Below are 57671 nucleotides of genomic sequence, written 5' to 3'. Positions count from 1 at the left end.
ACGTCGAGGATCAGTTCCAGCACGCGCCGGCTTTCCTTCACGCCGAGTGCGGCCGTCGGTTCATCAAGGATAATGACTTTCGAGCCGAAGGCCGCCGCGCGCGCCACGGCGACGCCCTGACGCTGGCCGCCGGACAGCGTTTCCACCGCCTGGTTGATGTTCTGGATGGTCATCAGGCCGAGTTCGGAGAGCTTTTCGCGGGCGAACTTTTCCATGGCCGGGCGATCGAGCGAGCGGAAGACGCTGCCCATGATGCCAGGCTTGCGGATCTCGCGCCCGAGAAACATGTTGTCGGCGATCGAGAGCGCCGGCGAGAGTGCCAGGTTCTGGTAGACGGTCTCGATGCCGGACTTGCGCGCCTCGATCGGCGAGCGGAAGTTGACCGTCTTGCCCTCAAGCGTGATTTCGCCGTCATCGGGATGGATGGCACCGGAAATCGCCTTGATCAGCGAGGATTTGCCCGCGCCGTTGTCGCCGATGACCGCCAGGATTTCGCCGGGATAGAGGTCGAAATCCGCCCGGTCGAGGGCCGTTACCTTGCCGTAGCGCTTGACGAGGCCACGGGCCGAAAGAATGGGTTCGAGAGCCATTAGCCTGCTACCTTTCTGATCCACTGGTCGATGGCGACAGCTGCAATGATCAGCACGCCGATCATGAGATAGGTCCACTGCGGGTCGGTGCCGATGAGGCGAAGGCCAAGCGCAAAGACGCCGACGATGAGAGCGCCGAACAGCATGCCCATGATCGAGCCGCGTCCGCCGAACAGGGAGAGGCCCCCGATGACCACGGCCGTGATGGATTCTATGTTGGCGAACTGGCCAGCGGTGGGCGAAACGGAGCCGATGCGGCCGATCAGCGCCCAGCCGCCAAGCGCACAGATGAGGCCGGACAGCGTGTAGACGGAGACCAGCATCTTCTTGACGTTGACGCCGGCAAGCTCTGCTGCATCCGGATCGTCACCCACGGCATAAAGATGCCGGCCCCAGGCGGTGCGGTTCAGCACATACCAGAGAATGGCAACCAACACGACGAGCGCGAGCACGCCATAGGTGAACACGGCGCCGCCGAGGCGCAGGTTCTGGCCGAAAAACTGCAGGAGCGGCGCCTTGGCTTCGAGGTCCTGCGAGCGGATCGTCTCGTTGGCGGAATAGAGGAAGTTGGTGGCCAGGACGATCTGCCACATGCCGAGCGTGACGATGAAGGGCGGCAGTTTCACCCGCGCCACCAGAACGCCGTTGATGAAGCCGCAGATCGCGCCCGTGGCAAAGCCGGCCAGGATCGCAAGCGGCGTCGGGATGCCGTAGTTGACGGCAAACTGGCCCATGATCACCGACGACAGCACCATGATGGCGCCGACCGACAGGTCGATGCCGGCGGTCAGGATGATCAGCGTCTGGGCGGCCCCGATAATGCCGGTAATGGCCACCTGCTGCAGGATGAGCGTCAGGGTGAAGGCCGAAAAGAATTTCGAGCCGAGGATCGAACCGAAGACCGCCACCGACAGAAGAAGAACGATCAGCGGCACGGCGGCCGGGCTGGAATGCAGGAAGTGCTGGAACTTCTGCAGCGGCGTCTTGTCGTTGCCGTCGAACTGCGCAACCTGCGTGGCGCTTCCGGACAATACGGTTTCGTATTCGAGATGGGGTTTCTTGCTGGCGGCTTGTGGCTCGCTCATTGATTTTCCTCCCTATTGCCTCTCCCGAGGATGCGAGGGCCGACCGGAGGAATGACATCCTGCGGCATGTCGGCGATGAAATGGATACTTTCAATCGTCAGCGAAGCGACCGGGCCGCGTTTGCGCGGTTGGCGGCTTGTCAGAAGGGCGGCCTGTCGCCGCCCTTCCTCTTTGGCAATCAAGAGTGGTTCAGGATCAACCCCAGCACTTGGCCGTGCCTTCCTTGGTGTCGATCGAAGGAACGCCGGTGGCCGGCTTGTCGGTCACGAGCGAAACGCCGGTGTCGAAGAAGTTCTTGCCGGCGGTCGGCTTCGGCTTTTCACCGCTGTCGGCGAACTTCTTGATGGCTTCGATGCCGAGGGCTGCCATCAGCAGCGGATACTGCTGCGATGTCGCACCGATGATGCCTTCCTTGACGTTCTTGACGCCCGGGCAGCCACCGTCGACGGAGACGATCAGCACGTCCTTCTGCTTGCCGACAGCCTTCAGCGCTTCATAGGCGCCGGCAGCGGCCGGTTCGTTGATGGTGTGCACCACGTTGATGTTGGGGTTCTTCTGGAGAAGGTTTTCCATGGCCGTGCGGCCGCCTTCTTCATTGCCGTTGGTGATGTCATGGCCCACGATGCGCGGGTCGCTTTCATCGCCGATCTTGTTCGGATCCTTGGGGTCGATGCCGAAGCCGATCATGAAGCCCTGGTCGCGCATGACGTCGACGGACGGCTGGGCCGGCGTCAGGTCAAGGAAGGCAACCTTGGCATCCTTTGCCTTGGCGCCGAGCGTTGCGGCGGCCCACTGGCCGATCAGCTTGCCGGCGAGCAGGTTGTCGGTGGCAAAGGTTGCGTCGGCTGCGGTGATCGGGTCGAGGGGCGTGTCGAGGGCGATGACGAGAACGCCGGCGTCACGGGCCTGCTTGACGGCAGGAACGATGCCGGCGGTATCGGAGGCGGTCAGCAGAATGCCCTTTGCGCCGTCTGCAATGCAGGTTTCGATCGCTGCGACCTGGCTTTCGGAATCACCGTCGATCTTGCCGGCATAGGACTTCAGCGTCACGCCGAGTTCCTTGGCCTTGGCTGTGGCACCTTCCTTCATCTTGACGAAGAAGGGGTTGGTATCCGTCTTGGTGATCAGGCAGGCCGAAACGCCGGCAGCCGATGCCGGAGCGGCGAAGACGACGCCCATGGCAAGCGTTGCGAAAGCGGCGGTAATGATGCTCTTTTTCATTGGGGCTCCTCCCAGAGTGTAAGCGCTGATGGCCAGGCAACGGACCAGATCGAGTGACCAGACGCCTCCTCCAAGTCGCCCGTGCCTTCACAGCCGCATTAAGATCAAAACCCGATGTGCCTGTCAATAATTAATTCCGATTGATTTATTAATTCGCGCTGCTACTTTCTTGTGCGAGGAGACTGGGTACCTTAGGGAGGGGTAGCCATGACAAATCATGAATATCAGCCTCCGGGATCGCCACCGTCCGTTCCGTTTGCGGGGGGATCCAATCAGGTACGCGTGCGTGCCCACAATGAGCGGCTCGTGCTGTCGCTCGTGCGTCTGCACGGCTCCATGTCGAAGGCAGACATTACCCGTCGCACGGGCCTTTCGGCGCAGACCGTGTCGGTCATCATGCGGGCGCTCGAAAAGGAAGGCCTGCTTCTGCGTGGGGATCCTGTACGCGGCAGGGTCGGCCAGCCGTCCATCCCGATGCGGCTCAACCCGGATGCGGTCTTTTCCTTCGGCGTCAAGATCGGCCGGCGCAGCGCCGACGTCGTGCTCATGGATTTCGTCGGCAAGATCCGCCGACGCGTGCGCCAGATCTATGCCTATCCGCGCCCCGATGAAATCATGTCCATCATCCTCACCGGCATCGACAGTATCGAGGCGCAGATGAGCGAGGCCGAGCGGGCGCAGATTGCCGGCGTCGGCATCGCAGCCCCCTTCGAATTGTGGAACTGGGCCGAGGAAGTCGGCGCCCCGCCGGGTGCCATGGACGCCTGGCGCCAGTTCGACCTGCATGCGCAGGCTTCCGCAAAGATCCGTCATCCTGTCTATCTGCAGAACGATGCCACCAGCGCCTGCGGTGCAGAACTCGTCTTCGGCGTCGGCCCGTCCTATCCGGATTTCGTCTATTTCTTCATCGGCTCCTTCATCGGAGGCGGTATCGTGCTGAATTCCGAGGTATTCTCCGGCCGCAGCGGCACGGCCGGGGCGCTCGGGCCATTGCCGGTGCGCGGCGGGCAGGGCGAAAACCGCCAGCTTCTCGACATTGCCTCGATCTTCGTCCTCGAAAAACTGCTGCTGGAGCGCGGTATCGATCCGCAGCCGCTGTGGTATTCGGCCGATGAATGGATCGACTTCGGCGAGCCGCTCGACATCTGGATCCGCGATACGGCCGATGCGCTGGCGCAGGCCATCGTCGCGGCCGCCTCCGTCATCGATTTCGGAGCGGCCGTCATCGATGGCGGCTTTCCGCCCTGGGTGCGCGCCCGCATCGTCAAGGCCACGGTGGCAGCCGTCGCAAGGCTCGATCTGCAGGGCGTCATCATTCCCGATATCATCGAAGGCGCAGTCGGCGCGCAGGCGCGCGCCATTGGCGGTGCAAGCCTGCCGATCTTTGCCCGTTACCTCACCGATCAAAGCATATTGTTCAAGGAGCTTTCCTAACATGCTGAAAGGCATCAATCCGATCCTCAGCCCCGATCTTCTGGCGACGCTTCGGGCCATGGGTCACGGCGATGAGATTGCCATCGTTGACGGAAACTATCCGGGACTGGAGCATGCAAAGCGGCTGGTCCGTCTGGATGGCCATGGGCTGATTGCCGTTCTCGATGCCGTTCTCTCCGTTCTGCCGATCGATGATTTCGTGTCCGAAGCAATCTTCCGCTCGACGGTCGGCAAGGATCGCGATGCACTCGACCCGGTCCATCAGGAACTCATTGCCTGCTGCAAGCGGCATGAGCCGAAGCAGCCGGTGGTGCCGCTCCTCGGGCCTGATTTTTATCCGCGGGTGAAGGCGGCGCATACGGTGGTGCAGACCAGCGAGCCGCGCCTTTATGCCAATGTCATCCTGCGCAAGGGCGTCATCTATCCATGAGGGCCGGGGAGGCGCTGCTGCACTGGCGGACCGGCAGCAGCGCCCCCAAGATGCAAGCGGACAAGCCCGGGCTCTGACGATGGCGCCTTGGCTTCCCGTGAAATTGCCAGTGCGGCGGAAGTCTGATAGGGGAGTATAACACTCAACTTTTCAGCCGCCGCCCATGACCTTCCAACCCCGGATGTCCAACACGATCGAGGGCTTTTCGCTCGGCAAGGGCGTTGCCCGTCGCGTCTGGAACGGGCTGGTCGCCGATGTATGGGATGTGGAGTGCGCGCCTTATGCCGGCGGCCATTATGTCGCCTCCGATCCCCGCCTCTTCATCCTGCTCGATCTGCAGGGCACGGGTCGGCCAGTGGTGCGCAGCGGTAAGGGCCGGAAGGGCGAGTTGCAGAACCCGCAAAGCTCGCCGATCTCCTACGTGCCGGCCGGCATGGATCTGTGGGTGGATTTCACCGGCATCCGCACCCTTCGCCACCTCGACATTCACTTCGATGCCGAAACCATCTGCCGCCGGCTGACGGATGATCTCGACCCGCGCCGGCTGGATGATCCGAAGCTGCTGTTCTTCGATGAGCGCGCCATGAGCCTTGCGCGGCTGATCGCCGCCGAATGCCTCAATCCGCAGCCGCTGCATGATCTCTATGGCGATGGGCTGGCGCTCTCGCTGATCATTGCGGTGCTGAACCTCGATAAGGTGGAGCGGCGCAAGCGCAGCGCATTGGCTCCCTGGCAGCTGCGGCGCGCCACCGATTATCTCGACGCCCATTGCCTGCGCACGGTGCGGCTCGATGAACTGGCGGATCTGACAGGCCTTTCCGCCTCGCAGTTTTCCCATTCCTTCAAGGCATCCACCGGGCTCGCACCGCACCAGTGGCAGATGCGCGAGCGGCTGGCGCGCGCCAAGGCGATGCTTGCGGAAAAGGATCTTCCCCTCAATGCGGTTGCGGTGGAAATCGGTTTTGCCGATCAGGCGCATTTCACGCGCGTCTTCCGCCAGTATCTCGGCACCACGCCGGCGAAGTGGCGAAAAGCACACAGTTGACGGGCTGCGGGGGCTCTGCCGGACGTGCCGGCGATGTTTGCCCAAGAATGTTCAATTTTTCGTCCTGCAGGCAAGCATCGGTCTATAATTTGAGTTACGCGCTCATCTTATCAAGTGGGGTTGTCGGACCCCGGAACGAGACGTGGGGGCGCGCGCGACAATGATGACAACGAGGAACAGGCACGGTTACGCCACGCTGCTGGCCGGGATTGCGGCAGGCAGCCTCTTCGCCGCCATGCCGGCGCTGGCCGAGCCGGCAATCGAGCTGGACCCGGTGCTGGTGCAGGGCCAGTCGGCGGAGGGGACTGGGGCCAACGGCCCGGTTCAGGGTTACGTGGCGAAAAAATCCGCGACCGGTGCGAAGACCGCCGGTGATATTTCCGCCATTCCCCAGTCGGTCTCCGTCGTCGGACGCGACGAATTGAACGATCGCGGCATCACCAACAAGGTGGACGAGGCGCTGGCCTATACGGCGGGCGTGCTGTCGGCGCCCTTCGGTGCTGATGCCGATACGGACTGGGTCTATATCCGCGGCTTCGATGCCACGCAGACCGGCGTGTTCTACGACGGTCTCAATCTCTATGCCTATGGTTTCGGCGGCTTTCAGACCGACCCTTACATGCTGGAGCGCATCGAGGTGCTGAAGGGGCCGGCCTCGGTCCTCTATGGAGGCGCCAATGCCGGCGGCATGGTCAACCTCGTGCGCAAGCGGCCGACCGATGAACCGCTCTACGAGACCGAGACCGGCATCAATTCCAATGGCAATGCCTTCTTCGGCTTCGATCTCTCCGACAAACTCGGCTCCAGCGAGACCATGACCTATCGTCTGACCGGCAAGATTGCTGGCGGCGACAATTATTCGGATTTCTCGCACGACCTGCGCGGCTTCGTAATGCCGCAGCTGACGATTTCCCCTGACGAGGCCACCAAGCTGACCGTCTGGGGCTCGTTCGCAGCCCTCGATGAGCTGCATGTGGGCGGCGGATTCTTTCCCTATTACGGTACCGTCGAATCCGTAGCCGGCTTCGGCAAGATCAAGCGCGATGCATTTTACGGCGAACCTGATGTCGACACCGGCGTCTATAACCAGGAAATGGTCGGCTATGAGGTCGAGCACGAATTCGACAGCGGCTGGAAGGTCTCGCAGAACGCCCGTTACGGCCATCTCTACAAGCACGAGAACGCGCCCTATCTCTATGGCTGGTATGATATCAGCAGCCTGCAGCTGAACCGTATCGGCTTTGAGCAGACCTCCAAGGTGAATACCTTCCTAATCGATAACCGCCTGGAGGGCACGGTCGACACCGGGCCGCTGGAGCACGGCCTGCTGTTCGGCCTCGATTACAAATATTACCAGCTGTCCAACGACCAGGCCGCGACCACGATCAATCCGATCAGCGCCACCGATCCGGTCTATGGCCTGCCGCAGCTGGCCAACAATTCCTACAGCAACCAGCTGATCACCCAGAAGCAGGTCGGCATCTATGCGCAGGATCAGATCCGCTTCGGCGGCGGATGGCTGGTGACGCTGAACGGCCGCTACGACCACGTGGAAACCACCACCGACAACGGCCCGACCTACTGGGCGCCGACGCAGGACTTCACCTACAGCTACAGCAAGAGCGCCGCCAGCGGTCGCGCCGGTCTCGCCTACGAGTTCGACAACGGGCTGACGCCCTATGTCAGCGTGGCGAGCTTCTTCAACCCGGTGATCGCCGTCAGCAGCACACCGGACAACAAGCCGGAAGAGGGAGAGCAGTACGAAGTCGGCGTCAAATACGAGCCGCACTTTATCGACGGCCTGTTCACGGCCTCGCTGTTCGATCTCACCAAGCGCAATGTGGTGGTGACGGACCCGGGCACCTTCCTCTCCAGCCAGATTGGCGAGGTGCAGTCGCGCGGTGTGGAGCTGGAAGGCAAGGTGAACCTCAATGACAACTGGAAGCTGCTCGGCTCCTTCACCTATACCGATCTCGAGGTGAAGAAGGATATTGTAGCCGCCTATGTCGGCAAGAGCCCCTATCTGGTGCCTGACGTGCAGGCCTCGCTGTGGCTGGATTACGCAGTGCCGGTGCCGGCGCTTGAGGGCTTGAGCATCGGCGGTGGTGTCCGCTATCGCGGTGAAAGCTGGGCGGACCGGGAAAATACGCTGAAGGTGCCGGATGCCACCGTCTTCGACGCAGCACTGCGCTACAAGAAGAATGGCTGGGAAGGCTCGATCAACGTCGCCAACCTGTTCGACAAGGTCTATGTCAGCGGCTGCGCCGGCGCTGCCACCTGCGGCTATGGCGACGCGCGCACGGTGACCGTCAAGCTCAGCAAGAGCTGGTAGGTCGTAAAAACCTCCCGACATGTCCGAAATAGAACAAGGCCGGCGGAGCGATCCGCCGGCCTTGCTGTTGATGCGGTCTGGTAATGCTTAACGGAACAGGCTTGGCAGCCAGAGCGAGAGCGCCGGGATGTAGGTGACGAGCATCAGCACGGCGATGCTGGCGCCGAAGAAGGGCCAGATCGTGCGCATGGCCTCGCGAATACTGATGCCCCCCACCGCGCAGCCGACGAAGAGGACGGTGCCGACCGGCGGGGTATTGAGGCCGATGCCGGCGTTCAGGATCATCACCACGCCGAAATGCACGGGATCGACGCCGAAGGCCTTGACCACCGGCAGCAGCACTGGTGTCGAGATGATCACCATTGGCGCCATGTCCATGAAGGTGCCGAGAAGAAGCAGGATTACGTTGATGACAAGCAGCACGATGATCGGATTGTCGGAAATCGCCCCGATGGCGCCGATCATCAGCTGCTGCACCTGCAGGAACGCCATCAGCCAGGCAAAGGCGGCCGCGGTGCCGATGACGAGCAGCACCATCGCGGTGGTGCGCACCGCTCCCATCACCGCCTCGACAAAACCGTGCCAGTCGAGTTCGCGATAGACCAGCATGGCGACGAGGAAGGCATAGAGAACGGCGATGCACGAGCTTTCCGTTGCCGTGAACACGCCCGAGCGAACGCCGCCGAAGATGATGGCGATGAGAAGAATGCCCGGAAAGGCCGAGACGAGATAATAGGCGACCTTGGAAAAGCCGGGGAACGGTTCTGAGGGATAACCCCGGCGCACGGCAACGACATAGGCCGTGATCATCAGCGCTGCCGCAAGCAGGATGCCGGGAATGATGCCGGCGGTGAAGAGATCGGCGACCGAGACATTGCCGCCGGCTGCGATCGAATAGAGGATCATGTTGTGCGAGGGCGGGATCATCAGGGCGATGATCGCGGCATTGACCGTGACGTTGACGGCGTAGCCACGGTCATAGCCGCGGGCTGCCATCTGCGGGATCATCAGGCCGCCGACAGCCGAGGCATCGGCGACGGCCGAGCCCGAAATGCCGCCGAAGAGCGTGGAGGCGACGATGTTGACCTGGCCGAGCCCGCCGCGCAGATGCCCGACAATGCCGGCTGCAAAGCGGATGAGACGGGCGGCAATGCCGCCGCGCACCATGAGGTCGCCGGCAAAGATGAAGAACGGGATGGCCATCATGGCAAACACGTTCATGCCGGAATTCAGCTGCTGGAAGACGACGATGGGCGGCAGGCCCATGTAAAGGATCGTGGCGACCGAAGCGATGCCAAGGCAGAACGCGATCGGCATGCCGATCAGCATCAGGATGGTGAAGGAACCGAACAGGATCGTATAGGCCATCAGACAACCTCCGCCACGTCGGCATGGGCCGCGATTTCTTCGCCCAGCGCCACGTCGATGAAACGCTCGGCGGCAAACAGCGCAATCATCGCGCCACCGACGATCAGCGGGAAAAAGTCTACGCCGCCCGGCCAGCCGAGAACCGGAATGGTGGCCGTCCAGGTGCCTTTTGCCAGCAGGACGCCGTAATAGGCCATGGCGATGCCGAACAGGGTCACCAGGCCGAGGCTGACGAGATCCATGGTCTTCTGCACGGAGACGGGCATGGAGTAGCGCAGGATATCGAGCCCCAGATGCACGCTTTCGCGCACGCCGACGGCAGCGCCCAGCATGATGAACCAGGACATCAGGTAGAGTGACAGCGGCTCCGACCAGCTCGGCGAATCATTGAGCACATAGCGGGCAAACACCTGCCAGCCGACGATCACCGTCATGGCAATGATGCCGGCGCCGGCGATATAGAGGGATGAACGGCTCAGCGCCGTCAGGCTTGGCCGAATGGCCTGCATCAGTTTTCTCATGTCCCGCGGATCCTTCTCGGCCTGTCCCGTGGACAGGCGTGCATGAAAAAGGGCCGGCAGGTTTTTCCCTGCCGGCCCCGATTTCTGCTAGTGCACGGCCTGGATGCGCTCGAGCAGGCCCTTCAGCTTTTCGTCGGTGACAAACTTGTCGTAGACCGGCTTCATGGCGGCAGAAAACTCCGACTTGTCCACCTTGATGACGTTGACGCCGGCAGCCCGCACCTTCTCTTCGGACGTCTTTTCACGTGCCGTCCACAGTTCGCGCATCTTGACGGTGGATTCCTTGGCGGCTTGGCGAACGATCTTCTGGTCTTCCGGCTTCAGCTTGTCCCAGCTGATCTTGGACATCACGAGGATTTCCGGATTCAGCGAGTGTTCCGTCAGCGTGTAGTTCTTGGCCACTTCGAAGTGACGCGCCGATTCGTAAGACGGCCAGTTGTTTTCAGCGCCATCGACCACGCCGGTTTCCAGCGAGGAATAAACTTCGCCCATGGGCATCGGCGTCGGGTTGGCACCAAAGGCCTGCATCATGGCGATCCAGAGGTCGGATTGCTGGACGCGGATCTTCATGCCCTTGAGGTCGGCAAGCTTTCCGATCGGCTTTTTGGTGGTGTAGAAGGAGCGCGCGCCGGAATCGTAATAGGTCAGGCCGATCAAGCCGTGCTGTTCGAAGGCGGCAAGGATTTCGTCGCCGATCGGACCGTCGACCGTCTTGTGCATGTGTTCCGTCGAGCGGAACAGGAAGGGCATGCCCAGAACGACGGTTTCCTTGACGAGGTTGTTGAAGGGGGCCGCATTGACGCGGTTGAGATCGATGACGCCGAAGCGGGTCTGTTCGATCGTATCCTTTTCGGAGCCGAGTACGGCGCTTGGCATGACCTGCACCTTGATGCGGCCATTGGTGCGCTCGGAAATCAGCTGCCCCATGAATTTGACCGCCTCGACCGTCGGATAACCGTCGGGGTGGATGTCGGCGGAACGCAGGCTGATTTCCTGCGCCTGGGCAGCAAGGGTAGTGCTGAAGGCAAGGCCGAGGGCAAGCCCCAGGATCTTCGTCAGTTTCATGTTATCCTCCGCTTGGTGAAACGCCCGAGCCTCCTGCTCCGGCGGCAGTCTTTATGCAGTCGCCTCCCGGAATGCGGGAAGGGCGAACAACTCCTCCGGGTTGTCGACAAGGGCGCGCTGAAGCGCCGCCTCGTCGGGTAGCCAGCTCAGAACGGTCTCCAGCAGCTCGGCGTCGTCGGGATAATCCTTCTGCTCGCGCGCCAGGTTGTGCGGCCAGTTGGTGCCCCAGACGATGCGCTCCGGCGCATGGGCGGCAAGCAGCCGGGCAATGGCTGCCACGTCTTCATAGGCAGGGCCGCCGCTCTTTGAACTTTCATAGACGCCGGCAAACTTGAACCAGCAATTTCCGGCATCGATCAGCCGCTGTGTGACGGCCACCTGCGGGCTGTCCGGCGTCACGCCGGCGAAAAACTTGCCGTGATGGTCGAAGACCCAGCGGGACTTGAGCGCCGCCAGGCGCGTTTCGTGCTCCAGGATCTTGCTGCCGTCGAACTGGATGGCGAGCATCAGGCCGCGGGCATATGCTTTGGCATCCAGCGTTTCAAGGGCGGAAAGATCGGTTGCGCCACCCGGCAGGTCCATGATGCGAAGGCCGACGACGCCGGCCTGTTGCAACTGGTCCAGCTCCGCATCGGAAACACCGGCGCCGACGGCTGCAACGCCGCGGGCCACGTCACCCATTTCGGCAAGGCAGGCGATGATATTTGAATTATCACGTTGCTGGGCATTGCCCTGCGTGATGATGACGCGGTCGATGCCGAGCCAGGCCATCAGCTGGCGATACTGCGCAGGCGTCGGCAGATCGCCGGCGGGAAGCCCCGGGCCGCCCGGCAGCGCCGGATAGCCAGGCAGATACATGTGCATTTGCGCGTCGACGCTGCCCCGCGGCAGGGAGATGGCCGGTTCTCGTCCAGACAGCGGGCGCACCAGCATCAGGCGTCTCCCATCTTGAACTCGGCGAGCGCCGCGCGGTTGATCTCGATGCCGAGGCCGGGGCCATCTGGAATGGTCACCACGCCGTTCACATGCTCGATCGGCGTCTTCACGATCGCCTGCCGGAACGGGTTGTCGGTGCGGTCGAATTCCAGGATGGGCTCGATCGGGTTGACGCGCACCGGGCTTGGCACCATGGCCGCCATGAACTGCAGGGCAGCGGCAATGTGTACCGCCGTTCCCCAGACATGCGGCACGACGCGCACGCCATGAAGTGCCGCCAGATCCGCCACGCGCTTGGCTTCGGTAAAGCCCCCGACACCGGCCAGATCCGGCTGCAGGATATCGACGCAGCGTGTCTCCACCGGCTCTTTCATGCCCCAGCGCGTGTGCCAGGTTTCGCCGCCGGCAACCGGGATCGGCTGGCGGGCGCGCACTTCGCGATAGGCGGCCAGCTGTTCCGGCACCACCGGTTCCTCGAACCAGTCGAGGTTGAGTTCGGCAGCCGCCTGGCCGAAGCGAATGGCCTCCACCGCATCATAGCCGTGATTGGCATCGACCATGATGCGCATGTCGGAACCCACCGCTTCGCGGGCGGCGCGCACCACGCGCAGATCCTCTTCGACGCCAAAGCCGATCTTGATCTTGGTGGCGTGAAAGCCTTCCGACCAGTAGCGCGCCACATCGCGCGCATTGTCCTCGACGCGGTCGACGCCATCCCGCTTGAAGCTGCCTGTGGCATAGGCCTTGACGCTTTCGCGAAAGCGACCGCCAAGCAGGATGGAAATCGGCGCGCCAAAATGCTTGCCCTTGATATCCCACAGCGCCATGTCGATGCCGGAAAGGGCGGTCACGGTGAGGCCGCGCTGGCCCTGGTCGCGCAGGGCATTATAAAGCCGCGCGCAGATCTTTTCGGTTTCGAGCGGGTTTTCGCCGATCAGCCAGTTGGCATAGGCCGCCACAACGGCAGCGTTCGGACGCGCCGGCCCGAGGCATTCGCCCCAGCCGGTCGTTCCGTCGGCGCATTCGATTTCCACCAGAACATGCGCACGCCGGTCAAAGCGCATGGACGCGCTTTCAAAGGCGACATCGAGCCTGTGTTCCAGAAGATGTGTGCGAACCGCGACGATTTTCATCCTAGCGCTTCCAGGGGCCGATGAGGTTCAGCAGCATGTCTTCTTCCTCGCGGGTCAGGTCATCGAGCGGCGGGCGAACTTTACCCGCATCAAAGCCCTGCAGGCGCACGCCGGCCTTGATGGCGGCCACCGCATAGCCCTTGCGGCGATTGCGAATGGCCATGAAGGGATAGAAGAAATCGCGCAGGATCTCTTCGCACCGCTCGCGGTTACCGGCGCGCAGTGCCTTGTAGAATTCCACCGCAAGACCGGGCACGAAGTTGAACACGGCAGACGAATAGGTGGTGAAGCCGGCGCCGAGATAGGCTTCGGCAAAGAGTTCTGCCGTCGGCATGCCGCCGAGATAGGTCAGCCGATCGCCCATGGTGGCGGTGACCTGGCGCACGAGGCCGATATCGCCGGTGCCGTCCTTGAAGCCGACGAGGTTCGGGCATTCGTCACACAGGCGCTTCAGGGTGTCGACGGAGAGAACGGAATTGTCGCGGTTGTAGACCATGACGCCGATGCCGACGGACTGGCAGATCTTCTTGACGTGCTGGTAAAGGCCTTCCTGCGGCGCATCGATGAGATAATGCGGCAGAAGCAGGATGCCATCGGCGCCTGCCTTTTCGACGGACTTTGCCAGTTCCACGCCGACATGGCTGCCGAAGCCGCAGCCGGACACGATGGCGGTATCGCCGGCGGCTTCCTTGGCGGCGGCGACGATGCCTGGAATTTCATCGGGAGACAGCGAGAAGAACTCGCCGGTGCCGCCTGCGGCAAACAGAACGGGGGCATCATACCCCGACAGCCACTCGACATGGCGGCGATAGCTTTCCGGCTGGAACTGGCCTTCCGCATCAAAATGGGTCACGGGGAAGGACAGAAGGCCAGCGCCAAGCGCCGCCTTGATCTCTTGTGGCGTCATGATGGTATTTCCTCTGTGGACGTTCCTCCGCTATTTGTCGTACATGTTGGGTATACATGTGTCAATAATTTATCTGACGAATTGCCTTTGCTCGCGCAGAAGCGCCCGATAGCGGGCCTGGCTGCCGCGCAAATGGCGGCGCATCGCCTCGCGGGCGGCTTCTTCGTCGCCTGCCGAGATCGCAATGACGATCGCGCTGTGCTCATCCGTGATGAGCTTGATATAGGCTGCCTGGTCCGCCTCGCTCTCCTCGTTGCGCAGGGCGGCGCGCGGGATGACGCTCTTGCCGATCATCGACAGGAAATCCCGGAAGCGGGCATTGTTGGTGGCCTCGGCAATGGCCAGATGCAGGGCGAAATCCGCGTCGCTGGTCGGCTTTCCGGCTTCAAGGCCCGCCTGCACCGCGTAATGACAGTCAAGGATGATCTCCTCCTGTGCCGGTGAGCGGCGCACGGCGGCAAGGCCCGCCGCCTCCACCTCCACGGCGGTGCGCAGCTCAAGGAACTCGATGACGGAGGAAACCCGGGCATGGTCGATGTTTTCGATCGACATCGGGCTTGGCGTCAGGGGGCCTGGCGGGTCGAGCACGAAGACGCCCGCGCCCTGGCGGGCTTCGACAAGCTTGTCGGCGCGAAGGGCCGCGATGGCCTCGCGCACGACGGTGCGGCTCACCCCATGCGTTTCGCCGAGTTGCGCCTCGCTTGGCAGCTTGCTGCCCGGCGCAAACTGGCCCGCTAGAATGGCCTGGCGCAACGTATCGCCAAGCTTTGCCGCAAGCGTGACGGAGCCGCCGCCGGCTCTTTCCTTGGTGGTCGTGCTCATCCGTGCCCCTTTCGTGAGATTGCCGGTGATCCCGCAGTGCTGCCTGTCTGAGATATCTGTACCGTGTTGACGACCGGCTGCCAACATGTATGATAAATTTCATGGCAGGGTTACAAGTCCGTCCCGAGCGCCATCCAGGGAGGTTTTATTGAAACGACTGTTGATCACCGGCGCGGCCGGGGCGCTTGGCCGGGCCATGCGCACGCGGCTCGCACCGCTTGCCGAAACGCTGCGTCTGTCCGACATCAGCGATCTGGGCACAGCCAGCGAAAACGAAGAGCTTGTGCAGTGTGATCTGGGCGATGCCGATGCGGTCCACCGGCTGGTCGAAGGGTGCGATGGCATCGTGCATCTCGGTGGCATTTCGGTCGAGGACAAGTTTTCGAAGATCCTCAATGCCAACCTGCTCGGGCTCTTCAACCTCTATGAAGCCGCCCGCGCCAACGGCCATCCGCGCATTCTGTTTGCCAGCTCCAACCACACGGTCGGCTTTTACCGGCAGGACCAGCATATCGATGCGACGGCACCGATGCGGCCTGACGGGCTTTATGGCGTGTCGAAATGTTTTGGCGAGGCGCTCGCCCGCATGTATTTCGAAAAATTCGGCCAGGAAACCGCGCTGGTGCGCATCGGCAGCTGCATGGAAAAACCCAGCAACCACCGCATGCTGGCGACCTGGATGTCCTATGACGATTTCCGCTCGATGATCGAATGCATCTTCCGCGCGCCCATGCTGGGCTGCCCGATCATCTGGGGTGTGTCCAACAATGACAGCCGCTGGTGGGACAATTCCCATGCGGCCTATCTCGGCTGGAAGCCGAAGGACAATGCCGAGCATTTCCGCGCCGAACTGGATGCGACGCTTGGCAAGCAGGACCCGGCGGCACCGCTCAATGTCTATCAGGGCGGCAATTTCGTGAAGGACCCGATCTTCCCGGAAACCTGACGCCTTCAGCGCATGTCAGCCTGTGTCCCCATTCCCGCGCAACTGCCCGCGCCGGAATGCCGGCGATCAATCCTCGGAGTAGCGCTGCTCGGCCCAGGGGTCGCCGCGCAGGTGATAGCCGTTCTTTTCCCAGAAACCGGGCCTGTCCTCGCGGATGAACTCGATCCGCGTCAGCCACTTGGCGCTTTTCCAGAAGTAGAGATGCGGCACCACAAGCCGCATCGGGCCGCCATGCTCGCGGCTGATCGGCTCTCCCTCCCAGTGCGTTGCCAGAAGCGCGTCGGCGGCGGCGAAATCGGAGAGAAGAAGGTTCGTCGTATAGCCGTCGAAACTCGTCAGCATCACCGCATTTGCCTCCGGCGTCGGGTGGACGAGATCGAGCAGGTCGCCCACCATCACGCCCTGCCAGCGGTTGTCGTAGCGAGACCAGGTGGTGACGCAGTGAATGTCGGAGAGCGACTGGCTCTGCGGCAAAGACAGAAAGCCTGCCCAGTCCAGCGTCAGGGTGTTTTCCACCGCGCCGCGCACATCCAGCCGCCATTGCAGTTCGGAAATCTGCGGTTGCTGGCCAAGATCCAGCACGGGCCAGTTTTTGACGAGATGCTGGCCGGGCGGCAGGCGGTCGGTCTCCGGCCGGCTGATGCGCCCAGTCAGAAACCGCCCTTCGGCGGCCCATTTGCGCTTGGTATTCGTCAGCTTCGTGGCTTGCGGGTCTGACGTCTCGTCCGCCATGGGGGTGATCCTTGTCTCTGTTGTGTCCAGAAAACGGTGGCCTTTGCCGATCGTTCCGGGTTTGACCTTCGGACACGCGGCTTGAATGTGCCTGCTCCCGGAACGGCTGTCCAGTCGAAGAGAGAGCAACGCGAATGGCTGTATTTCCAGAAATATAACGCTGGCGATTTGCGGCGAATGCGATATGTTTTGACAAATATATCCATAGGAGACGCCATGCCGACCCGCCGCCAGTGCCTTGCCAGCCTCCTTTCAGCCTTTGCCGCTCTCGGCTTCACCTGCCTTTCGGCGACCGCTCCGGCTTTGGCCGCGGAAAAGATCACCGTCTTTGCCGCCGCCAGCATGAAGAACGCGCTGGATGCGGCCAATGCCGCTTACCGCGCGGATACGGGCGTCGAGGTGACCACCTCCTATGCGGCAAGTTCGGCGCTTGCCAAACAGATCGAAGCGGGTGCGCCGGCCGATGTGTTCATTTCGGCCGATCTCGACTGGATGGATTATCTCGCCGGCAAGCAATTGATCGCACCCGACACGCGCAGCAACCTCGTCGGAAACCGCATCGTTCTTGTGGCGCCGAAGGAGAAGGCAAAGCCGGTCGATATCAGGCCCGGCTTCGATCTTGCCGAATTGCTGGGCGACAGTCGCCTGGCCATGGGGTCTGTCGACAGCGTTCCGGCCGGTAAATACGGCAAGGCGGCGCTGGAAAAGCTTGGCGTCTGGAGCACCGTCGCGTCAAAGGTTGCGGGCGCTGAAAATGTCCGCGGCGCGCTGGCGCTGGTGTCGCGCGGGGAAGCGGCCTATGGCATCGTCTACCAGACGGATGCGGCGGCCGATCCGGGCGTTTCAATCGTCGGCACTTTTCCGCAGGATACGCATCCGCCGATCATCTATCCGGTCGCAGCACTCAGCGAGTCGAGTAACCCCTCCGTCGCCGCCTATCTCGATTTCCTCAAATCACCAAAGGCTGCGCCATTTTTCCAGTCGCAGGGCTTTGCCTTTCTGAAGTAGGGTGAAGCTGCAGGCGACGTGCCGTTGTCATTGCCGGATGTGTTGCAGGTGCCGGATTTGGACGCATTTTCATTAAGCCCCGAGGAATGGGCGGCCATTCGTCTCAGTCTTCAGGTGTCGGTCGTCGCCATGGTCGCCAGCCTGCCATTCGGCGTTCTCACAGCCTATGTGCTGGCGCGTGGCCGTTTCTGGGGAAAGTCGCTGCTGAACGGGCTGGTCCACCTTCCGCTCATCCTGCCGCCGGTGGTGACCGGCTATATTCTGCTCATTCTGTTTGGCCGGCGCGGACCGATCGGCGCCTTTCTCGCAGATCACTTCGGCATCGTGCTCTCCTTCCGTTGGACAGGGGCGGCCCTGGCCTGCGCCGTCATGGGCTTTCCGCTGATGGTACGCTCCATCCGCCTGTCGATCGAGGCGGTGGATGCCAAGCTGGAGGAAGCCGCCGGCACGCTTGGCGCCTCGCCGCTCTTCGTGTTCCTAACCGTCACGCTGCCGCTGATGCTGCCGGGCGTCGTGGCCGGCATGATCCTCGCCTTTGCCAAGGCCATGGGGGAGTTCGGTGCAACGATCACCTTCGTCTCCAACATTCCCGGGGAGACGCAGACGCTGTCTGCCGCCATCTATACCTTTACCCAGGTGCCGGGCGGCGATGCGGGCGCCCTGAGGCTGACGCTGGTTGCCATCGTGCTTTCCATGGCTGCCCTTCTGGCATCGGAAGCGCTCTCGCGGATGATCGGCAAAAGGATCCATGCGCAATGACGCTGTCCGTCGACATTCGCCATCGGCAAGGGACGTTTTCACTCGATGTGTCGTTTTCCTCCGCGCGGGGCGTGACGGCCCTGTTCGGCCGGTCCGGCTCGGGCAAGACATCGGTGCTGCGCATCGTGGGCGGGCTGGTCGCGCCTGACAGCGGGCGCGTGGTGCTCGATGGCGAGGTGCTGGTCGATACGGATGCCCGCGTGGCGGTGCCGGCGCATCGGCGTCGCTTCGGTTATGTGTTTCAGGAGCCGCGCCTCTTTCCGCATATGAGCGTGCGCCAGAATCTCGCCTATGGCCGCTGGTTTGCAGGCGCGGGTGCAAGGCGTGACGGCATGGACCGGGTGCTCGACATGCTGGGCATCGGCGCTCTTCTCGATCGCTGGCCGGGCAATCTTTCCGGCGGCGAAAAGCAGCGGGTGGCGATTGGCCGCGCGCTGTTGTCTGCCCCGCGCATGCTGCTGATGGATGAGCCTCTGTCGGCACTCGATGAGGCGCGCAAGGCCGAAATCCTGCCCTATCTCGAGCGCCTGCGCGACGAACTCGACCTTCCCATTCTCTATGTCAGCCACTCGGTGTCTGAAGTGGCGCGCCTGGCGGACCGCGTGGTGGTGCTGGCCGAGGGTCGTGTGGCGGCAAGCGGCAGCGCCTCCGAGATGCTGAAGGGTGCCTTCGAGGCGACCGGGCGCGAGGCGGGCAGCGTGCTGTCGGGCCGGGTCCTCTCCATTGATGCCGTATCGGGCCTTGCGGTCATCGGCTTTGCCGGTGTCGAGCTGGTGGTGCCGCGCGGAGGGCTCGAAACGGGGCGTCCGCTGCGCGTCCATATTCCGGCGCGGGAAGTGCTGCTGGCAACGCAGCGGCCGGAGGGCATCAGTGCGCTCAACGTGCTGGAGGGGCGGATCCTGTCCATCGTGCCGGCCGGCGAGGGTGCTGCCGATATCGAGCTTGCTTGTGGCGAGGAACGTGTCCAGTCGCGCATTACGACGCAGTCCGTCGCCCGGCTCAACCTGATGCCCGGACGCAGCGTGCATGCCATCATCAAGACCGTAGCCCTTGATCCGCATTGATCTCGAAAATGTGAATTTGAGGCTCTGCCGCAGTGCACAAGGCTCGTGATTTTCCATTTGACGAACGCCGCCGGCAGGACTACCTCGATCTGGCGCACGCTTCGTGCGTCTTTCCTTTAGAACCGACCCCCGAGGGGATCATGCCGAGCAACGATCATAGTCGATTGACCGCGCCGTTTGTGGCTGCCGCATTGAGCTGATTGGTGTCAGCCTCCTGCGACCGCCGCAAACGGCCGGTCGTCCAAGGAGGTGAGCATGAACGCAACCATCCGTTTTTTCGCAGCCCATCTGCGTCGTCCGGGCGTCAGCAAGGACCCGAACGAAATCTTTGCCGAACGCTCGACCTTCGGCGACCGTCTGGCTGACCGCGTCGCCGCCATCGGCGGTTCGTGGAGCTTCATCATCGGCTTCAGCATTTTCCTGATTGCCTGGGCAATTCTGAATTCGGTGGTTCTGGCCGCCAATGCCTTCGACCCGTTCCCCTACATCTTCCTGAACCTGATGCTGTCCATGGTGGCCGCTTTGCAGGCCCCGGTCATCATGATGAGCCAGAACCGCCAGGCCGCCAAGGATCGGCTGGCTGCACGGCTGGATTATGAAACCAACCTGCGCTCGGAAGCCGAGATCGCCAATCTGCATGCCAAGGTGGATGCCCTCTCGGGCGATCTTGCCATGCTGATCCGCCTGCAGCTGGGCACAGCAGCATCGGCAAATGACGAGCAGGCAGCCGTCAACTGAAGTGTCCTCGCCTGGACATCTGCGCAAACAGTCTCAGCGTGAGGATGTTTGCGCAGGCGCCCCGCCCGCCGGAGCGATTGTCCGGCTCATGAACCAGTCGAGGTCGTCTGCCATGGCGGCCTCGGCTTTTTGCTGCATGGTGCGGAAGCGGATGATCAGCTCCTCGCCGAAGGCCGTCAATTGGGCTCCACCGCCCTGTTTGCCACCCCGCTGCGGTTCCACGGCGGGCTGATCGAACATATGGTTCAGTGCGTCGACCAGGAGCCAGGCGCGGCGATAGGACATGTCCATTGCCCGCCCCGCGGCGGAAATCGAGCCGGTCTCGCGGATATGCTCCAGAAGCTCAATCTTGCCGCGCCCCAGCCGGTCTGCCGGCGGAAAATCCAGCCGCAGAATGATCTTCGGGGCATTGCTGACGTCGTGCTGCATGATCCGGCGGTCCTTGCGCTCTCTCCTGCGGAGCCGACAATGGTTTATCAAGCCTGCCGGCGCCAGACCAGCGCGCTTGTCTGAAATGCCCGCGCGCATTTGGAATGAAAGTAAGTATCGCATTGACAAGCATCTTCTGACGAAAGAAGACTTCAGCCCGTCGAACGCCACGTGCCGGGGAGGACCTTCATGTCTAAGCGCGTTTCACTGGGCCTATCCGCTCTTGTCGCAGGCCTCTTGCTGGCAGTGCCGGTCTTTTCCCAGCAAAGCGAACGCCGGATCGAGACGGTGGAGGATGCCGATTATGTCGGTTTCGACCTGCGCACCGTCAAGAACGTGCCGCTTGACCAGTGTGAGACCGCCTGTCTCGCCGATAAATCCTGCCGTGCCTTCACCTACAACGTGAAGGCCAAATGGTGTTTCCTCAAATCCGATTACAGCCAGCGCAACGATTTTGCCGGTGCCGTGGCGGGCAAGGTCGTGACGGATGCCGCGGATCCCGATATTGGCGCTGCCGCAAAACTCTCCTTCCTGACGCCGGAGACCCTTCAGGAGGCGGCAGCCCTTCGCGATCAGCTTGAAGTCCCCTCGGAGCTTGAGGGCCAGGGGCTCGAAAGCCTGAAGGCGCTCGCCCAGGTGGAGTTTGTCGGCGGCGATGCGGAGGCTGCGGTGACGGCCTATCTTGCGGCCCTTGCCATTGAGCCGGACGATTCATCGCTGTGGAGCGAGGCGGCGCGGGCGGCCAATTCGGTGAAGGACAAGTCCGACATGACGGCCAAGGCGGTGCTTGCCGCCGTCAACGCCTATTCCGTGTCGCGCACGGCCCAGACGCGTGCGCAGACGCTGGCGCTTCTCGCCGAGGCGCTGGAGCGGCAGGAAAACCATCGTGCCGCCATCACGGCGCTGAAAGAAAGCGTGGCGCTGGTGCCGGCGCGCACTGTCCAGGCGCGGCTCGATGATCTGCGTACCCGCTTCGGCTTTCGCGTGACCGAGCATACGATCGATGCCGATAGCGCAAGTCCGCGCGCCTGCGTCACCTTTTCCGAGCCGCTGGTAAAGGCTGGCACTGACTATGCGCCCTTCGTGACCCTGAACGGCGCTGCGCCCAAGGCGCTGGAGGCCAAGGACAGCCAGATCTGCGTCGAGGGACTTGCGCATGGCGAGCGCTACAAGCTGGTGCTGCGGCGCGGGCTTCCATCGTCCGTCGGCGAAAATCTCGAGGCGGCGGTGGATCTCGATCTCTACGTCAAGGATCGCTCGCCCTCGGTGCGCTTTACCGGCGACAGTTTCGTTCTGCCATCGACGGCCCGGCGCGGCATTCCGCTGGTGTCGGTCAACACGCCGAGCGCCAATCTGAAGCTTTATCGCATCGGCGACCGCAACATCGCGCCGCTTCTGGCCAATTCGCAGTTCCTCACCCAGATGGACGGCTATTCGGCCGAGCAGATCGAGGCGAGCAGTGGTCAGCTCGTCTGGCAGGGCAGCATCGAGATCGCCCAGGATATCAACAAGGATGTGGTGACGAGCTTTCCGGTGGACGAGGCGCTGCCTGAGCGCAAACCGGGCGTCTACGTGCTGACAGCCACTGCCGGCACCGGGACCAGCAGTGAATGGGACAACAGGGCAACCCAGTGGTTCGTCGTCTCTGATCTTGGCCTCTCCACCTATGCCGGCACCGACGGGCTCAACGTGTTCGTGCGGTCGCTTGCTAGCGCCAAGCCGGTCGCCGGCGTGGATCTGCAGCTGCTTGCGAAGAACAACGAGGTTCTGGGCACGGCGAAGACGGATGACAACGGCCGCGCCACCTTCAGCGCCGGCCTCATCCGCGGCACATCCGCCATGGTGCCTGCCGTGCTGACCGCCATGAAGGCGGGCGGGGACTACGTCTTTCTCGACATGACCCGTGCCGGCTTCGATCTCTCAGACCGTGGCGTGACGGGCCGCCCGGCACCCGGCGCCATCGATCTCTATGCCTATACGGAGCGCGGCATCTACCGCCCCGGCGAAACCGTGCATGCCGCTGTTCTGGCGCGCGATGTCGAGGCACGATCGATCGACAACCTGCCGCTGACTTTTGTCTTCCTGCGCCCGGATGGCGTGGAAGACCGGCGGATGACCGACACCGGCAAGCTTGGCGGCTATGCGCTGGATCTGCCGGTTGGGGAAACCGCCATGCGCGGCACCTGGACCATGCAGGTGTTTACCGATCCCAAGGGATCGCCGATTTCGGAAAAACGCTTCCTGGTCGATGATTTCGTGCCCGATCGCATCGAATTCGACCTGACGAGCACGGCCAAGGACATCACGCTGGGCAGCGAAGTGCCCGTCGATGTCGATGGCCGCTACCTCTACGGTGCGCCGGCCGCCGGCCTGTCGCTGGAAGGCGAGATTGTTCTGAAGCACACCCGCGCTCGCGAAGCCTACAAGGGCTATCTCTTCGGTCTTGCAGATGAAGAGGCAAGCGAAGCTGAACGTCTGCCGCTGGACGGTCTTGATGTTCTCGATGACGAGGGGAAGGCGAGCTTTGATGCCGGCCTCACCGAGCTTGCCTATACGACGCAGCTCACCGATGCCGAGATCGTCGTGCGCCTCAAGGAAGGCGGCGGACGGGCGGTGGAGCGCCGTCTGACGCTTCCGGTGCGCCCCGATGGCCCACGCATCGGCATCAAGCCGGAATTTTCGGGCGACCTTACGGAAAATTCCGTCGGCAATTTCAATGTCATCCTGGTCGGTGAGGACGGGCAGAAAAAGGCCGCCAGCGGCCTTGCCTGGAAGCTTGTGCGCATCGAGCGGGATTATCAGTGGTATCGCGAGGGAAGCTCCTGGCGTTACGAGCCGGTCAACCGCACCAAGCTCGTGGCAAACGGCACGGTAAACGTGGCCGCAGCCGATGGCGGCAAGGTTGCGGTGCCGGTGGAATGGGGGCGCTATCGCCTCGAAATCCAGAGCACCGAGGCGGATGGGCCGGCCAGCAGCGTCGAATTCAATGCCGGCTGGTTCGTGACGGCAAGCTCCAGCGAGACGCCGGATGCGCTGGAAATCGCTCTCGACAAGGCGTCCTACAAGGTGGGCGAGACGGCAAAGCTGAAAGTCTCCAGCCGCTATGCCGGCCAGCTGATGATCACCAGCGGCGCGGAAAACCTCGTTTCTGTTCAGAATGTCGAAATCGGCGACACCGGTGGTGAGGTGGATATTCCGGTCACGGCCGCCTGGGGGGCGGGCGCTTATGTGACGGCAACGCTTTACCGGCCCGGCGATGCGCAGGAAAGCCGCATGCCGATGCGCGCCATCGGCATTACCTGGCTGACGGTGGATCCGGAGGATCGCGATCTGTCCGTGACGCTCTCAGGCCCGGACAAGACCCTGCCGCGTCAGCCGCTCGATATCGACATTGCGGTTGCCGGTGCCGGCGCCTCCGAAGAGGCCTATGTGACGGTGGCCGCCGTCGATGTCGGCATTCTCAACCTCACCCGCTATGAGCCGCCGGCGCCGGATATTTGGTATTTTGGCCAGCGGCAGCTGGGGCTGGAAATCCGCGATCTCTATGGTCGCCTGATCGACGGATCTCTGGGCGCCACCGGGCGTCTCAGAACCGGTGGCGATGGTGGTAGCGTTGCGCTGCAGGGCAGTCCGCCGAAGGAAAAGCTTGTCGCCTTCTTCTCGGGCCCGGTGAAGCTGGATGCTGAAGGCAAGGCGAAGGTCAGCTTCGACATTCCGCAGTTCAATGGCACGGCACGCGTCATGGCGGTTGCCTGGACGAAATCTGGCATTGGCCACGGGACGAAGGACGTGGTCATCCGCGATCCTCTGGTGGTGACGGCGAGCCTGCCGCGCTTCCTGGCGCCGGGTGACACGGCAAACCTCAGGCTCGACATTGCCAATACCGATGCGCCGGCCGGCAATTATCGCCTGTCCGTGATGTCCAATGAGGCGGTCAGCATCGATACGCCAGCAACTGCGGTGCGGCTGGACGCCGGCGCCAAGCAGACCGTGACGTTGCAGGTGAAGGGGGAAAAGCCGGGCGACGGCAAGGTGACGCTGACGCTTGACGGGGAGGGATTGCCGAAGCTGACGCAGGGGCTCGATCTTCCGGTGCGCCCGGGCGTTCTGCCGGTGACGGAGCGACGGGTTCTGGCGCTGGCGCCCGGTCAGAGCCTGACGGTGGATGGCAATCTTCTGGCCGATGCCGAACTTGCCGGCGCGTCAGTCGCACTCAATGTCACGCGCTCGGCAGAATTCGATGTGCCGGCCCTGTTGATGGCGCTCGACCGCTATCCCTATGGCTGTGCGGAACAGACGACGAGCCGCGCCATCCCGTTGCTTTACCTGACGGAACTCAACCGCCAGAACGGCATGGGTGACGATGCGGCGGTGAAGAAGCGGGTGCAGGACGCCATCTACCGCGTGCTCTCCTACCAGTCGTCCTCGGGAAGCTTTGGTCTCTGGGGTCCCGGTGGCGGCGATCGCTGGCTGGATGCCTATGTCAGCGATTTCCTTACCCGCGCGCGCGAACAGGGTTTTGACGTGCCGGAAAAGGCGCTCGTGCAGGCGCTGGACAACCTGCAGAACGCGCTCGCCTATGACGTCAATATCCGCGACCAGGGCAGCGAGATCGCTTACGTGCTCTATGTGCTTGCGCGCAACCGCAAGGCGGCGATCAGCGACCTGCGCTATTATGCCGATACGATGCTCGGAGATTTCCCCACGCCCTTGTCGAAGGCGCATCTGGCGTCGGCGCTTGCGCTTTATGGCGATGCGCAGCGGGCAAAAACCGTGTTTGCCTCCGCTTTCCAGATGGCGGAGAAGGCATCGGTGACGAAGGTCAGCCTGTCGCGCTCCGATTATGGATCGCAGCTGCGCGATGGTGCGGCCGTGCTGGCGCTTGCCGCCGAAAGCCGACCGGTGCCGCCGATCGTGCCCCAGCTGTCGCAGATCGTCGCCAAGGAATGGCGGACCAAGAAATATGTCAGCACCCAGGAACAGGCCTGGATGCTGCTTGCGGCACGCGCCCGGCAAAAGGGCGACGACGGGTTGAAACTTGCAGTCAACGGAGAAGCGAAATCCGGCAGCTACAGTACGCGCCTGACCGGCGAGGCGCTTCTGTCTGCCTCCGTCGTCCTCGCCAACCGCTCTGCGGATCCTGTCTCTGCCGTGGTGACGACGATTGCCTCACCGCGCCAGCCGCCCGCCGCCGGCGGCGCGGGCTTTACCATTGCCCGCAGCTATTACACGCTGGACGGCGAAGAGGTCAGCGTCAGCGACGTCCAGCAGAACCAGCGTTACGTGGTGGTGCTGACGGTCAACGAGGAGAACGACTGGCCGTCGCGCATCCTCATCCAGGATCTTCTGCCGGCCGGCTTCGAGATCGACAATCCAAGCCTTGTTGACAGCGCCCAGCTGACGAATTTCGAGTGGATCGGCGAGGTCCAGCCGGCTCATACGGAATTCCGCAACGACCGTTTTGTCGCCGCCTTTGATCGTGCCCAGGGCGATGCCCGCGAGATCACGCTCGCCTATGTGGTGCGCGCCGTCACGCCCGGCACCTATGATCATCCGGCCGCCGTGGTGGAAGACATGTATCGCCCGCAGTTTTCTGCCCGCACGGCGGCCGGGCGAATGACGGTCGAGCCGGCACGGTAAGGGAACATGCAGCGGCGTTGGACATGGGCTTTGGCCGGCGGGGCGGCACTGGTGGTTGTTGCCACCGGTGCCGCTTTCGCTCTGGTGGCCGCTGACCGGGCATTTCCCCCACCGCTTGAGGCCGCAACGCTTGTTTCGACCGAAGTGCTGGATGTTGATGGCCAGTTGCTGCGCGCCTTTGCGACCGGCGACGGGATCTGGCGGCTGAAGACGACAGCGAACGATGTCGACCCGCAATTCCTGCGCATGCTGGTCGCCTATGAGGACCAGCGTTTCTATGCCCATTCCGGCATTGATCCTTACGCGCTCGCCCGCGCGGCCGTGCAGCTTCTCACCCATGGCCGCATCGTCTCGGGCGCCTCCACGCTGTCCATGCAGGTGGCCCGGCTGATCGAGCCGCGCGACAGCCGGTCGATTTCGGCGAAACTGCGCCAGATGGCACGCGCGGTGCAGATCGAACGGCGGCTTTCCAAGGCACAGATCCTCGATCTCTACCTGACGCTTGCGCCCTATGGCGGCAATCTGGAGGGGGTGAGAGCGGCAAGCCTTGCCTATTTCGGCAAGGAACCGCGCCGGTTGTCTGTGGCCGAGGCAGCCCTTCTGGTGGCGCTGCCGCAATCGCCGGAAGCGCGTCGCCCCGATCGCTTCCCTGATGTTGCCAAGACCGCGCGTGCAAAAGTCCTGGATCGCAAAACGGTGGCGGTTGTGGTGGGGGAAGGCGAGGCCGCGCGCGCCGATCTGTCTCCCGTACCAAGTATCCGCCGCCCGCTTCCGGCACTTGCCGCGCATCTGGCTGAAGCGGCGCGCCGCAAGGCACCGGACGCATCCCGCCTGTCCACCACGCTTCGGTTCCCGATCCAGCAGGGGCTAGAGACGGTCGCTGCATCGGCAGCGGCCCACCTGCCGCCCAAAGCCTCGCTTGCCATGCTGATGGCGGATTCGACAACGGGCGAGATCGTCGCCGAAATCGGCTCTGCCGGTGCCTTCGATGCCGCCCGCTCCGGCTGGATCGACATGACGCGGGCAATCCGCTCGCCGGGCTCGACGCTGAAGCCCTTCATCTATGGCCTGGCCTTCGAAGAGGGCGTGGTGGCGCAGGAAACCATCATCGAGGATCGCCCCTCCGATTTTGCCGGCTACCGTCCGCGCAATTTCGACATGAGCTATCAGGGCGATGTCAGCATCCGCCAAGCCTTGCAACTGTCGCTCAACGTGCCGGCGGTCAGGCTTCTGGAGGCTGTCGGACCAGGCCGGCTCATGGTTCGGTTTCGCCGCGCCGATGTGCGCCCCATCCTGCCGGCTGGCGAAGCGCCCGGCCTTGCCATCGGCCTTGGCGGCGTCGGCATGACGCTGAAGGATCTGGTGCAGCTTTATGCTGGCCTCGCCAATGACGGCACTCCGGTGCATCTGGGCGATGGCATACATGATCAGCCGGCGCGCGATATCGCCCAGCCGCTGCTTGATCCGATCGCGGTGTGGAACGTGACCGACATTCTCTCCGGCGTCCTGCCGCCGCAGGGCAACCGGAAGCTTGGGATCGCCTACAAGACCGGCACCAGCTACGGCTACCGCGATGCCTGGTCGGTGGGGTATGACGGGCGGTATGTGCTGGGGGTCTGGGTGGGGCGGCCGGACAATGGTGCCGTGCCCGGCATCACCGGTTATGGCACGGCCGCCCCCATCCTGTTCGAGGCGTTTGCCAAGTCAGGCGTCGCGATCACGCCTCATCCGATCCCGCCGCCGGGTGCCACGCGCATCGCGCTCAGCGAATTGCCGCTTGGCCTTCGCCGGCTTTCGATAACCGCAAGCGGGCTCACGAGAACCACTTCGCGCGAACCGGCACCGCAGATCGTTTATCCCCCGGAAGGGGCGCGGGTCGATCTCGGCGCCCAGGGCGGCCAGACCCTCTCGCCGCTGGTTCTGAAGCTGCAAGGCGGGCGGGCGCCCTTCCGCTGGCTTGCCAATGGTCGCCCGCTGGAGGCACTGTCGCGCAAGCGCACCTCCGAATGGCTGCCCGATGGCGCCGGTTATTCGACGCTGACGGTGATCGACGCCATGGGACGGGCGGCAACCGTCCGGGTCTTCATCGAGTAGGGGTGTTCTTACAGCGTCGTGCGGGCAATGGCGTGGAAGAAGGTGCCTGTCACAAAGCCGCGACGGCCGCCTGAAAGACCGATGGGCGTGCCGGTGCCATCGGCAATCTCGGCAAAGGCCTCATCCGCACCTTTGTCGATGACGCTGGCATAATGAAACTCATGGCCGCGGATCACCTGGCCGGCTGCGCCCAGCGGACCATCGGTGAGAAGCCGTGCCTGCCTGTAACCGAGGTTCATCTTGCGTTTGGCAAAGCTGGTGGAATGCGACAGCAGGCCGGTCATGGCGTGGGTCTTGCCGTCTGCTGTCTCCAGCTCTTCGCCGAGCACCATGTAGCCGCCGCACTCGCCATGCACGGGCCGGCTTTCGGCAAAGCGGCGGAGCGTCTCGCGGAAATGGGGAGCGGCAGACAGTGCTTCGGCATGAAGCTCGGGATAACCGCCCGGCAGCCAGCAGGCATCGGCATCGCCGTGCGGACCCTCGTTTGCGAGCGGCGAGAATGGCAGAAGTTCGGCACCGGCCGCCTGCCAATGGCGGCCAAGATGTGGATAGAGAAAGGTAAAGGCGGCATCGGAGGCGATTGCGATGCGCTGGCCGGGCGGCGGCAGGTGGGCAGATGTCGAACCTGACGGTGGGGCAATCTCCACCGCCAGTGCAAGGATCGCATCGAGATCGAGCGAGGTCTCCATCACATCCGCCAGCCGGTCGATATGATGCTGGATGGCGGGGTGTTCGCTTGCCTGCACGAGACCGAGATGCCGTTCCGGCAGCGACAGCGTGCCATCCCGCATCACCGCACCGACAACGGGCAGTCCCTTGTCTTCGATGGCGGTCTTCGAGAGCCGCACGTGCCTCTCGCTGCCGGCGCGGTTCAGCACCACGCCCGCCATTTTCACCGCCGGATCATAATGCTTGAAGCCGACGGCAACGGCGGCCGCCGTCTGGCTCTGGCCGGACACATCGAGCACCAGAAGCACTGGAATGCCGAGAAGACGCGACAGATCGGCGGCCGCCCCGGTGCGACCCTCGCCGCCGGCAATGCCATCAAACAGGCCCATGGCGCTCTCGATGAGCAGAAGGTCGGTATCCTCGGCTGCTTCTTGGAGAAGATGAGCGACGAGATCCGGTTCCATCGCCCAACTGTCGAGGTTGAGACCGGAAAGCCCGGTTGCGGCCTGATGGAAGCCGGGATCAATATAATCCGGCCCGGATTTGACGCCACGCACGCGAAGACCGCGCCGGGCAAAGGCCCGAAGCAAACCGATGGTGACGCTTGTCTTGCCGGAGCCGGAGCGCGGGGCGCCGATGATGAGCGCGCGGGTCATGGTGTCTTCCCTTTAAGGGTCAGCAGGTCGCGCATGGTGACGATCTGCCCGACGACGATCAATGCAGGGGCTGCAAATCCTTGGGCCACCGCCTCTTCGGCAATCGTCGACAGTGCTGCCGTCAGCAGGCGTTCCTCGCCGGTCGTTGCCGACATGATGACGGCGGCCGGCGTTTCCGGTGCCCGGCCACCCTCGATCAGCAGGCGGCTGATGATGCCAAGATTTTTGAGGCCCATGTAGACGACGAGCGGCTCGCCGGTGCGGGCAAGCGCTGCCCAGTCGAGATCGCCGTCCTCGCCCGCCGCATGGCCGGTGACAAGCGTGATGGCCCGGCTGATGCCGCGCATGGTGGCGGGAATGCGGGAAAGGGCAAGGCCTGCCAGCGCCGACGTCATGCCGGGCAGGATGCGGCAGGCTATGCCGGCCTTCACCAGCGCCTCCGCCTCTTCGCCGCCGCGCCCGAAGATGAATGGATCGCCACCCTTCAGCCGCAGAACCCGCTTTCCTTCGCGGGCGAGCCGGATCAGCGAGAGCGTGATATCCTCCTGTGCGGTCGACGGTTTTCCCCCGCGCTTTCCGGCATAGATCACCTCGGCCCCATCGGCGAAGGACAAAACCGCATCGGACACGAGGGCGTCATGTACGATCACCTCGGCCTTGGAGAGCGCGTCGATCACCTCGAGCGTCAGGAATCGCGGATCGCCGGGGCCGGCGCCGGCAAGCCAGACATGGCCCGGTTCAAACGCCGGAAGCCGGCTTTCCAGCTGCTGCAGGGCTCTTGCAATCGTCATCGGGAAACCTTTTGGCGGTGACGGAACGCGGTGTCACCGCTATAGACGGAAGGATGGAAGCCGATCCCAAACACCTGCGCCGTGGCTGGACCACGGGAACCTGCGCGGCAGCCGCCGCCAAGGCGGCCTGTCTGGCATTGATGGGCAAGGGATTTCCGGATCTGGTGGAGGTGACGCTGCCCGGCGGCCAGAGGCCCGGCTTTACGCTGGCGCTCGAGGAGGCCGGCGATGGATTTGCCCGGGCCGGCATCATCAAGGATGCTGGCGACGATCCGGATGTCACCCATGGCGCCCTCATCGTCTGCACGCTGCGCCATGGCGAAAAGGGCGGCGGACTGCGGTTCTTTGCCGGGGAAGGTGTCGGCATGGTCACCCGTGCGGGCCTTGCCATTCCGCCCGGCGAACCCGCGATCAATCCCGTGCCGCGCCAGATGATTGCGGCGGCCCTTGCTGAAGTGGCCGGCGAAGCCTGCGATTTCGACGTGGAGATTTCCGTGCCGGGCGGGGACGTTCTGGCGGAAAAGACGTTGAACGGTCGGCTCGGCATTGTCGGCGGGCTCTCCATTCTCGGCACCACCGGCATCGTCATTCCGTTTTCCTGCTCGGCCTGGATCCATTCCATCTGGCGCGGCATCGATGTGGCGCGCGCAGCGGGCCTGACCCATGTGGCCGGCGCCACCGGCATGACCTCCGAAAAGGCCGTGCAGGCGCATCACGGCCTGCCGGAAACGGCGCTTCTCGACATGGGCGATTTCGTCGGCGGCATGCTCAAATACCTGAAGAAGCATCCGGTCGAACGGGTCACGGTTGCCGGCGGCGTTGCCAAGATGACAAAGCTCGCGCAGGGCATGCTCGACGTGCATTCCAAGCGCGGTCTTGCCGATCTCGAAGCGCTGGCCAGCCTTGCGCGCGAGGCCGGCGGCACCGAAACGCTGGCGGACAAGATCCGTGCGGCCAATACCGTTGCCGAAGCTTTTCAGCTGGCGGAAGGCGAAAACCTGCCGCTCGGCGACCGCATTGCTGCCCTTGCCTGGAAAACGGCGGCGTCTGCCCTCGTCAACCCGGCCATCGCGCTTGAAATCCTGGTGTTCGACCGGGATGGCAGGCTGATGGGGCAAGCGCCATTCACGCCGTCCGATCATGCCTCGTCCTTGCCGCTGGCAATGGTCTCGGCACAGCGGAACCGGCGCACATAATCGGTGCTGTAAAGCGCGCTCTCGCGAAAATCTTCAGCCCCGAGGCCGGGGCCGACAAGGATCAGTGCCGTGCGCTCAATAGGATCTTTCGCCACCTGTGCCGCAATATCTGACAGCGTACCGCGCAGGATTTTTTCGTCCGGCCAGCTTGCCTTGACCACGATCGCCACCGGACAATCGGCGCCGTAGAACGGCGTCAGTTCCGTCACCACCCGTTCCAGCGCGTGGATTGCCAGGTGAATGGCAAGCGTTGCGCCCGTTGCGGCAAAATTCGCCAGCGTCTCGCCCGCGGGCATCTTTGACGCGCGGCCGGAAATGCGGGTGAGCACGAGGCTCTGGGCGACTTCGGGAATGGTGAGTTCGCGCTTCAGCGCGGCAGCGGCTGCCGCAAAGGAGGGAACGCCCGGCGTCAGCGTATAGTCGATGCCGAGCCGGTCGAGCCTTCGCATCTGTTCAGCCACCGCACTCCAGACGGAGAGATCGCCCGAATGCAGCCGCGCGACATCCTCGCCAGCTTCATGCGCGCGCAGATATTCTGCCTCTATGTCTTCGAGCGACAGCGAGGCCGTATCGACGATGCGGGCATTCGGCGGGCAGTAGGCCAGAAGCTCACGCGGAACGATCGAGCCGGCATAGAGGCAGACTGGAGAGCGGGCGATGATATCGCGCCCGCGCACCGTGATCAGGTCCGCAGCACCGGGTCCGGCGCCGATGAAATGGACCGTCATGCCGCCTCCTCGGCAATCGCGATGGCGCAGGTGACGCCCTGTGCGACATGGCGTGGGCCAACGAGGCGGCCGCTCTTTCCGGCAGCGGCAAGGGCTGCCGCCTCGCAGAAGCTTGGAATGCCAACATGCGCCATGCTGTGCGTGGAGAGCGTCAGCGTGCGTGGTGACACGTCTTCCATCTCCGGATCGGAGATGATGGTGAGCGACACGCCCAGACGCTCGGCGGCTTCGAGAAGTCCAGCCTCGTCCGCTTTCAGCGCGCCGGTGGCAAGCCGCTGCGGGCGTTCGCCAGCCCGGCCGCAGGCCTCAAGCGCTTCCTTCAAAACGGCCAGAACCGTTTCGGCGGTCGTTCCCTTGCGGCATCCGATACCAGCAGTGATCATGTGCTAAGCTCCTTCTTGATGAAAATCCATTGGGTTACCGGCATGGCCGCACGCCAGCCCGTCATGCGGCCGACGGGCTCGGCCCGGTCGATCGAGAGCCGCGTCAACGTGCCGCCATGCGCCGCATGGGCTGCCAGCAGAACCTGCTCCATTTCGAGCGTCACCGCATTGGCAACCAGCCGTCCGCCGATCTTCAGGGCAGAAAGCGCTGCTGCCAGCACGCCATCGCCGCTGCCGCCACCGCCGATGAAAATGGCATCCGGCTGCGGCAGGCCGGCCAGCGCATCCGGCGCCTTGCCTTCCACCAGGTGAAGACCCGGCACGCCAAAGCTTGCGGCATTGCGCCGAACGCGCGCCGCGCGCTCGGGGTGATGTTCGATGGCAATGGCATGAAGGGAGGGATGCGCCAGCATCCACTCGATGCCGATCGAGCCGGAGCCGGCGCCGATATCCCACAACAACTGCCCCCGTTGCGGCGACAGCGCCGACAGCGTCATGGCGCGGATTTCGCGCTTGGTGATCTGGCCGTCATGCTCGAACAGATCGTCGGCAAGCCCGAAGCCGAGCGGCAGAATTCTCGCCGCCGCCTCGGCTTTGACCTCAATGGCCACCAGATTGAGCGGGTCGATGTCGGTCAGGGCAAAATCCTGGGCCTCAGTGGAGCGGATTTTCTCCTCAGGGCCGCCCAACGCCTCCAGTATCTTTAGCCGGCTATGCCCGAAGCCGCTGTCACACAGCAGGCGGGCAATCGCTTCCGGCCCAGTGGCATCGGAGGTGAGCGCAAGAACCTGTCGGCCCGGATGGAGAATCGGGCGGATCAGGTCGATAGGGCGGCCATGCAGCGACACCGTGTCCACATCCTGAAGCGCCCAGCCGAGCCGGGATGCTGCTAGCGAAAAAGCCGATGGGGCGGGATAGGCGCGAAACTCGTCCGGTGACATATGCCGTGCGAGCGTGACACCGACGCCGAAGAAGAACGGGTCGCCGGAGGCCAGCACGCAGGTTCTGGTTCCAGCAAGGGCAAGCACGTCTTTCATCGCCGCATCGAAGGGCTGCGGCCAGGGGCGGGCTTTGCCGGTGATGGCATCGCGCGCCAGGTCCAGATGGCGGCGACCGCCAAACACGGTTTCGGCCTCTGCTATGGCACGGCGTGCCTCTTCGCCGATGCCGCGCAAGCCGTCTTCGCCAATGCCGACGATGGACAACCAGGGTGCGTGCGCTACAAGGGCTTTTTCCTGTTCAGGAGCCAAGGTCTTGCACTCCATTCTCATTCTTGGCGGCACCACGGAAGCGCGCCAGATTGCCGGGCGCCTTGCCGCACTCCACCGCTTCCGGCTGGAGCTGTCGCTTGCCGGGCGCACCAAAACGCCGGTCGAGCAGCCCGTTCCAGTGCGCACCGGTGGCTTTGGCGGCGCAGACGGGCTCGCGCATTATCTTGCGCACCAGCGGATCGACCTGATGATCGATGCCACGCATCCTTATGCGGCGCAGATCTCCGCCAATGCCGCTACGGCCGCCCGCATGGCCGACATTCCGCTGGTGGCGCTGCGCCGGCCCGGCTGGGACAGGGTGCCCGGCGATCGCTGGCAGGAGGTGGAGAGCGTGGAGCAGGCGGTGGCGAACCTTGGAGATGCGCCGCGTCTCGTGTTCCTGGCGCTCGGCCGGCAGGAGCTTTTGCCCTTCGAGGCCGCCCCCCGGCACCACTATCTGGTGCGCAGCGTCGATCCGGTCGAGCCGCCACTTGCGCTTGCCGATGTGCGCTACATCACCGCCCGCGGTCCGTTTGCCCTGGACGAGGAGGTTGCCCTGTTGCGCGACAACGGGATCGAGGTGATCGTGTCGAAGAATTCCGGTGGGACGGCAAGCTATGGCAAGATCGCAGCGGCCCGAGCGCTTGGCCTCGACGTCATCATGATCCGCCGCCCGGCTCTGCCGGATGTCTGTTCCTTCCAGACGGTGGAGGCGCTTGTCGACCATGTCGCTCAGGCCTTTCCTGCCGACCAGCTGCGCGGCGAATAGACAAGCGGCGCCTTGCCTTCGCGAGCAATCAGACGGGTTTCCACCGAGCCGACAATGATGCAGGTGGCCATGTCTGCCATGTCGGATCGCGCATCCGCCAGCGTCTCAATGCGGATTCTTTCGTCGGGTCTTCCCGCCGCACGGCCAAAGATGACAGGCACAGTGCCGGGCAGATGTTGGCGCAATATATCGAATGCGTCACCGAGCTGGTGCGGCCGCGCCTTACTGACGGGATTGTAGAAGGCCATCACGAAGCCGGCTTCTGCAGCGGCAACCAGCCGCTTTTCGATGATGCTCCAGGGCTTCAGATTGTCGGACAGCGAGATGGCGCAAAAATCATGGCCGAGCGGCGCACCGGCTTTTGCCGCAACCGCCAGCATGGCCGTAATGCCGGGCACGACGGAAAAATCCACCCGCCGCCAGGTCTCAGGTCCCGTTTCCATGGCCTCGCAGACGGCGGCTGCCATGGCAAACACACCGGCATCGCCGCCGGAGACGACGCAAACCTGTCCGCCGCGTGCGGCAAGCTCAAGCGCGGCTGCCGCGCGCGAAATCTCCTCGCGATTGTCGGAGGCGTGCCGGCGCTGGTGGGCTTTCAGCGCAAGACGTTCGACATAGGGGCCGTAACCGAAAAAATCGGTTGCCTGTTCAACGGCAGACAGTGCTTCAGGGCTTATCTGCAGCGGGCTTCCCGGCCCAAGGCCGACGACGGTGAGCCGGCCGGTCATGTCCAGAGCAGGCGTCTCGCTCATGGCCGTCCCTTCCAGCCGGGTACCAGCACCAGCGAAAAATACGGGGCCGGGCTTTCGTCGCGCGCGACAAGCGGGATGACGGCGCCGTTTGCCATGGTGCCACGCTCCACATAGACCGCACCATCGAGCTTGCCGACCAAGGAAAGCGCGCGGCGGATCTTGGGCAGGTTGCGGCCGACCTTCATGATGACGGCGCCATCGGTGCCGCCAAGCCTTTGTGCCAGCACCTCTTCCGAAAGGGTGCCGGGCAGCACGCTCAAAATGTCGTCGCCCTGCACCAGCGGCAGGTTGGCCATCGACCAGCAGCCGGACATGGCGGTAACGCCGGGAATGACTTCGGCCGGAAAATGCAGCGCAAGCCGCAGGTGCAGGTGCATGTAGGAGCCGTAAAACAGCGGATCGCCTTCGCTCAGCACAGCAACCGTCCGCCCCGCCTCAAGGTGCACGGCAATCCGGGCTGCCGATTCGTCAAAGAAGCCGTCGATGGCGCTCTTGTAGACATCGCTGTCCTTGTGCTCTTCCACGGTCACCGGATAGACGAGCGGCAGTTCGATGATGCCGGCGCGCATATGCGCATCGACGATGGTGCGGCCATTGCCGCGGGCGCCGCGCTTGGCAAAGAAGGCGACCACGTCGGCCGCCGCGAGCGCCTTTACCGCTTTCAGGGTCAACAGGTCCGGGTCACCGGGTCCGGTGCCGACGCCGATCAGTTTTCCGCGTTGTATCTCGCTCAAAGCCCGGCCCTCGCCAGAGCATTGACGGCAGCAGCCGTCATGGCCGAGCCGCCCATACGGCCCTTCACGATGGCATAAGGGATGCCGAGCTTGTGTTCGGCAAGCGCATCCTTGCTTTCGGCAGCGCCGACGAAGCCGACGGGCATGCCGATGATGGCAGCCGGGCGCGGGCAGCCGCGATCCAGCATTTCCAGCAGATAGAAGAGCGCCGTCGGGGCATTGCCGATGGCAACGATCGCGCCCTCCAGCTGCTCTACCCAGAGTTCGAGTGCCGCCGCCGAGCGCGTATTGCCGATGCGCTTCGCAATCTCGGGCGTTTGCGGATCGCGCAGCGTGCAGATCACCTCGTTCCTATTGGCAAGGCGGGCGCGCGTCACGCCGTGGGCCACCATCTGCGCATCGCAGAAGATCGGACGTCCGGCAGAAAGAGCGCCGCGCGCTGCCTCAACGAAGGTCGGTGAAAAACGGAAGTTCTGTGCCGCCTCCACCAGCCCGCAGGCATGGATCATGCGGATCGCGACGTCTGCCTCGTCTGGCGAGAAGGGCGAAAGATCGGCTTCCTCGCGGATAATGGCGAAGGATTTGGCGTAGATCGCATCGCCATCGCGAATGTAGTCGTAGTCAGTCATCATCTACCTTCAGAAAGCGCCGCCGCAATCGCTCGCGGACCCAGGCGGGCCAGACAGTCGCGGCTCGTCTCGGTGGGCTGGCGCTTGAGACGCACCAGCCGGTCGAGCACGGCAAGGGCTGCGGTTTCCGTGTGCGGGACAAGGGTTTTGAGCGGGGTATCGGAGGTTTTGCCCTCAAAGACAAGATGCGTGCCCGCATCCGAGCCCACGAATGTCAGGGTGGCGACCCCGGGATGGGCGCAGCCTTTGGCGCAGCCGGAAAGATGCAGGCGAATGGAGCCATCCAGCAAGACTGAGGCTTTGCTTGCGGCAAAGCGGCCGGTCTCATGCGTGGCATAGCGGCCGGAGCGGCAGGAGGGCTGGCCGGGGCAGGCGGAAATTTCAGCAAGCGGATCGCCGCCGCAGCTGATGAAGCCCAATTTTTCCGCATGGGCGAGAACGTCGGCGCAAGCCTGTTGCGGTCCGGTAAGGACAAGAGCGTGATCCGGAGCAGGTTTGAGCCACAGGATGCCCGCCTTGGCAGAAACCTCTGACAGGGCCGCAAGCCGCGCCGCCTCCATCTGCCCGAAGGGCAGCGCGATGTGCAGGGCAGAGAGCCCTTCGGAAACAGCGAAAACCCCGAACGGGGCGGTCGGCGCCGGGACCTTAAATGCGGTTGCGGGCACCGGTCGCAAACGGTCCAGTTGGGCCAGATGCGCAGGATCGATATCGCGGCCGCGTGCCTTCGGGCCAAGCCGGGCCAGATGCTGCAGAAGTTCTTCGACAAGGTCTGCGGCCTCATTGTCGGCCACCAGCCCCAGCCTGCGGCCGCTGCCTGCCGTGCCACCGAGCGTCAGGCCCCAGAAGAGGGTGCCGTGCTGGCGATCCGCCGTCAGCCGGATATCGGCCAGCAGATGATCGAGCCGAATCGCCCCACCACCCTCGACCACCACCGACAGTTTCGGTGCAAGCTGTCCGGAGAGCAGCCGGGCACGGGCAATGATGGCCTCTCCGAGCGGACGCGGATCGGCAATCTCGCTGCCATCCTCTCCGGCAAGCGGCGACCATTCCACCGCCAGCCCCTCGCGAAGCGGCAGCGGCAGATCGCGCACCGCCCGTTCCAGATCGACGGCGGATTGATGGTCCAGCCCGCGGATCTGCAGGTTTCCACGCGCGGTCACATCGAGGATACCGTTGCCGTGGCGGCGGGAGAGATCGCAAAGGCTTGAGAGGTTGCCGGGGCCTATCGGGGCTGCCAGCGCCACGCGGGTCAATAGCCCGTCGCCGGTTTGCATCGGGGCCGACAGCGCCGGGCAGGCGCCGCGTGCCAGGAGAGAGAGCGGCGCAAAGGAAGAAGAGGGTGCAGGAGAGGTGGCTGGTACCGTCGTCATCGGCGCTGCCTTTCCCGGGCAAAACCACGCAGGGCTTCCAGTTCGCGATCGACCGAATTGCGGCGCGGCTGCCAGAGGCCGCGGCGGCGCGCCGACATCAGCCGGTCGGCAATCGCGCCGGCTGCTTCCGGGTTCTGATCGAGCACGAAATCGCGCACCTTCTCGTCGGCCACATAGGCCTCGTAGACGGCCTCGATCAGCCCTTGCGGAACCGCTCCAGTGGTTTCGGCAAAGCCGACAAGCCGATCCACGGTCTCGGCGAATTCGGCTGCCCCGCGTGGGCCGTGGCGCATCTGGCCGGCAATGAAGCGCGGATTGACGGCACGCGCGCGCACCACGCGGGTGACCGCTTCCGTCACCGAGCGGGCGCGGGGCCGCTCGGGATCCGTGGTATCGAGCGCAATCACATCCGCCTTGCTACCAAGTGCTGCAACGGCTGCCGCAAAGCCGCCGATAAAGGCAACATCGCCGGAGCCGTCGAGCAGGTCGCGGCCGGGATCGTCGCCGGTGTGGACGAGAAGATCGGCGTGCCGGACGCGCTCTTCAAACAGCGCGCCGGCTTCCCGTTCCTCGCCATCAGGCCCGCCAAAGGTGTGGCTTGCCATGGCAAGATAGGCGCGGCCGAGATCCTCGCGTCTCTCCCAATCGCCTGCGGAAAGCTGTTCTTCGATGCCTGAACCATAGGTGCCGGGGGCGGAGCCGAAAATGCGGGCAGGGGCTGCACCGCCCGCCAGACTTGCTTCCGCCAGCGGATTGTCGCCGTCCGCTTCATCGGAGCGCGCGGAAATGGCCCTGACCGCTGCATCGACAAGCGCGATGAGGGCGGGAAACATGTCGCGGAAAAGACCGGAAATGCGGAAAGTGACGTCGACCCGCGGTCGTCCGAGGCTTGCCGGCGGCAGAACTTCGATGCCGGTGACGCGTCCCGTCGCGGGGTCCTGCACCGGGCGTGCACCCATCAGCGCCAGACCCTGCGCCACCTCTTCACCGCCGCTTCGAAGCGTGGCGCTGCCCCAGAGATCGATGACGATGTTTTTCGGCCAGTCGCCATGGTCCTGCATGTAGCGGCGGATCACCTCGTCGGCGGCAAGCCGGCCAAGCTCGAAGGCCGTCGGCGTCGGCATGGTGCGCGGGTCTGAGGCGTAGAGATTGCGGCCGGTCGGCAGCACGTCGCGGCGTGCCCGCGCCGGCGCGCCGGAAGGCCCAGGGCGAATGTGGCGACCATCCAGTGCGGCGATCAGGCTCTCGCGTTCGCATCGGGCACTTTCGAGCCGCGCAGGGTCAGTCTCGCGGTCATCGCTGTGGCCGAAGACATGCTGGCCATCCTTGATGGCAAAATCCTTCAGATCGCAGAGAAAGGCGTCGATGCGTGACAGCGCCGTATCGGGATCATCAACCTCGGACACGCCTGCTTCGCCGGCCAGGCCGGTTTCCTCCGCCGCTTCGAGAATCAGTTTTGCCAGCCGGTCGCGGCGGCGGCGGTCGAGACCGTCGGCCTGCGCATATTCATCGACCAGAAGCTCCAGCCTCTGCTGCGCCTCCGACAGCCCGGCCTCGGTGAGGATCGGCGGCAGGTGGCCGAGCGTGACGGCGGCAATGCGCCGCTTGGCAATGGCGGCTTCGCCTGGATTGGAGACGATGAAGGGATAGATCACCGGCAATTGGCCCGTGACGAGCTCGGGAAAGCAGCTGTCCGTCAGCGCCACGGTCTTGCCGGGCAGCCATTCCAGCGTGCCATGGGCGCCCATATGCAGGATGGCATGGCATTCCCGCTGCATCCAAGCGCCAAAGGCCATCAGCGCGTGACGGGGCGGACGGGCGGGATCATGGTAATCGGTGCGCCGGTCGGCTTCCCGGCCACGATCCGGCGCAAGCGCCACCGTGACATTGCCGAAACGGGCGGCGCGGAAGGAAAAACCGTCCGGACCAAACGCGTCATCCGCCTGCGGTCCACCCCAGGTGGCGGCAACGGCATCTCTCGCCTGGTCCGGCAGGCGGGCGAAATAGTCTTCATACTCGGCGTCGGAAAAATGATGCGCGCCTGTCAGAACCCGGTCCATCAGCGCCTTCGCCGTGTCCGGAATACCGGTGACGCCATATCCTTGCTCGGCTAACTGAATGAGGATCTGTCGAACGCTTTCGGGCACATCGAGGCCGACGGCATAGCCGGTGCGGCCGGCAGCGCCGGGATAATCCGGCATCAGGATGGTGATCCGGCGCTCGGCACGGGGTGTTTCCTGGAGCGCCAGATGCCGGGCGATCCGGTCTGCCACTGCCTCCACCCGGTCCGGTTCAGGCCGATTGGCAAAGCCTGCAAAACCATAGGCGCTATCGCCGCTGCGTTCCGCCTTGAATGAGAGGGTGCCGGCAAGGATGCGACCATCGAGTTCCGGCAGCACGACATGCATGGCGAGATCCGACGGCCCAAGTCCGCGCCGGCTTGCTTCCCAGGCTTCGCGTCGTGTCGTGGCGATGACGGCCTGAAAGACCGGCACGTCCAGCCGGTCAAACAGCGTTTCGCCCGCCAGTTCCGCCTGGCTTGCAAAGGCTGTCGCGGTGATGAGGGCCGGCGGGTGAAGGGCAGCGAACTGCTTTTCGAGGAAGGAGAGGGTTGCAAAGTCCTTCAAGCCCGGCACGAAGACCGGAAGTGGCGCATAACCGCGTGCGGCAAGCGCCGCAGAGAGCGCATCGATGGGCGCGACATCAGCCGACAGCAGCATCGAGCGATAAAACAGCAGCGGCAGGACCTTTTTGCCCGCAAAACCCTCCAGTGCCTCTGGAAGGGAGACGACACCGTGGCCGGGCCGGTAAAAGCCAAGTCTTGGCACGGCCTCGGCCACTGGCCGTACATCCCGTTGACCATTCGCCAGGGCGAAAAGACTTGTGGCCAGCCGGTCGAGATTGTCCGGCCCGCCTTCGCGGAAAAACGAAAGGAAGCCTGCATTCTCGTCCGGGGCAAGGGTAGAGGCGGCGGTCAAGCGGTCGTCGGTCTCGCTGCATTCGCCGGGCAGGAGAATGAGGGGAATGTTGTTCCGGCGCGCCAGATGCGACAGTTCTTCCACCCCGTAGCGCCAGCGGTCATAGCCGCCCAGAATACGCACCATCAGCACGCGGGCGTGGCGGGCCACCTTGTCGATCCACAGATCGACCGACATCGGGTGGCGCAGGTCCGAAAGCGGAGCAAGGCGCAAGGAAAGGTCGTTGCGCGACAGCCGGTCCCAGGCCGATGCCATGCCGTTCAGGTCGCTGTCGGAAAATGACAGCACCACCACATCGCCCCGCGTCTGGTTGAGATCGACCGGTTCGATCAGATCGTCGAGCGACGAGGATGTGGTGGCAAGGATATGCATCAGGCGGCCAGGATCTTTTCGATGCGGGCAGCATCGATGCCCTTTTCACCGATGACGACGAGGCGCGAACGGCGATCTTCGCCGACCGTCCAGGCGCGGTCGAAATAATGGTTCACGCGCGGGCCGACAGCCTGCACCAGAAGCCGCATCGGCTTGCCCTCAACCTCCACATAGCCCTTGATGCGCAACACCTTTTCGGCTGCCGTCACATCGGCAATGCGCCGGCTGAGGCTTTCGGGATCGGCAATCGCTGCGATATCAAGGACAAAGCTGTCGAAATCGTCGTGCTCGTGGTCCAGTTCGTCATCGTGATGCGTCTTGCGGTTCTCGATGTCGTCTTCGACGGCAAGGCCAAGGCCGATGAACACGGCTGGATCGACCGCGCCCTTCTCTGAATTGACGATATGCACGGCGCGCGGCAGGTGGGCGCTCACATGGGCGCGGGCCTTGTCCAGATCGGCGGCCGACAGAAGATCGGCCTTGGTGAGGATCACGAGATCGGCGCAGGCGATCTGGTCTTCAAACACCTCCTCGACGGGATCGTCATGGTCGAGTGCCTCGTCACTCACCCGCTGGGCGGCCAGCGCCTCCATGTCGTCGGCCACGCGGCCTTCCGCCAGGGCGAGCCCATCCACGACGGCGATCACGCCATCTACCGTCACGCGGCTTTTCACGCTCGGCCACTGGAAGGCCTGGATCAACGGCTTCGGCAGTGCAAGGCCGGAGGTTTCGATGAGGATATGATCCACCTTCGGTTCCATCGCCAGAATGCGGTCGATGGCCGGCACGAAATCATCGGCCACCGTGCAGCAGATGCAGCCGTTCGCCAGCTCGATGATATTGTCTTCGGGGCAGTTTTCGATGCCGCAGCTTTTCAGGATCTCGCCATCGATGCCGACATCACCGAACTCGTTTACGATGATGGCAAGCCGCTTGCCCTTGATGTTCTGCAGCGCCTGGGAAAGCAGCGTGGTTTTGCCGGCGCCGAGAAAGCCGGTGACAACCGTGCAGGGAATGCGGGCGAGGGAAGAGGTCATGGGATCGTCCTTCAAGGCTTCTGGTTCTGGGATTGCGGGTGCGCAAAGGGGGGAATGCGGGCAATCATGCCGCGCTTCAGGCTGTCGGGGCGCCCTTTCCACGGCATCAGCCCATCGATTGAACCGGCAAGCAGGCGCGCGCCGAGGAGAAGATCGGCGCCGCTTTCGGTCGTCAGATCGCCGAACACATAGCTCCAGCCACTGCTGCTCTGGATCGTGGCGCTCAAGCCCCGCTTGCAATTGGCAAGGCAGGCAACGCTCTTCACTTCGATACCGGGCTCGTGATGGTCACTGATGCTTTGCGCCAGAACGGCACCCTCGCGGGGCGCCATCGGGTCCTGCGTGGCTCTGCGGCAGGTTTCGCAGACGAAGACGACAACGGGGCAAGCGTTGGCCACCGGCGCTTCGGTTGTCTTGTCGTCCGTCTGTCTCGATAAATCCACCTGGTAACCCCGCGCGTGCAAACCGTAACGGGGTGCAAGCCTGCGCGGCGTATCCGGCATGCTCGTCAACAGATCATCCGTGCCGGAGCACCCCGCCCGGCTGGATCGTCACATCGTCAACGGCAGGTCTCCTGGCTCGCGGATCGTCGCCCGTGCGCCGCCTTCCCGAAGATGTCTTCAGTGGCCTGATGCGCCGGACTACCCGCTTACAGTTGCGGGGGCAGCCGTGGTTTAGGCAAGAACTGCCGCACCACGTTCCCTCTTAGCTTTCCCCGTTGCCGGGAAAAGACCGTTGTCCCTGTCACTATGCGCTTAGCCGCTTGTGTGTCAATGGCGGCAGGCAAGGCATTGCCGGGGGGCGCGGTTCGACTATAGTCCCGCTCCCCAGGAAAGCGCCAGGAGTGCCCGATGAAGGAAATCGACGAAAACGAGGCCGAGCGCCACCGCCGCAAGATGGAAAATCGCAAGGCCGTGCAGGATGCGGAAGTGGCGGAAAAGACGATCGAGAAGGGGCTGCTGATCGTCAACACCGGTCCGGGCAAGGGCAAGTCGACGGCCGCCTTCGGGCTTGCGCTGCGCATGCTCGGCCATGGCAGAAAGGTTGCCGTGGTGCAGTTCATCAAGGGCGCCTGGGATACGGGAGAGCGCGTGGCGCTGCAGGCATTTGGGGATCAGATGATCTGGCACACGATGGGCGAGGGCTTTACCTGGGACACGCAGAATCTGAAGCAGGACGTGGCTGCTGCCGAACGGGCCTGGGAGAAGGCGCTGGAGATGATGGGCGAGCCGGATGTCGGCTTGCTGATCCTCGACGAGCTGAATATCGCGCTGCGCTACGACTATCTCGATCTTGAACGGGTGATCGCGGATCTTGTCGCGCGCCGGCCGGATCTGCATGTCATCGTCACCGGCCGCAATGCCAAGCCGGCGCTGATCGAGGCGGCCGATATGGTGACGGAGATGACGCTGGTGAAACATCATTTCAAGGCCGGCGTGAAGGCGCAGGCCGGGATCGAGTTCTGATGACGCAGAAGCCGCCTGCCAGGGCATTGATGTTTCAGGGCACCGGGTCTGATGTCGGCAAGTCGCTGGTGGTGGCAGGTCTTGCGCGCGCCTTTACGCTGCGCGGGCTTCGCGTCCTGCCATTCAAGCCGCAGAACATGTCGAACAATGCCGCCGTGACGGCCGATGGCGGTGAAATCGGCCGGGCGCAGGCGCTGCAGGCGCGGGCGGCGCGAGCGCCTTTGTCGGTCCACATGAACCCGGTGCTGCTCAAACCCCAGAGCGAAGTCGGCGCCCAGCTGGTGGTGCAGGGAAGGGTGGTCGGCAATGCCAGGGCTGCCGAATACCAGGAGATCAAGGCGGGCCTGATGCCGCTGGTGCTCGACAGTTTTTCCCGCCTGAAGCAGCAAGCCGATCTGGTTCTGGTGGAAGGGGCCGGCAGCGCCTCGGAGGTCAATCTGCGGCGCAACGATATTGCCAATATGGGCTTTGCGCGGGCAGCAGATGTGCCGGTCGTGCTGATCGGCGATATCGATCGCGGCGGCGTCATCGCAAGCCTTGCCGGCACGAAACTGGTGCTGGAGCCCGATGATGCGGCGATGATCCGCGCCTTCATCGTCAACCGCTTTCGCGGCGATCCGACGCTGTTTGCCGAGGGCATGACGATGATCGAGGGCTTTACCGGCTGGGCGCCCATCGGCCTCCTGCCGCATTTTGCCGAAGCCATAAGGCTTCCGGCCGAGGATGCGCTGGCGCTTCAATCTAAACCTGCCGCAAAGGCCGGCGCCAAACTCCGCATTGCCGTGCCGATCCTGCCGCATGTTTCCAATTTCGACGATCTCGATCCGCTGGACGCCGAGCCGGAAGTAGAGCTTGTGCGGATAAGACCCGGAGAAGTGCTGCCGGCCGATACCGATCTCGTGCTGCTGCTTGGCTCCAAGGCGACGATTGCCGATCTTAAGGTGTTGAAGCAGGCGGGATTGGACACGGACATTGCCGCGCATCGAAGGCGTGGCAAGCCGGTGCTCGGCCTTTGTGGCGGATACCAGATGCTCGGCCGTCTCGTGGCGGATCCCGATGGCATCGAAGGTCCGGCCGGTGCCGTCGAACACGGGCTCGGGCTTCTGGACGTGGAAACCCGGCTCACCGGGCAAAAGCATCTCACCGCCGTCTCGGGAGAGACGGCGGACGGTCACTCCTTTGCCGGCTATGAAATGCATGTGGGCGAGACAAGCGGAGCTGATCGCGCCCGCCCGTTTGCCCTGATCGGTGGCGCGCCGGAGGGGGCTTCCTCGGCCGATGGCCTGGTCAGCGGCACCTATGTCCACGGCCTGTTTGCCGATGATCGCCAACGCTCGTCATGGCTGACGCGGCTTGGCGGCAACGAAACGCGGCTTGATTATGAACAGGGTGTCGAGGATGTGCTCGATCGCCTTGCCGCCCATCTCGAGCGGCATCTCGATCTTGATCTCCTCATCAGCCTTGCACGGTAAGGGCAACGGCGATCAGGCCGAAGAGGATGATCAGCAACAGGTCCGCGATGCGCGCAACCGACAGCGCATGGCGAATATCGATACTGGTTGCATCGCGCCGTCCGCCCTCTCCCATCACGTGATCCTCGACGAGGACGCCGCCATAGACACGGGGGCCGGCAAGGGCAAGGCCCAGCGCGCCGGCCATGGCCGCCTCTGGCCAGCCGGCATTGGGCGATTTGTGGTGGCGCGCATCGCGCCGCACCGCCGCCCAGGCCGCTTTCGCCGAAGCATCCGGCAGAAGGGCCGCGGCTGCGATAAACAGCATCGCCGTCAGGCGCGAGGCGGGCAGGTTGATGAGATCATCGAACCGGGCGGCCGCCCAGCCATAGGCGCTGTAGCGGGCATTGAGATGGCCGATCATGCTGTCGGCCGTATTGGTCGCCTTGTAGGCGCTGCAACCGGCAAGCCCGCCGACGCCAAGCCAGAAGGCAGGGGCCGTGACGCCATCGGAAAAGTTTTCGGCAAGGCTTTCGATGGCCGCGCGGCAGACAGCAGCCTCGTCCAGTTGATCGGGATCGCGCCCGACAATCATAGACACGGCCTTGCGGCCCTGATCGAGCCCGCCCGTCTCCAGCGCATCGGCCACGGCGCGCACATGCTCCTCCAGGCTTTTCTGGGCAAGCAGGCTGGAGGAGAGGAGGGCCGTGACGATGAGGCCGAGCGGCAGCCACGCCAATACGCTTTCGAGGAGAAGCGCTGGCAGAACAGCGGCGATAAGCAGAATCACGAAGGCAAAAATGCCGTTGCGCTTGCGCGTGGCGAAGGGCAATTGCAGATCGTTCAACCGCTTTTCCAGCCGGCTGATCAGGGCGCCGATCCAGATGACCGGATGGCCTAGTCGATCCACCAGCCATTGCGGATAGCCGACAAGCCGTTCAATAAGCAGAGCGAGAAAGGCGAGAGAAAAAGCCATGGACCAGGATCGGCAAGAGGGGCAGACGAAAGTGCAGCCGCAGATGGACGATGTCGAGGCGCGGCAGGCGATCGATCATGGCGGCAATCTGGCGCGCGCCGGCTTGCAGTTTCCGCGGGCGCCAAAGCCGTGGATCGATCTGTCCACCGGCATCAACCCGCACCCATATGCCTATTCGCCCATCCCCGCCACCGCTTTCTCCCGCCTGCCGGAGCCCGACGATCTGGCGCGCCTGAAGCATCTTGCCGCCACCGCCTATGGCGCCCCTTCAGCGGAGCATCTGGCGGCGGCACCCGGCACGCATATCCTGCTGCCGCTGGTCATCGAGGCGGTTTTCGGCACGCTGTCCGGGGCAGGCCGTCGGGCGGCGATCCTTTCGCCCACCTATGGCGAACATGCGCGCATGGCCAAGCTGTCCGGTTTCGAAACCCTTGAGGTGGAGGCGTTCGAGGCGCTGTTCGACGCCGATCTCGCCGTGGTCGTCAATCCCAACAATCCGGATGGACGGCTTGTCGGCGCGGCCGATCTTCTGGCCCTTTCCCGCCACATGGCGGCAAAGGGCGGGCTTCTGGTGGTGGACGAAGCCTTCATGGAGGTGATCGAGCCGGACGAAAGCGTGGCCGGTGCCGTGCATGACGGGCTTGTCGTTTTGCGCTCCTTCGGCAAATTCTATGGTCTGGCGGGCGTGCGGCTAGGCTTTGCCGTCGCCCCGGTTGCCATTGCGCAAAAACTCGCCGCCCGTCTCGGTCCCTGGGCCATTCCGGGGCCAACGCTCTCCATCGGGCTTCAGGCGCTGGCGGACAGGGACTGGCAGACTGCCATGCGGGCCCGACTTGCCGCGGATGCTGCGCGCCTTGATGCGCTGCTTGCGGCGGCTGACCTTCCTGTCTGCGGTGGCACAACGCTGTTTCGCTATCTGAAGCATGCCAAGGCGCCGGCGATCTTTGCGCATCTGGGAGGTGGCGGCATTCTCGTTCGTGCCTTTGCCGCACGGCCGGTTTGCCTGCGCATCGGCCTGCCGGAGGACGGCGCGTGGAAACGACTGGAAAAGGCCCTTGAGACGAAGAGCTGGCGCGATTGAGGCCAGGGCCAAGGGTTTGCATTCTTTCGGCGCTGCGCTAGGCTTTGCGCAATTCGTATCGCAGTCAGGTGAATTCCATGTCCATGAACAGCAATCTCCCGCACATCTTCGAGGCCATCGACAGAAAGAGGGAGGTGTTCACGGAGCTGAGCGACCGGATCTGGGCAACGCCTGAAACCTGCTACATGGAAGTTGAATCCGCCGCCGCGCACCGGGAAATGCTGGAAGCGCAAGGGTTTGCCATCACCGAAAACATCGCCGGCATTCCAACGGCGCTGATCGGCGAGGCGGGAACGGGCGGTCCGGTGATCGCCTTTCTCGGAGAATTCGACGCACTGGCCGGCCTCAGCCAGAAGGCGGGCGTGACGCATCACGATCCGCTGGAGGCCGGCGCCAACGGCCATGGCTGCGGTCATAACCTCTTGGGCTCCGCATCGCTTCTGGCGGCAACGGCGCTGAAGGACTGGCTGGAGGCGACCGGCACGCCTGGGCGGGTGCGCTATTACGGCTGCCCGGCGGAAGAGGGTGGTGCCGCCAAGGCCTTCATGGTGCGCGCCGGGGCATTTTCCGATGTCGATATCGCCATCTGCTGGCATCCGAGCAATTTTGCCGGTGTCCAGCGGGAAACCTCGCTTGCCAATTGCCGGATCGACTTCACCTTCACCGGCCGCGCTTCCCATGCCGCCGCAAGCCCGGAGCTTGGCCGCAGCGCGCTCGATGCGGTGGAACTGATGAGCGTCGGCGTCAACTATCTGCGCGAACACATGCAGCAGGATTGCCGCATCCATTATGCGCTTCTGGATGCCGGCGGCATTTCCCCGAACGTCGTGCAGGCGCATGCCAAGGTACGCTACGTGGTGCGCGCACCGGAACTGGCAGGGCTCTTCTCGCTGATCGAGCGGGTGAAGAAAGTGGCCGAAGGGGCCGCCTTGATGACCGAGACGAAGGTGAAAAGCGCCATCCTGTCCGGTGTCTCCAACCTCATCGTCAACACGCCGCTGATGGAGACCATGCAGGATGTCTGGGAAAGCATCGGCGCTCCGGACTTCGATGACGCGGATCGCGCCTTTGCCGAACAGATCCGCGCGACGCTGACGCCGGAGGACATTTCCGCAAGCTGGGCGCAGGAACGGCTGGACGAGCGCGACGTGCCGCTCGCCGATTTCATCCTGCCGCGGCACAACGAGGTGCGCCAGATGGGCGGTTCCACCGATGTGGCGGATGTGAGCTGGGTCGTGCCGACGGTGCAGGCCTATGGTCCCTCGCTTGCCATCGGCACCCAGCTGCACACCTGGCAGGTCGTGGCGCAGGGCAAGAGCCCGCTTGCCCACAAGGCCATGGTCACCACCGCCAAGGTGATGGCCGCGACCGGACTTGCGGCGCTCGAGAGCGAGCAACTGCGCGAAGCCGCAGCCGCCGACCTCAAGCGACGGCTGAAGGGCCAGTCCTATCGCAGCCCCATTCCGCCGGAAGCCGAGCCGCCGGTTGTCGCCATGGGCGGCAGGCTCTAAGCTTTTTTACCGCTGTTGCTGAGCGCCGTGCTTGCATGCGGGCACGGCGTACACCCCAGGCTCCACCCCGCCACCACGTCGCGTGGGAATTCTTGTACAGCCGGCGCAGCAGGCGTCTTTCCTTGGCGCGCCATCAATGATATTTGCGATCGCAGATCGCAGAATTTCTGTTTCATCATCGCGGGGACCGAGCATGAGCATCCAGCCGAATTCCATCGAAGGCCGTGACAAGGCCTATCAGCTGCATTCCTATACCAATGCCAAGGCGCTGGAGCGCGATGGCGCGCTGGTCATCGAACGCGGCGAGGGCATCCACGTCTTCGATGCCAATGGCAAGCGCTATATCGAGGGCATGGCGGGGCTGTGGAGCGTGGCGGTCGGCTTTGGCGAACGGCGGCTGGTCGATGCGGCCGCCCGGCAGATGGAGAAGCTGCCCTACTACCACACGTTCACCGCCCGCACCCATGGACCCTCCGTCGATCTTGCCGAAAAGCTGATCCAGATGGCGCCGGTGCCGATGTCGAAAGCCTATTTTACCAATTCGGGATCCGAAGCGAACGATACCGCGATCAAGATGATCTGGTATCGCTCGAACGCGCTCGGCAAGCCGGAAAAGAAGAAGATCATTTCGCGGGTCAAGGGCTATCACGGTGTGACGGTCGCCAGCGCCAGCCTGACGGGCCTGCCCAACAATCACCGCTCATTCGATCTGCCGCTCTCCGGCATCCTGCACACCACCTGCCCGCATTTCCGCGTCTTTGCCGCCGAAGGCGAGGATGAGGCGGCCTTCGTTGCACGCTGCGCTGCCGATCTGGAGGCGCTTATCCAGCACGAGGGTCCGGAGACGGTCGCCGCGTTCATTGGCGAGCCCGTGATGGGTGCCGGGGGCGTCATCGTGCCGCCACCGGGCTACTGGGAAGCCATCCAGGCCGTGCTGAAGAAGCATGATATCCTGTTCATCGCCGATGAAGTCATCTGCGGGTTCGGGCGCACCGGCAACATGTTCGGCACCACCACCTTTGACCTCCAGCCGGATTTCATCACGCTTTCCAAGCAGCTCTCCTCGTCCTACCAGCCGATTTCGGCCCTCCTCATCAACGAGCGCGTCTATGCCCCGATCGCCGAGGAATCCGGCCGGATCGGCACCTTCGGCCATGGCTATACCGGCTCCGGCCACCCGGTTGCCGCAGCCGTGGCGCTGGAAAATCTCGCCATCATCGAAGAGCGCGATCTGGTCGGCAATGTCCGGGCACTCAGCCCCCTGTTCCTCAAGCGGCTGAAGGCGCTGGAAGCCCATTCGCTCGCCATCGAGGCGCGGGGCATCGGGCTGCTCGGCGCGCTGGAGCTTGCACCGCGCGAAGGATTTGCCGCCGGCCAGCTCGGGCCGAAGTTTGCGGCCGTCCTGCAGGAAAACGGACTTTTCCTGCGCGCCATCGGCGACAGCATGGCGCTCTGCCCGCCGATGATCATCACGCAGGAGCAGGTGAGCGAGATGTTCGATATCCTCGAGAAGTCACTCGACCAGTTCAAGGCGCAGCTCGACGCACAGTGATGCCCCGACATCTCTCCATCGCGGGTGATTGCACCGGCGATGGAGAGGCCTATATCTGGCGCCATGCTGGATCTTCTTTCGACCTATTGGCCGCATATCGTCTTTACCCTGTCGGTCGTGATGGGGGCGACGGCTGCGATCCACGTGACCATGACCAAGGAAGAGGTGCGCTCGGCCATCGGCTGGGTCGGCGTCATCCTCCTGTCGCCGATCATCGGTGCGTTTCTCTATCTGATTGCCGGCATCAACCGCATTCGCCGCAGCGCCATCGGACACCAGCGCTCCAAGCTGGGAGACGCGTTTCTCGACCATCTGGAATCCTATGATGCGACCGATGCTAAGGTCGCCGAGCAGTTCGGTCGTCGCTTTCTTGCCATGAAGACGCTGGGCGATCGCGTCACGCGCTATTTCCTGACGACCGGCAACAGCATCGAGGTGCTGGATGGGGGGGATGCGGCCTATGGCGCGATGCTGGCAGCCGTTGAAACGGCCCGTCGCAGCGTCATCCTCGAAACCTATATTTTCGATCGCGACCGCATTGGCCGGCGGTTTGCGCAAGCATTGATCGATGCGGTCAAGCGCGGCGTGAGCGTACGGGTTCTGATCGATGCGGTCGGCGCACGCTATTCGGTGCCGAGCGTGCTTGGCATGTTGCGCGATGGCGGCGTGACGGTCGATGTGTTCAACGGCAATGTCATCATGGGCCTGCGGCTGCCCTATGCTAACCTTCGCACCCACCGCAAGATCATGGTGGTCGATGGCGCGGTTGCCTTTACCGGTGGCATGAACATCCGCGAGGCCTTCTCTCAGGAGATTTCCGGCGATGACCATGCCATGGATACGCATTTCCGCCTGACAGGCCCTGTTGTTGCCGATCTTCTGTCGGTAGCCGGGGAAGACTGGCGCTTTGCCAATGGCGAGCGCCTCTCTGGCGAAGCCTGGCGGATCGAGGCGCCGGTCAGCGAACCCGGCAGTGCTGTTCATGTGCGTACCGTCGCCTCCGGTCCGGATCGCAGCGTGGAGACCAATCACAAGATGCTGATGGGTGCCTTTTCCGTCGCCCGGTCCTCGATCCGCATCGTCTCGCCCTATTTTCTGCCCGACCGCGAGCTCATCGCGTCGCTTGCCACCGCTGCCCGCCGGGGCGTGGCCGTCGATATCGTCGTGCCTGCCGCCAACAATCTGACGCTGGTGGATCGGGCGATGACGGCGCAGTTCGACCAGATCCTCAAGGGCGATTGCCGTCTCTGGCGGTCGAGCGGCCCGTTCAACCATTCCAAGCTGATGGTGGTGGATGGGCGCTGGGCCTATGTCGGCTCGTCCAACATCGACCCCCGCTCCCTGCGCCTCAATTTCGAGGTTGATCTTGAAATCTTCGATCTCGCCTTTGCCGGCGCTCTCGAGGAACGGATCGAGCGGTTGCTGGTGGCGGCCGAACCGGTGACGCTGGAACAATGGAAGGCGCGGCCCTTCCTCGGGCGCCTGTTCGATCGCATCCTCTGGCTCGGCTCGCCCTATCTTTGACAAAGCCACTGGAAGCAGTCGGCCCGGGCGCTATACTGGTCTTATGAAACGATTGCAGAAACCATCCGCCCGCGCATGAAACAGTCCGGCAATCCCAACCTGCGGGCAAATCTCGTTGCCTCCTTGCGCAATCGCAAGCAGCGCGATCAGCTGCGTGAGGAGGAACTGTCTGCGCGCGACGAGGGCGGCCTGCTGGTCGCCTCTTACAATGTCCACAAATGCGTTGGCGTCGACGGGAAATTCGATCCGGCCCGCATCGCCCATGTCATCCGCGAGATCGGCCCGGATGTGCTGGCGCTGCAGGAGGCCGATACGCGGTTTGGCGAACGGCGCGGGCTCCTTGATCTCAACTGGATGGAGCGTGAGACAGGACTTGTCCCCGTGCCGCTGTCCGGTGTCTCCAAGGCCCATGGCTGGCACGGCAATGTGCTGTTCTTTCGTGAAGGTGTCGTCCGTGACGTGCATCAGGTGAAGCTGCCGGGACTTGAGCCGCGCGGGGCGCTGATGACCGAACTGGAGATGAAGGACGGCCATGTGCTGCGCGTCATTGCGGCCCATCTGGGCCTGCTCAACCGCTCGCGCCAGCAGCAGGCCCGCATGATCCTCGATCTTCTGTCGGCCCGCGACGAGCAGCCGACGATCCTGATGGGGGATCTCAACGAATGGCGGCTGGGGGATCGATCCTCGCTCAACTCGCTGTCTGCGATCTTTCGCGGCATGCCGGCCGCCGTCCCAAGCTTTCCGTCGCGCCTGCCGGTTCTGGCGCTCGATCGCATCATGAGCAACCGTCCAGACCTCATCGAGCGCGTGCGCGTGCATGACACGGCGCTTGCCCGCACCGCCTCCGATCATCTGCCGATCAAGGCACTGGTGCGTCACGCCGCACCGGCCTGACGGCCCTCAGTTGATGGGTGCATGCTCCGGCATCAGCCGCTTTCCCACCTCGGCTGCAATGGCAAGCGATGCGGTGAGCCCCGGGCTTTCGATGCCGAAGAGGTTGACCAGTCCCGGCACGCCATGCAATTCGGGGCCGTCAATCCGGAAATCCTGCGCCGGATCGTCCGGCCCGCTGATTTTCGGGCGGATGCCGGCATAGCCGGGAGCGAGAACCTCGTCCGGCAGATCCGGCCAATAGCGCCGGATGGCCGCGTCAAAGCCTTCCAGGCGTTGAGGATCGACGGCATAATCCACCGCATCGATCCATTCCACATCCGGGCCAAACCGTGCCTGTCCGGCGAGATCCAGCGTCAGGTGGACGCCGAGCCCATGGGTATGCGGAGCCGGATAGATGAGGTGGCGAAACGGCGCCCGTCCGGCCAGCATGAAGTAATTGCCCTTGGCAAACCGCGTCGGTGGCACGGCCGAGGCGGCAAGCCCCGCGATGTTGCCGGCAACATGCGAGGCGGCAAGACCGGCTGCATTGACCAGCATGGCGCACGAGATCTCCATCGGATCTGCCCCACCGACGCCAACCACAAACCCTTGAGCCGTGATCCGGGCCGAAACAAGCGGTGCATGGAAGGCAAATGCGGCGCCGGCATCTTCCGCATCGCCGCGCAGCGCCAGCATATAGCCATGGCTGTCGATGATGCCGGTCGAGGGGGAGTGGAGGGCGCCCCGGCAGGCAAGCGCCGGTTCCAGCGCCTGCGCCTGGCGTGCCGTCAGGAGGCGAAGGTCGCTGCAGCCATTCGCGATGCCCTTCTGGGCCAACCCTTCGAGAAGCGGAATTTCCGTGTCGTCTGCCGCGACGATCAGCTTGCCGCAGCGGCGATGCTCCACGCCATGCGAGAGGCAAAAGTCGTAAAGCTGCTGTCTCCCCTCAACACAGAGGCGCGCCTTTAGGCTACCTTGCGGATAGTAAAGCCCGGCATGGATCACCTCGCTGTTGCGCGAGGAGGTGCCGGTTCCAATAGTGCCTTCGGCTTCCAGAACCAGGACCGATCGACCGGTTCTCGAAAGCTGACGGGCGACGGCAAGCCCGATCACGCCGGCTCCCACGACAATCGCATCGATATCCGACAAGTGTCTCTCCTCTTTTGCTTGGGTCCGAGCCTGAAGTCCCCGGCGTTCGTCGCTTGCGGGACCGCAGGGGTGGGCGTTGGAAGGATATTTCGCCCCGTTGGCCCGCCGGGGAAGATTATCTCTACCAATTGCGTAGAGTTAAGATACATTAACCGAATATGAACAACGATGTTCAAGGGAGAGACACGCATGAGCCATGTTGATCATCCGGTATCCTTCCGCCCCCGCCTCGAAACCGCAGGCGTTTCCGCAGGCCGCCAGCGTCTTCTGCGGCATTTGAACGGTGCCCTCGTCATCGCCGCCTTCATCTTCGTTTCCGCCGGTATTCTCGGCCTCTTCAACTAAACACGGTTTCCTCCCGCCTTGCCACGGCCTCTTGCGCTCCTGAAATTTCAGGCGCGCAAGAGGCCTTTTGGTATGCGGTGAGGGCTGCACGGATAGGCCCGTCTTTACGGCCTCAATCCGTGCCTTTTCGCCGACAGACTCTCACATATAAAGGTTTTAGACCGCGCGGTCGCCTTGCGACGCAATGATGCTTGAAAGCATCAAGTGTTGATGTCATGGAACCAACTGCATCCTGCGGACTTAACGCCGTCAGCATGTATCGCGTCTTGTGGAGTGGCGCGCATCATACATCGCCTTTAGTCTTCCAACCGGCTGTTTACGTTCAGGTTTCATTCAGACCTGGCGGGGTAGAGCCGGGCGGTGATAGTTTTGGAGAAGCATGTGAACAGGTTCTACCCTTGCGTTCGCGTTTCAGGCCACCCCGCACGCGCGCGGCAGGTGCCTTTCTCTCTCCTGTTTTCCGCACGTCTCAAGCCGGACCGGATCGAAGCTTGACGGTTTCAACCGACCAAGTCTTCCTCCCTCAGTCAGTGCCACTCATTCTTAGAAGCCGCCCCGATGTCATTTCATAATACGCCTGCCGCGACCCCGCGTGAAACCGAAGGCAAGCAGATCGACCATAACGAGGCGATCCGCGCGACCTATTTCAACGCAGAGGATCTGCGCGCCTGTGGCGAAGCTCTGGCACGCGACGGCGTGCAGTCGCTGCCGGGCTTCATGGCGTTCGATTTTCGCGAGCGGCACAAGGAAAACGAGAAGGAGATCCTGAGGGTCTACCGCTCGACGGCCAAGGATGTGGAGGCCGGCGCGACCATCACGCCTGCGGCCGAATGGCTGCTCGACAACCACTACATCGTCGAGGAAGCGATCCAGGAAGTCCGCCGTGACTTCCCGCGCAAGTTCTACAAACAGCTGCCGACGATGCGGATTGGGTCGATCGAGATCCCGCGCGTTCTGGCGCTCGCCTGGCTTTATGTCGCCCACACCCATAGCAGTCTGTCGCGTGACAATCTGACGGCGATGACGGAAGGGTTTCAGGTCCATCAGTCGCTGGAAATCGGCGAGCTGTGGGCGCTGCCGTCCTTCATGCGCTTTGTGCTGATTGAAAATCTGCGCCGCATTTCCATCCGCGTCGAGCGCTCGCGTCATATGCGTCAGAAGGCGAACGAAGCCGCCGACGAAGTGATCCGCCTCAACGACGAGGCCGCCTGCAGTGAGCTTTTTGCGCGCATCGCGCCGCTGACAAGCGACAATACCTTCGCCACGCAGTTCCTCTATCGCCTGCGCAATGCTTCGCAATCCTCAGGTTTTGCCATCTCCTGGCTGGAAGCTCGACTGGAAAAGGCCGGCACCGACACCGAAGAAGTGATGATGGCGGAACACAACCGCCTCTCCTCCGGCAACGTGACGATGGGCAACATCATCAAGAGCCTGCGCGAGATCGACGACACCGAATGGAGCGTCTGGTTCGAGGAAGTCTGCCTTGTCGACCAGGTTCTGCGGGCGCAGAGCGATTATAACGAACTCGACTTCGGCTCGCGCAATTCCTACCGCAACCGCATCGAGAAGCTTGCCCGCTATTGCGGCAAGAGCGAGATCGAGGTGGCGCGCGCCGCCATTGCGCTCGCCGACGAGGCGCGCAGCGCCCCCGTTCCCGATCCGCACAAGGCCAATGTCGGCGCCTTCCTGACCGGCATGTATCGGCCGGAACTGGAAAAGGCGGTCGGTTACACGCCGACCATCGGCCAGCGTATCACCCGCACCATCCAGTCGATGAACTGGCTTTCAGTTGCCGTGCCGGTTCTGTTGCTGACCTTCCTGGCGCTTGCCATTGTCGGCGGGTTCCTCGCCCATGCCGGCATGTCCTGGCCGGTCATCGTGCTCTTCCTCCTGATGTTTTCGCTTCCGGCTTCGGAAGGGGCAACCGGCCTTTTCAATACGCTGGTCACCTATGTGGTGAAGCCTTCGCGCCTCGTCGGCTACGAGTTCAAGAACGGCATCCCGGAGGATGCCCGCACGCTGGTGGCCGTGCCGTGCATCATCAACAACCGCGATACGGTGGATGAACTGGTGCGTAACCTCGAGGTTCACTACCTCGCAAACCCGCATGGCGAGATCTATTTCGCGCTGCTCAGCGACTGGAAGGATTCCGCCGTAGAGCAGACCGATGCCGATCTCGAAGTGCTGGAATATGCCCGCCGCGAGATTACGCTGCTCAGCAATCGCTATGCCTTCGATGGCCGGACGCGGTTCTACCTCCTTCACCGCCGTCGCCTCTACAACCCCTCCGAAGGGGTGTGGATGGGCTGGGAGCGCAAGCGCGGCAAGCTGCACGAGTTGAACCTTTTGCTGCGTGGCGACAAGGACACGACCTATCTGCAGGGCGCCAACACGGTTCCCGAAAACGTCCAGTACGTTATGACGCTCGATGCCGATACGCGCCTGATGCGCGATGCGGCAACCAAGCTTGTCGGCAAGCTGCACCATCCGATCAACCGGCCGGTGCATGATCCGAAAACGGGCCGCGTCATTCACGGTTATGCGCTTCTGCAGCCGCGCGTCACGCCGTCGCTCACCACGGGCAAGGATGCGTCGGTTTTCCAGCGCGTCTATTCCGTCAGCCGCGGCATCGACCCTTATGTCTTCACCGTATCCGACGTTTACCAGGACCTGACCGGCGAAGGCTCGTTCACCGGCAAGGGCCTCTACCACGTGGATGCGTTCGAGACGGCCCTTCGCGGCCGCATCGAGGAAAATGCGGTGCTGAGCCACGACCTTCTGGAAGGCTCGTTTGCCCGCTGCGCCCTCATTACCGATGTGGAACTGGTCGAGGATTTCCCCACCCGCTACGAGGTGGAAGTGTCGCGTCAGCATCGCTGGGCGCGTGGCGACTGGCAGCTCCTGCCCTACATCCTCGATCCGCTGCGGGGCGTCACTGCGCTTGGCCGGTGGAAGATGGTCGATAACCTGCGCCGTTCGCTCACCCCGATCGCCTGGTTCTTCGCCTCGGTACTGGGCTGGTATTTCATGGATCCGCTCGGCGCGCTCGTCTGGCAGATCCTCCTCATCTTCTCGCTGTTTGTCGCGCCCACCCTCTCGCTCATCACCGGCATCGTGCCGCGCTCGACCG

48 protein-coding genes and 1 riboswitch (2 of these 49 running past the window's edge) are annotated in these 57671 nt (G+C 63.5%); of the genes, 22 read left to right on the top strand and 26 right to left on the bottom strand.

Annotated elements, in window-relative coordinates; all coding sequences use genetic code 11:
* The 3 genes from J2858_RS17050 to J2858_RS17040 form a co-directional block, all read right to left on the bottom strand.
* Nucleotides 1-590, bottom strand: the 5' portion of a protein-coding gene (locus J2858_RS17050) for an ATP-binding cassette domain-containing protein (protein WP_210106013.1). Its footprint begins 187 nt before the window's first position; only the first 590 of its 777 coding nucleotides appear in the window; it begins with the start codon at nt 588-590; its stop codon lies beyond the left edge, outside the window.
* On the bottom strand, nt 590-1675 hold the full coding sequence (locus J2858_RS17045; protein ID WP_210106012.1) for an ABC transporter permease: 1086 nt from the start codon (nt 1673-1675) through the stop codon (nt 590-592). Before J2858_RS17045 ends, J2858_RS17050 begins: the two co-directional genes overlap by 1 nt.
* Nucleotides 1676-1870: 195 nt before the next feature.
* On the bottom strand, nt 1871-2896 hold the full coding sequence (locus J2858_RS17040; protein WP_210106011.1) for a sugar ABC transporter substrate-binding protein: 1026 nt from the start codon (nt 2894-2896) through the stop codon (nt 1871-1873).
* A gap of 207 nt (nt 2897-3103) precedes the next feature.
* Between J2858_RS17040 and J2858_RS17035 the strand changes: the two genes are divergently transcribed.
* The 4 genes from J2858_RS17035 to J2858_RS17020 all read left to right on the top strand — a co-directional run bounded on the left by J2858_RS17035 (nt 3104) and on the right by J2858_RS17020 (nt 8137).
* A complete protein-coding gene (locus J2858_RS17035) occupies nt 3104-4330 on the top strand; it encodes an ROK family transcriptional regulator (protein WP_210106010.1) in 1227 nt (408 codons plus the stop codon).
* A gap of 1 nt (nt 4331) precedes the next feature.
* Nucleotides 4332-4760, top strand: a complete 429-nt coding sequence (locus J2858_RS17030) for an RbsD/FucU family protein (protein WP_210106009.1) — start codon at nt 4332-4334, stop codon at nt 4758-4760.
* Nucleotides 4761-4923: 163 nt separating this feature from the next.
* Nucleotides 4924-5805 carry a helix-turn-helix domain-containing protein gene (locus J2858_RS17025; RefSeq protein ID WP_210106008.1) on the top strand — a complete coding sequence of 294 codons (882 nt, stop codon included), beginning with the start codon at nt 4924-4926 and terminating at the stop codon, nt 5803-5805.
* 160 nt (nt 5806-5965) lie between these two features.
* On the top strand, nt 5966-8137 hold the full coding sequence (locus J2858_RS17020; RefSeq protein WP_210106007.1) for a TonB-dependent siderophore receptor: 2172 nt from the start codon (nt 5966-5968) through the stop codon (nt 8135-8137).
* Between the two features lie 87 nt (nt 8138-8224).
* Here the strand turns inward: J2858_RS17020 and J2858_RS17015 are convergent, their stop codons facing one another.
* The 7 genes from J2858_RS17015 to J2858_RS16985 all read right to left on the bottom strand — a co-directional run bounded on the left by J2858_RS17015 (nt 8225) and on the right by J2858_RS16985 (nt 14889).
* Entirely contained in the window at nt 8225-9505 is a 1281-nt protein-coding gene (locus J2858_RS17015) for a TRAP transporter large permease (protein ID WP_210106006.1), read from the bottom strand.
* Nucleotides 9505-10026: a TRAP transporter small permease gene (locus tag J2858_RS17010; protein ID WP_210106005.1), complete on the bottom strand. Its 522-nt coding sequence runs from the start codon at nt 10024-10026 to the stop codon at nt 9505-9507. The genes J2858_RS17015 and J2858_RS17010 overlap by 1 nt, the downstream gene beginning before the upstream one ends.
* A gap of 87 nt (nt 10027-10113) precedes the next feature.
* Nucleotides 10114-11091: a TRAP transporter substrate-binding protein gene (locus tag J2858_RS17005; protein ID WP_210106004.1), complete on the bottom strand. Its 978-nt coding sequence runs from the start codon at nt 11089-11091 to the stop codon at nt 10114-10116.
* A 51-nt stretch (nt 11092-11142) separates the two neighbouring features.
* The gene (locus tag J2858_RS17000) at nt 11143-12024 is read right to left on the bottom strand and encodes an amidohydrolase family protein (protein WP_210106003.1); all 882 of its coding nucleotides are present in this window, start codon (nt 12022-12024) and stop codon (nt 11143-11145) included.
* Nucleotides 12024-13160: a mandelate racemase/muconate lactonizing enzyme family protein gene (locus J2858_RS16995; protein ID WP_210106002.1), complete on the bottom strand. Its 1137-nt coding sequence runs from the start codon at nt 13158-13160 to the stop codon at nt 12024-12026. Before J2858_RS16995 ends, J2858_RS17000 begins: the two co-directional genes overlap by 1 nt.
* Before the next feature lies 1 nt (nt 13161).
* Nucleotides 13162-14067, bottom strand: coding sequence for a 5-dehydro-4-deoxyglucarate dehydratase (gene kdgD / locus J2858_RS16990; RefSeq protein WP_210106001.1), 906 nt, complete (start codon nt 14065-14067; stop codon nt 13162-13164).
* 69 nt (nt 14068-14136) lie between these two features.
* Nucleotides 14137-14889, bottom strand: a complete 753-nt coding sequence (locus tag J2858_RS16985; RefSeq protein WP_210106000.1) for a FadR/GntR family transcriptional regulator — start codon at nt 14887-14889, stop codon at nt 14137-14139.
* 148 nt (nt 14890-15037) lie between these two features.
* Between J2858_RS16985 and J2858_RS16980 the strand changes: the two genes are divergently transcribed.
* Nucleotides 15038-15835: an NAD-dependent epimerase/dehydratase family protein gene (locus J2858_RS16980; RefSeq protein WP_210105999.1), complete on the top strand. Its 798-nt coding sequence runs from the start codon at nt 15038-15040 to the stop codon at nt 15833-15835.
* 66 nt (nt 15836-15901) lie between these two features.
* Here the strand turns inward: J2858_RS16980 and J2858_RS16975 are convergent, their stop codons facing one another.
* Nucleotides 15902-16567, bottom strand: a complete 666-nt coding sequence (locus J2858_RS16975) for a sulfite oxidase-like oxidoreductase (RefSeq protein ID WP_210105998.1) — start codon at nt 16565-16567, stop codon at nt 15902-15904.
* A 216-nt stretch (nt 16568-16783) separates the two neighbouring features.
* On the opposite strand from J2858_RS16975, the gene modA reads away from it, so the two are divergent.
* The 4 genes from modA (at nt 16784) to J2858_RS16955 (ending at nt 20136) form a co-directional block, all read left to right on the top strand.
* The gene (modA, locus tag J2858_RS16970) at nt 16784-17575 is read left to right on the top strand and encodes a molybdate ABC transporter substrate-binding protein (RefSeq protein WP_210105997.1); all 792 of its coding nucleotides are present in this window, start codon (nt 16784-16786) and stop codon (nt 17573-17575) included.
* Nucleotides 17576-17632: 57 nt separating this feature from the next.
* Nucleotides 17633-18334, top strand: coding sequence for a molybdate ABC transporter permease subunit (gene modB / locus J2858_RS16965; protein ID WP_210105996.1), 702 nt, complete (start codon nt 17633-17635; stop codon nt 18332-18334).
* On the top strand, nt 18331-19398 hold the full coding sequence (modC, locus tag J2858_RS16960; RefSeq protein ID WP_210105995.1) for a molybdenum ABC transporter ATP-binding protein: 1068 nt from the start codon (nt 18331-18333) through the stop codon (nt 19396-19398). The genes modB and modC overlap by 4 nt, the downstream gene beginning before the upstream one ends.
* A gap of 255 nt (nt 19399-19653) precedes the next feature.
* A complete protein-coding gene (locus J2858_RS16955) occupies nt 19654-20136 on the top strand; it encodes a DUF1003 domain-containing protein (protein ID WP_210105994.1) in 483 nt (160 codons plus the stop codon).
* A 33-nt stretch (nt 20137-20169) separates the two neighbouring features.
* Here the strand turns inward: J2858_RS16955 and J2858_RS16950 are convergent, their stop codons facing one another.
* Complete coding sequence (locus J2858_RS16950) at nt 20170-20565, bottom strand: winged helix-turn-helix domain-containing protein (protein ID WP_210105993.1); 396 nt, start codon at nt 20563-20565, stop codon at nt 20170-20172.
* 189 nt (nt 20566-20754) lie between these two features.
* Here J2858_RS16950 and J2858_RS16945 point away from each other — a divergent pair, with 189 nt between their 5' ends.
* Entirely contained in the window at nt 20755-26205 is a 5451-nt protein-coding gene (locus J2858_RS16945; protein ID WP_210105992.1) for an alpha-2-macroglobulin family protein, read from the top strand.
* 6 nt (nt 26206-26211) lie between these two features.
* A complete protein-coding gene (gene pbpC / locus J2858_RS16940) occupies nt 26212-28299 on the top strand; it encodes a penicillin-binding protein 1C (RefSeq protein ID WP_210105991.1) in 2088 nt (695 codons plus the stop codon).
* Between the two features lie 8 nt (nt 28300-28307).
* Here the strand turns inward: pbpC and J2858_RS16935 are convergent, their stop codons facing one another.
* Nucleotides 28308-29624, bottom strand: a complete 1317-nt coding sequence (locus tag J2858_RS16935; protein WP_210105990.1) for a cobyrinate a,c-diamide synthase — start codon at nt 29622-29624, stop codon at nt 28308-28310.
* Nucleotides 29621-30415 (bottom strand): uroporphyrinogen-III C-methyltransferase, encoded by a 795-nt coding sequence (gene cobA, locus J2858_RS16930; protein ID WP_210105989.1) that lies wholly within the window; start codon nt 30413-30415, stop codon nt 29621-29623. The genes J2858_RS16935 and cobA overlap by 4 nt, the downstream gene beginning before the upstream one ends.
* Before the next feature lie 53 nt (nt 30416-30468).
* On the opposite strand from cobA, the gene J2858_RS16925 reads away from it, so the two are divergent.
* Nucleotides 30469-31611 carry a cobalt-precorrin-5B (C(1))-methyltransferase gene (locus J2858_RS16925; protein ID WP_210105988.1) on the top strand — a complete coding sequence of 381 codons (1143 nt, stop codon included), beginning with the start codon at nt 30469-30471 and terminating at the stop codon, nt 31609-31611.
* Here J2858_RS16925 and cobM read toward each other — a convergent pair.
* Genes cobM through cbiE form a run of 3 tightly spaced genes read right to left on the bottom strand, consistent with a single transcriptional unit; the run spans nt 31554 to nt 33987 of the window.
* Nucleotides 31554-32339 carry a precorrin-4 C(11)-methyltransferase gene (gene cobM, locus J2858_RS16920; protein ID WP_210105987.1) on the bottom strand — a complete coding sequence of 262 codons (786 nt, stop codon included), beginning with the start codon at nt 32337-32339 and terminating at the stop codon, nt 31554-31556. The genes J2858_RS16925 and cobM overlap by 58 nt on opposite strands.
* Nucleotides 32336-32722 (bottom strand): cobalamin biosynthesis protein, encoded by a 387-nt coding sequence (locus J2858_RS16915; protein WP_210105986.1) that lies wholly within the window; start codon nt 32720-32722, stop codon nt 32336-32338. Before J2858_RS16915 ends, cobM begins: the two co-directional genes overlap by 4 nt.
* Nucleotides 32719-33987: a precorrin-6y C5,15-methyltransferase (decarboxylating) subunit CbiE gene (cbiE, locus tag J2858_RS16910; RefSeq protein WP_210105985.1), complete on the bottom strand. Its 1269-nt coding sequence runs from the start codon at nt 33985-33987 to the stop codon at nt 32719-32721. The genes J2858_RS16915 and cbiE overlap by 4 nt, the downstream gene beginning before the upstream one ends.
* Here cbiE and J2858_RS16905 point away from each other — a divergent pair.
* Complete coding sequence (locus J2858_RS16905) at nt 33920-34741, top strand: cobalt-precorrin-6A reductase (protein WP_210106063.1); 822 nt, start codon at nt 33920-33922, stop codon at nt 34739-34741. The genes cbiE and J2858_RS16905 overlap by 68 nt on opposite strands.
* Here the strand turns inward: J2858_RS16905 and J2858_RS16900 are convergent.
* The 7 genes from J2858_RS16900 to J2858_RS16870 are packed head-to-tail and all read right to left on the bottom strand — an operon-like array spanning nt 34705 to nt 43116.
* Nucleotides 34705-35469: a precorrin-3B C(17)-methyltransferase gene (locus J2858_RS16900; RefSeq protein WP_210106062.1), complete on the bottom strand. Its 765-nt coding sequence runs from the start codon at nt 35467-35469 to the stop codon at nt 34705-34707. The two genes, J2858_RS16905 and J2858_RS16900, sit on opposite strands and share 37 nt — an antisense overlap.
* Before the next feature lie 20 nt (nt 35470-35489).
* Entirely contained in the window at nt 35490-36227 is a 738-nt protein-coding gene (locus tag J2858_RS16895; protein ID WP_210105984.1) for a precorrin-2 C(20)-methyltransferase, read from the bottom strand.
* Entirely contained in the window at nt 36224-36856 is a 633-nt protein-coding gene (locus J2858_RS16890; RefSeq protein WP_210106061.1) for a precorrin-8X methylmutase, read from the bottom strand. The genes J2858_RS16895 and J2858_RS16890 overlap by 4 nt, the downstream gene beginning before the upstream one ends.
* Nucleotides 36856-38226, bottom strand: a complete 1371-nt coding sequence (cobG, locus tag J2858_RS16885) for a precorrin-3B synthase (RefSeq protein ID WP_210105983.1) — start codon at nt 38224-38226, stop codon at nt 36856-36858. Before cobG ends, J2858_RS16890 begins: the two co-directional genes overlap by 1 nt.
* Entirely contained in the window at nt 38223-41576 is a 3354-nt protein-coding gene (cobN, locus tag J2858_RS16880; RefSeq protein ID WP_210105982.1) for a cobaltochelatase subunit CobN, read from the bottom strand. The genes cobG and cobN overlap by 4 nt, the downstream gene beginning before the upstream one ends.
* The gene (cobW, locus tag J2858_RS16875; protein ID WP_210105981.1) at nt 41576-42613 is read right to left on the bottom strand and encodes a cobalamin biosynthesis protein CobW; all 1038 of its coding nucleotides are present in this window, start codon (nt 42611-42613) and stop codon (nt 41576-41578) included. The genes cobN and cobW overlap by 1 nt, the downstream gene beginning before the upstream one ends.
* 11 nt (nt 42614-42624) lie before the next feature.
* Nucleotides 42625-43116, bottom strand: coding sequence for a DUF1636 family protein (locus J2858_RS16870; RefSeq protein ID WP_210106060.1), 492 nt, complete (start codon nt 43114-43116; stop codon nt 42625-42627).
* Between the two features lie 44 nt (nt 43117-43160).
* Nucleotides 43161-43365: riboswitch (cobalamin riboswitch) on the bottom strand.
* Nucleotides 43366-43464: 99 nt separating this feature from the next.
* Here J2858_RS16870 and cobO point away from each other — a divergent pair.
* Nucleotides 43465-44079 carry a cob(I)yrinic acid a,c-diamide adenosyltransferase gene (gene cobO, locus J2858_RS16865; protein ID WP_210105980.1) on the top strand — a complete coding sequence of 205 codons (615 nt, stop codon included), beginning with the start codon at nt 43465-43467 and terminating at the stop codon, nt 44077-44079.
* Entirely contained in the window at nt 44079-45551 is a 1473-nt protein-coding gene (locus tag J2858_RS16860; RefSeq protein ID WP_210105979.1) for a cobyric acid synthase, read from the top strand. The genes cobO and J2858_RS16860 overlap by 1 nt, the downstream gene beginning before the upstream one ends.
* Here the strand turns inward: J2858_RS16860 and cbiB are convergent.
* On the bottom strand, nt 45535-46506 hold the full coding sequence (cbiB, locus tag J2858_RS16855; RefSeq protein WP_210105978.1) for an adenosylcobinamide-phosphate synthase CbiB: 972 nt from the start codon (nt 46504-46506) through the stop codon (nt 45535-45537). The two genes, J2858_RS16860 and cbiB, sit on opposite strands and share 17 nt — an antisense overlap.
* Here cbiB and cobD point away from each other — a divergent pair.
* The 5 genes from cobD (at nt 46505) to J2858_RS16830 (ending at nt 53068) form a co-directional block, all read left to right on the top strand.
* Nucleotides 46505-47587: a threonine-phosphate decarboxylase CobD gene (gene cobD / locus J2858_RS16850; protein WP_245366378.1), complete on the top strand. Its 1083-nt coding sequence runs from the start codon at nt 46505-46507 to the stop codon at nt 47585-47587. The genes cbiB and cobD overlap by 2 nt on opposite strands.
* An 83-nt stretch (nt 47588-47670) precedes the next feature.
* The gene (locus tag J2858_RS16845) at nt 47671-49098 is read left to right on the top strand and encodes a M20 family metallopeptidase (RefSeq protein WP_432443366.1); all 1428 of its coding nucleotides are present in this window, start codon (nt 47671-47673) and stop codon (nt 49096-49098) included.
* 193 nt (nt 49099-49291) lie between these two features.
* A complete protein-coding gene (locus tag J2858_RS16840) occupies nt 49292-50650 on the top strand; it encodes an aspartate aminotransferase family protein (protein WP_210105976.1) in 1359 nt (452 codons plus the stop codon).
* Between the two features lie 63 nt (nt 50651-50713).
* On the top strand, nt 50714-52174 hold the full coding sequence (cls, locus tag J2858_RS16835) for a cardiolipin synthase (protein ID WP_210105975.1): 1461 nt from the start codon (nt 50714-50716) through the stop codon (nt 52172-52174).
* A 75-nt stretch (nt 52175-52249) separates the two neighbouring features.
* A complete protein-coding gene (locus J2858_RS16830) occupies nt 52250-53068 on the top strand; it encodes an endonuclease/exonuclease/phosphatase family protein (protein ID WP_210105974.1) in 819 nt (272 codons plus the stop codon).
* Between the two features lie 6 nt (nt 53069-53074).
* Here the strand turns inward: J2858_RS16830 and J2858_RS16825 are convergent, their stop codons facing one another.
* Complete coding sequence (locus J2858_RS16825) at nt 53075-54196, bottom strand: NAD(P)/FAD-dependent oxidoreductase (RefSeq protein ID WP_210105973.1); 1122 nt, start codon at nt 54194-54196, stop codon at nt 53075-53077.
* Between the two features lie 189 nt (nt 54197-54385).
* Here J2858_RS16825 and J2858_RS16820 point away from each other — a divergent pair, with 189 nt between their 5' ends.
* Complete coding sequence (locus J2858_RS16820; RefSeq protein ID WP_210105972.1) at nt 54386-54541, top strand: hypothetical protein; 156 nt, start codon at nt 54386-54388, stop codon at nt 54539-54541.
* Between the two features lie 558 nt (nt 54542-55099).
* On the top strand, nt 55100-57671 hold the 5' end (the start) of the coding sequence (locus J2858_RS16815; protein ID WP_210105971.1) for a GH36-type glycosyl hydrolase domain-containing protein. It continues 5909 nt past the right edge of the window; the window shows 2572 of its 8481 coding nt (coding positions 1-2572); its start codon is at nt 55100-55102; its stop codon lies off the right edge, out of view.

Source organism: Neorhizobium galegae, from assembly GCF_017877135.1.
GTDB lineage: Bacteria > Pseudomonadota > Alphaproteobacteria > Rhizobiales > Rhizobiaceae > Neorhizobium > Neorhizobium galegae_A.
This window is presented reverse-complemented; position numbering and strand designations above follow the sequence as displayed.

Coding starts and splice junctions, on each gene's coding strand:
- J2858_RS16925 (WP_210105988.1), top strand. CDS start 30,469: ATGGAAGCCGATCCCAAACACCTGCGCCGTGGCTGGACCACGGGAACC.
- J2858_RS17005 (WP_210106004.1), bottom strand. CDS start 11,091: ATGAAACTGACGAAGATCCTGGGGCTTGCCCTCGGCCTTGCCTTCAGC.
- J2858_RS16900 (WP_210106062.1), bottom strand. CDS start 35,469: ATGACCGGCCGGCTCACCGTCGTCGGCCTTGGGCCGGGAAGCCCGCTG.
- J2858_RS16820 (WP_210105972.1), top strand. CDS start 54,386: ATGAGCCATGTTGATCATCCGGTATCCTTCCGCCCCCGCCTCGAAACC.
- J2858_RS16950 (WP_210105993.1), bottom strand. CDS start 20,565: ATGCAGCACGACGTCAGCAATGCCCCGAAGATCATTCTGCGGCTGGAT.
- cobA (WP_210105989.1), bottom strand. CDS start 30,415: ATGACGATTGCAAGAGCCCTGCAGCAGCTGGAAAGCCGGCTTCCGGCG.
- J2858_RS17030 (WP_210106009.1), top strand. CDS start 4,332: ATGCTGAAAGGCATCAATCCGATCCTCAGCCCCGATCTTCTGGCGACG.
- J2858_RS16945 (WP_210105992.1), top strand. CDS start 20,755: ATGTCTAAGCGCGTTTCACTGGGCCTATCCGCTCTTGTCGCAGGCCTC.
- cbiE (WP_210105985.1), bottom strand. CDS start 33,987: ATGGAGTGCAAGACCTTGGCTCCTGAACAGGAAAAAGCCCTTGTAGCG.
- J2858_RS17015 (WP_210106006.1), bottom strand. CDS start 9,505: ATGGCCTATACGATCCTGTTCGGTTCCTTCACCATCCTGATGCTGATC.
- J2858_RS17000 (WP_210106003.1), bottom strand. CDS start 12,024: ATGCTGGTGCGCCCGCTGTCTGGACGAGAACCGGCCATCTCCCTGCCG.
- J2858_RS16935 (WP_210105990.1), bottom strand. CDS start 29,624: ATGACCCGCGCGCTCATCATCGGCGCCCCGCGCTCCGGCTCCGGCAAG.
- J2858_RS17045 (WP_210106012.1), bottom strand. CDS start 1,675: ATGAGCGAGCCACAAGCCGCCAGCAAGAAACCCCATCTCGAATACGAA.
- J2858_RS16840 (WP_210105976.1), top strand. CDS start 49,292: ATGAGCATCCAGCCGAATTCCATCGAAGGCCGTGACAAGGCCTATCAG.
- cobD (WP_245366378.1), top strand. CDS start 46,505: ATGGACCAGGATCGGCAAGAGGGGCAGACGAAAGTGCAGCCGCAGATG.
- J2858_RS17040 (WP_210106011.1), bottom strand. CDS start 2,896: ATGAAAAAGAGCATCATTACCGCCGCTTTCGCAACGCTTGCCATGGGC.
- J2858_RS17025 (WP_210106008.1), top strand. CDS start 4,924: ATGACCTTCCAACCCCGGATGTCCAACACGATCGAGGGCTTTTCGCTC.
- J2858_RS16905 (WP_210106063.1), top strand. CDS start 33,920: ATGGACAACCAGGGTGCGTGCGCTACAAGGGCTTTTTCCTGTTCAGGA.
- J2858_RS16870 (WP_210106060.1), bottom strand. CDS start 43,116: ATGCCGGATACGCCGCGCAGGCTTGCACCCCGTTACGGTTTGCACGCG.
- cobN (WP_210105982.1), bottom strand. CDS start 41,576: ATGCATATCCTTGCCACCACATCCTCGTCGCTCGACGATCTGATCGAA.
- J2858_RS16830 (WP_210105974.1), top strand. CDS start 52,250: ATGAAACAGTCCGGCAATCCCAACCTGCGGGCAAATCTCGTTGCCTCC.
- cobO (WP_210105980.1), top strand. CDS start 43,465: ATGAAGGAAATCGACGAAAACGAGGCCGAGCGCCACCGCCGCAAGATG.
- modC (WP_210105995.1), top strand. CDS start 18,331: ATGACGCTGTCCGTCGACATTCGCCATCGGCAAGGGACGTTTTCACTC.
- cobM (WP_210105987.1), bottom strand. CDS start 32,339: ATGACGGTCCATTTCATCGGCGCCGGACCCGGTGCTGCGGACCTGATC.
- J2858_RS17020 (WP_210106007.1), top strand. CDS start 5,966: ATGATGACAACGAGGAACAGGCACGGTTACGCCACGCTGCTGGCCGGG.
- J2858_RS16915 (WP_210105986.1), bottom strand. CDS start 32,722: ATGATCACTGCTGGTATCGGATGCCGCAAGGGAACGACCGCCGAAACG.
- J2858_RS16975 (WP_210105998.1), bottom strand. CDS start 16,567: ATGGCGGACGAGACGTCAGACCCGCAAGCCACGAAGCTGACGAATACC.
- J2858_RS16995 (WP_210106002.1), bottom strand. CDS start 13,160: ATGAAAATCGTCGCGGTTCGCACACATCTTCTGGAACACAGGCTCGAT.
- J2858_RS16845 (WP_432443366.1), top strand. CDS start 47,671: ATGAACAGCAATCTCCCGCACATCTTCGAGGCCATCGACAGAAAGAGG.
- J2858_RS16985 (WP_210106000.1), bottom strand. CDS start 14,889: ATGAGCACGACCACCAAGGAAAGAGCCGGCGGCGGCTCCGTCACGCTT.
- cobG (WP_210105983.1), bottom strand. CDS start 38,226: ATGACGACGGTACCAGCCACCTCTCCTGCACCCTCTTCTTCCTTTGCG.
- pbpC (WP_210105991.1), top strand. CDS start 26,212: ATGCAGCGGCGTTGGACATGGGCTTTGGCCGGCGGGGCGGCACTGGTG.
- cls (WP_210105975.1), top strand. CDS start 50,714: ATGCTGGATCTTCTTTCGACCTATTGGCCGCATATCGTCTTTACCCTG.
- J2858_RS16955 (WP_210105994.1), top strand. CDS start 19,654: ATGAACGCAACCATCCGTTTTTTCGCAGCCCATCTGCGTCGTCCGGGC.
- cbiB (WP_210105978.1), bottom strand. CDS start 46,506: ATGGCTTTTTCTCTCGCCTTTCTCGCTCTGCTTATTGAACGGCTTGTC.
- modA (WP_210105997.1), top strand. CDS start 16,784: ATGCCGACCCGCCGCCAGTGCCTTGCCAGCCTCCTTTCAGCCTTTGCC.
- cobW (WP_210105981.1), bottom strand. CDS start 42,613: ATGACCTCTTCCCTCGCCCGCATTCCCTGCACGGTTGTCACCGGCTTT.
- kdgD (WP_210106001.1), bottom strand. CDS start 14,067: ATGACGCCACAAGAGATCAAGGCGGCGCTTGGCGCTGGCCTTCTGTCC.
- J2858_RS16890 (WP_210106061.1), bottom strand. CDS start 36,856: ATGACTGACTACGACTACATTCGCGATGGCGATGCGATCTACGCCAAA.
- J2858_RS17035 (WP_210106010.1), top strand. CDS start 3,104: ATGACAAATCATGAATATCAGCCTCCGGGATCGCCACCGTCCGTTCCG.
- J2858_RS16860 (WP_210105979.1), top strand. CDS start 44,079: ATGACGCAGAAGCCGCCTGCCAGGGCATTGATGTTTCAGGGCACCGGG.
- J2858_RS17010 (WP_210106005.1), bottom strand. CDS start 10,026: ATGAGAAAACTGATGCAGGCCATTCGGCCAAGCCTGACGGCGCTGAGC.